Annotated in this window: 67 protein-coding genes and 4 pseudogenes (1 of these 71 running past the window's edge); 37 read left to right on the forward strand and 34 right to left on the reverse strand. The window is 51.3% G+C overall.

What is annotated here, in order from left to right:
• Positions 1–210: 210 nt before the first annotated feature.
• On the reverse strand, positions 211–780 hold the full coding sequence (locus H7R58_RS24670; protein ID WP_001749988.1) for a recombinase family protein: 570 nt from the start codon (positions 778–780) through the stop codon (positions 211–213).
• Positions 781–1,025: 245 nt separating this feature from the next.
• On the opposite strand from H7R58_RS24670, the gene H7R58_RS24675 reads away from it, so the two are divergent.
• Entirely contained in the window at positions 1,026–2,234 is a 1,209-nt protein-coding gene (locus H7R58_RS24675; RefSeq protein ID WP_000110241.1) for a type II restriction endonuclease, read from the forward strand.
• Between the two features lie 33 nt (positions 2,235–2,267).
• Here the strand turns inward: H7R58_RS24675 and H7R58_RS24680 are convergent, their stop codons facing one another.
• Entirely contained in the window at positions 2,268–3,701 is a 1,434-nt protein-coding gene (locus tag H7R58_RS24680) for a DNA cytosine methyltransferase (protein WP_001288432.1), read from the reverse strand.
• A 98-nt stretch (positions 3,702–3,799) separates the two neighbouring features.
• Between H7R58_RS24680 and H7R58_RS24685 the strand changes: the two are divergent.
• A pseudogene (locus H7R58_RS24685) lies at positions 3,800–4,072 on the forward strand (IS1 family transposase); the annotation flags it as partial.
• Positions 4,073–4,082: 10 nt separating this feature from the next.
• Here the strand turns inward: H7R58_RS24685 and H7R58_RS24690 are convergent.
• Genes H7R58_RS24690 through H7R58_RS24715 form a run of 6 tightly spaced genes read right to left on the reverse strand, consistent with a single transcriptional unit; the run spans position 4,083 to position 6,314 of the window.
• On the reverse strand, positions 4,083–4,289 hold the full coding sequence (locus H7R58_RS24690) for a hypothetical protein (protein WP_001749967.1): 207 nt from the start codon (positions 4,287–4,289) through the stop codon (positions 4,083–4,085).
• Between the two features lie 4 nt (positions 4,290–4,293).
• Positions 4,294–4,935, reverse strand: coding sequence for a restriction endonuclease (locus tag H7R58_RS24695; RefSeq protein ID WP_012561158.1), 642 nt, complete (start codon positions 4,933–4,935; stop codon positions 4,294–4,296).
• A gap of 55 nt (positions 4,936–4,990) precedes the next feature.
• On the reverse strand, positions 4,991–5,302 hold the full coding sequence (locus tag H7R58_RS24700; protein ID WP_013279382.1) for a hypothetical protein: 312 nt from the start codon (positions 5,300–5,302) through the stop codon (positions 4,991–4,993).
• 35 nt (positions 5,303–5,337) lie between these two features.
• Complete coding sequence (locus H7R58_RS24705) at positions 5,338–5,652, reverse strand: TrbM/KikA/MpfK family conjugal transfer protein (RefSeq protein WP_016338363.1); 315 nt, start codon at positions 5,650–5,652, stop codon at positions 5,338–5,340.
• Positions 5,649–5,993 carry a hypothetical protein gene (locus tag H7R58_RS24710; RefSeq protein WP_012561155.1) on the reverse strand — a complete coding sequence of 115 codons (345 nt, stop codon included), beginning with the start codon at positions 5,991–5,993 and terminating at the stop codon, positions 5,649–5,651. The genes H7R58_RS24705 and H7R58_RS24710 overlap by 4 nt, the downstream gene beginning before the upstream one ends.
• Before the next feature lie 15 nt (positions 5,994–6,008).
• Positions 6,009–6,314 carry an H-NS family nucleoid-associated regulatory protein gene (locus tag H7R58_RS24715; RefSeq protein WP_012561154.1) on the reverse strand — a complete coding sequence of 102 codons (306 nt, stop codon included), beginning with the start codon at positions 6,312–6,314 and terminating at the stop codon, positions 6,009–6,011.
• 108 nt (positions 6,315–6,422) lie between these two features.
• On the opposite strand from H7R58_RS24715, the gene H7R58_RS24720 reads away from it, so the two are divergent.
• The 14 genes from H7R58_RS24720 (at position 6,423) to H7R58_RS24780 (ending at position 17,284) form a co-directional block, all read left to right on the forward strand.
• Entirely contained in the window at positions 6,423–7,160 is a 738-nt protein-coding gene (locus H7R58_RS24720; protein WP_109547639.1) for a lytic transglycosylase domain-containing protein, read from the forward strand.
• Positions 7,161–7,168: 8 nt separating this feature from the next.
• A complete protein-coding gene (gene korA, locus H7R58_RS24725; protein ID WP_016338364.1) occupies positions 7,169–7,450 on the forward strand; it encodes a transcriptional repressor KorA in 282 nt (93 codons plus the stop codon).
• A 9-nt stretch (positions 7,451–7,459) separates the two neighbouring features.
• Complete coding sequence (locus H7R58_RS24730) at positions 7,460–7,753, forward strand: hypothetical protein (protein ID WP_001749962.1); 294 nt, start codon at positions 7,460–7,462, stop codon at positions 7,751–7,753.
• A gap of 49 nt (positions 7,754–7,802) precedes the next feature.
• On the forward strand, positions 7,803–8,120 hold the full coding sequence (locus tag H7R58_RS24735; protein WP_000496058.1) for a VirB3 family type IV secretion system protein: 318 nt from the start codon (positions 7,803–7,805) through the stop codon (positions 8,118–8,120).
• A gap of 131 nt (positions 8,121–8,251) precedes the next feature.
• Positions 8,252–10,720, forward strand: coding sequence for a VirB4 family type IV secretion/conjugal transfer ATPase (locus H7R58_RS24740; RefSeq protein ID WP_223669807.1), 2,469 nt, complete (start codon positions 8,252–8,254; stop codon positions 10,718–10,720).
• 17 nt (positions 10,721–10,737) lie between these two features.
• Positions 10,738–11,451 carry a TrbJ/VirB5 family protein gene (locus tag H7R58_RS24745; RefSeq protein WP_001749960.1) on the forward strand — a complete coding sequence of 238 codons (714 nt, stop codon included), beginning with the start codon at positions 10,738–10,740 and terminating at the stop codon, positions 11,449–11,451.
• A 7-nt stretch (positions 11,452–11,458) separates the two neighbouring features.
• Positions 11,459–11,686, forward strand: coding sequence for an IncN-type entry exclusion lipoprotein EexN (gene eexN / locus H7R58_RS24750; protein ID WP_001749959.1), 228 nt, complete (start codon positions 11,459–11,461; stop codon positions 11,684–11,686).
• Between the two features lie 15 nt (positions 11,687–11,701).
• On the forward strand, positions 11,702–12,742 hold the full coding sequence (locus H7R58_RS24755) for a TrbL/VirB6 family protein (protein ID WP_001749958.1): 1,041 nt from the start codon (positions 11,702–11,704) through the stop codon (positions 12,740–12,742).
• A 100-nt stretch (positions 12,743–12,842) separates the two neighbouring features.
• Positions 12,843–12,971 (forward strand): conjugal transfer protein TraN, encoded by a 129-nt coding sequence (locus H7R58_RS25705; protein ID WP_071882546.1) that lies wholly within the window; start codon positions 12,843–12,845, stop codon positions 12,969–12,971.
• Positions 12,961–13,659: a VirB8 family type IV secretion system protein gene (locus tag H7R58_RS24760; protein WP_000646594.1), complete on the forward strand. Its 699-nt coding sequence runs from the start codon at positions 12,961–12,963 to the stop codon at positions 13,657–13,659. Before H7R58_RS25705 ends, H7R58_RS24760 begins: the two co-directional genes overlap by 11 nt.
• Positions 13,660–13,669: 10 nt before the next feature.
• Positions 13,670–14,554: a TrbG/VirB9 family P-type conjugative transfer protein gene (locus tag H7R58_RS24765; protein WP_000735066.1), complete on the forward strand. Its 885-nt coding sequence runs from the start codon at positions 13,670–13,672 to the stop codon at positions 14,552–14,554.
• On the forward strand, positions 14,554–15,714 hold the full coding sequence (gene virB10 / locus H7R58_RS24770; protein ID WP_012561145.1) for a type IV secretion system protein VirB10: 1,161 nt from the start codon (positions 14,554–14,556) through the stop codon (positions 15,712–15,714). The genes H7R58_RS24765 and virB10 overlap by 1 nt, the downstream gene beginning before the upstream one ends.
• Before the next feature lie 41 nt (positions 15,715–15,755).
• On the forward strand, positions 15,756–16,751 hold the full coding sequence (locus H7R58_RS24775) for an ATPase, T2SS/T4P/T4SS family (RefSeq protein WP_012561144.1): 996 nt from the start codon (positions 15,756–15,758) through the stop codon (positions 16,749–16,751).
• On the forward strand, positions 16,751–17,284 hold the full coding sequence (locus tag H7R58_RS24780; protein ID WP_000792636.1) for a phospholipase D family nuclease: 534 nt from the start codon (positions 16,751–16,753) through the stop codon (positions 17,282–17,284). The genes H7R58_RS24775 and H7R58_RS24780 overlap by 1 nt, the downstream gene beginning before the upstream one ends.
• A 172-nt stretch (positions 17,285–17,456) precedes the next feature.
• Here the strand turns inward: H7R58_RS24780 and H7R58_RS24785 are convergent, their stop codons facing one another.
• The 4 genes and pseudogenes from H7R58_RS24785 to H7R58_RS24800 form a co-directional block, all read right to left on the reverse strand.
• Positions 17,457–17,771, reverse strand: coding sequence for a hypothetical protein (locus H7R58_RS24785; protein ID WP_000091613.1), 315 nt, complete (start codon positions 17,769–17,771; stop codon positions 17,457–17,459).
• Between the two features lie 401 nt (positions 17,772–18,172).
• The gene (locus H7R58_RS24790; RefSeq protein WP_022542389.1) at positions 18,173–19,177 is read right to left on the reverse strand and encodes an IS110-like element IS4321 family transposase; all 1,005 of its coding nucleotides are present in this window, start codon (positions 19,175–19,177) and stop codon (positions 18,173–18,175) included.
• 99 nt (positions 19,178–19,276) lie between these two features.
• Positions 19,277–19,590 (reverse strand): annotated as a pseudogene (locus tag H7R58_RS25710) (Tn3 family transposase); the annotation flags it as partial.
• 26 nt (positions 19,591–19,616) lie between these two features.
• The gene (locus tag H7R58_RS24800; RefSeq protein ID WP_004729622.1) at positions 19,617–20,369 is read right to left on the reverse strand and encodes an alpha/beta hydrolase family protein; all 753 of its coding nucleotides are present in this window, start codon (positions 20,367–20,369) and stop codon (positions 19,617–19,619) included.
• A gap of 240 nt (positions 20,370–20,609) precedes the next feature.
• Between H7R58_RS24800 and H7R58_RS24805 the strand changes: the two genes are divergently transcribed.
• Together H7R58_RS24805 and H7R58_RS24810 are read left to right on the forward strand one after the other, a co-directional pair.
• Positions 20,610–21,479: a DMT family transporter gene (locus tag H7R58_RS24805; protein ID WP_001567390.1), complete on the forward strand. Its 870-nt coding sequence runs from the start codon at positions 20,610–20,612 to the stop codon at positions 21,477–21,479.
• 133 nt (positions 21,480–21,612) lie between these two features.
• Positions 21,613–22,578 (forward strand): MalY/PatB family protein, encoded by a 966-nt coding sequence (locus H7R58_RS24810; RefSeq protein WP_021242982.1) that lies wholly within the window; start codon positions 21,613–21,615, stop codon positions 22,576–22,578.
• A gap of 194 nt (positions 22,579–22,772) precedes the next feature.
• Here H7R58_RS24810 and H7R58_RS24815 read toward each other — a convergent pair whose 3' ends face one another.
• The gene (locus tag H7R58_RS24815; protein ID WP_001567388.1) at positions 22,773–23,393 is read right to left on the reverse strand and encodes a TetR/AcrR family transcriptional regulator; all 621 of its coding nucleotides are present in this window, start codon (positions 23,391–23,393) and stop codon (positions 22,773–22,775) included.
• A 140-nt stretch (positions 23,394–23,533) separates the two neighbouring features.
• Between H7R58_RS24815 and H7R58_RS24820 the strand changes: the two genes are divergently transcribed.
• The 5 genes from H7R58_RS24820 to H7R58_RS24840 all read left to right on the forward strand — a co-directional run bounded on the left by H7R58_RS24820 (position 23,534) and on the right by H7R58_RS24840 (position 27,871).
• Entirely contained in the window at positions 23,534–23,800 is a 267-nt protein-coding gene (locus H7R58_RS24820; RefSeq protein WP_021242983.1) for a YdgH/BhsA/McbA family protein, read from the forward strand.
• Between the two features lie 92 nt (positions 23,801–23,892).
• Positions 23,893–24,369, forward strand: coding sequence for a DM13 domain-containing protein (locus tag H7R58_RS24825; protein ID WP_001567386.1), 477 nt, complete (start codon positions 23,893–23,895; stop codon positions 24,367–24,369).
• A gap of 338 nt (positions 24,370–24,707) precedes the next feature.
• Positions 24,708–25,268 (forward strand): recombinase family protein, encoded by a 561-nt coding sequence (locus H7R58_RS24830; RefSeq protein ID WP_021242984.1) that lies wholly within the window; start codon positions 24,708–24,710, stop codon positions 25,266–25,268.
• Positions 25,252–26,913 carry an IS481 family transposase gene (locus H7R58_RS24835; protein WP_033488203.1) on the forward strand — a complete coding sequence of 554 codons (1,662 nt, stop codon included), beginning with the start codon at positions 25,252–25,254 and terminating at the stop codon, positions 26,911–26,913. Before H7R58_RS24830 ends, H7R58_RS24835 begins: the two co-directional genes overlap by 17 nt.
• A complete protein-coding gene (locus H7R58_RS24840; protein ID WP_370375586.1) occupies positions 26,846–27,871 on the forward strand; it encodes an ExeA family protein in 1,026 nt (341 codons plus the stop codon). Before H7R58_RS24835 ends, H7R58_RS24840 begins: the two co-directional genes overlap by 68 nt.
• A gap of 628 nt (positions 27,872–28,499) precedes the next feature.
• Here H7R58_RS24840 and H7R58_RS24845 read toward each other — a convergent pair.
• The 3 genes from H7R58_RS24845 to H7R58_RS24855 form a co-directional block, all read right to left on the reverse strand.
• Entirely contained in the window at positions 28,500–29,273 is a 774-nt protein-coding gene (locus H7R58_RS24845; RefSeq protein ID WP_182934833.1) for an SDR family NAD(P)-dependent oxidoreductase, read from the reverse strand.
• 65 nt (positions 29,274–29,338) lie between these two features.
• Positions 29,339–30,040 carry a DsbA family oxidoreductase gene (locus tag H7R58_RS24850; RefSeq protein ID WP_001194072.1) on the reverse strand — a complete coding sequence of 234 codons (702 nt, stop codon included), beginning with the start codon at positions 30,038–30,040 and terminating at the stop codon, positions 29,339–29,341.
• 65 nt (positions 30,041–30,105) lie between these two features.
• The gene (locus H7R58_RS24855; RefSeq protein ID WP_021242986.1) at positions 30,106–31,212 is read right to left on the reverse strand and encodes an alkene reductase; all 1,107 of its coding nucleotides are present in this window, start codon (positions 31,210–31,212) and stop codon (positions 30,106–30,108) included.
• Between the two features lie 213 nt (positions 31,213–31,425).
• On the opposite strand from H7R58_RS24855, the gene H7R58_RS24860 reads away from it, so the two are divergent.
• Entirely contained in the window at positions 31,426–31,755 is a 330-nt protein-coding gene (locus H7R58_RS24860; protein WP_021242987.1) for a thioredoxin family protein, read from the forward strand.
• 29 nt (positions 31,756–31,784) lie between these two features.
• On the opposite strand, the gene H7R58_RS24865 is transcribed toward H7R58_RS24860, so the two are convergent.
• The 4 genes from H7R58_RS24865 to H7R58_RS24880 all read right to left on the reverse strand — a co-directional run bounded on the left by H7R58_RS24865 (position 31,785) and on the right by H7R58_RS24880 (position 34,177).
• The gene (locus H7R58_RS24865; RefSeq protein WP_021242988.1) at positions 31,785–32,123 is read right to left on the reverse strand and encodes a carboxymuconolactone decarboxylase family protein; all 339 of its coding nucleotides are present in this window, start codon (positions 32,121–32,123) and stop codon (positions 31,785–31,787) included.
• Positions 32,124–32,127: 4 nt separating this feature from the next.
• Positions 32,128–32,709 carry a TetR/AcrR family transcriptional regulator gene (locus H7R58_RS24870; protein ID WP_020277920.1) on the reverse strand — a complete coding sequence of 194 codons (582 nt, stop codon included), beginning with the start codon at positions 32,707–32,709 and terminating at the stop codon, positions 32,128–32,130.
• 141 nt (positions 32,710–32,850) lie between these two features.
• Entirely contained in the window at positions 32,851–33,408 is a 558-nt protein-coding gene (locus tag H7R58_RS24875) for an OsmC family protein (RefSeq protein WP_000108589.1), read from the reverse strand.
• A 184-nt stretch (positions 33,409–33,592) separates the two neighbouring features.
• Complete coding sequence (locus H7R58_RS24880; RefSeq protein WP_012695450.1) at positions 33,593–34,177, reverse strand: recombinase family protein; 585 nt, start codon at positions 34,175–34,177, stop codon at positions 33,593–33,595.
• Positions 34,178–34,336: 159 nt separating this feature from the next.
• On the opposite strand from H7R58_RS24880, the gene H7R58_RS24885 reads away from it, so the two are divergent.
• From H7R58_RS24885 to H7R58_RS24940, 12 genes are all read left to right on the forward strand, one after another.
• Positions 34,337–37,321 carry a Tn3 family transposase gene (locus H7R58_RS24885; RefSeq protein WP_021242989.1) on the forward strand — a complete coding sequence of 995 codons (2,985 nt, stop codon included), beginning with the start codon at positions 34,337–34,339 and terminating at the stop codon, positions 37,319–37,321.
• A 78-nt stretch (positions 37,322–37,399) separates the two neighbouring features.
• The gene (locus H7R58_RS24890; RefSeq protein WP_022542389.1) at positions 37,400–38,404 is read left to right on the forward strand and encodes an IS110-like element IS4321 family transposase; all 1,005 of its coding nucleotides are present in this window, start codon (positions 37,400–37,402) and stop codon (positions 38,402–38,404) included.
• A gap of 374 nt (positions 38,405–38,778) precedes the next feature.
• A complete protein-coding gene (locus tag H7R58_RS24895; protein WP_001567383.1) occupies positions 38,779–39,045 on the forward strand; it encodes a YdgH/BhsA/McbA-like domain containing protein in 267 nt (88 codons plus the stop codon).
• Between the two features lie 96 nt (positions 39,046–39,141).
• A complete protein-coding gene (locus H7R58_RS24900) occupies positions 39,142–39,699 on the forward strand; it encodes a TetR/AcrR family transcriptional regulator (protein ID WP_001567382.1) in 558 nt (185 codons plus the stop codon).
• Positions 39,700–39,911: 212 nt separating this feature from the next.
• Positions 39,912–40,172: a DUF1471 domain-containing protein gene (locus tag H7R58_RS24905; RefSeq protein ID WP_001567381.1), complete on the forward strand. Its 261-nt coding sequence runs from the start codon at positions 39,912–39,914 to the stop codon at positions 40,170–40,172.
• Positions 40,173–40,202: 30 nt separating this feature from the next.
• Positions 40,203–40,709: a DUF417 family protein gene (locus H7R58_RS24910; protein ID WP_001567380.1), complete on the forward strand. Its 507-nt coding sequence runs from the start codon at positions 40,203–40,205 to the stop codon at positions 40,707–40,709.
• Positions 40,710–40,782: 73 nt separating this feature from the next.
• On the forward strand, positions 40,783–40,920 hold the full coding sequence (locus tag H7R58_RS24915) for a hypothetical protein (RefSeq protein WP_021243014.1): 138 nt from the start codon (positions 40,783–40,785) through the stop codon (positions 40,918–40,920).
• 23 nt (positions 40,921–40,943) lie between these two features.
• A complete protein-coding gene (gene msrB, locus H7R58_RS24920) occupies positions 40,944–41,405 on the forward strand; it encodes a peptide-methionine (R)-S-oxide reductase MsrB (protein ID WP_021243015.1) in 462 nt (153 codons plus the stop codon).
• Positions 41,395–41,889, forward strand: coding sequence for a peptide-methionine (S)-S-oxide reductase MsrA (gene msrA, locus H7R58_RS24925; RefSeq protein WP_021243016.1), 495 nt, complete (start codon positions 41,395–41,397; stop codon positions 41,887–41,889). Before msrB ends, msrA begins: the two co-directional genes overlap by 11 nt.
• A 719-nt stretch (positions 41,890–42,608) precedes the next feature.
• Positions 42,609–42,890, forward strand: a complete 282-nt coding sequence (locus tag H7R58_RS24930; RefSeq protein WP_021243017.1) for a hypothetical protein — start codon at positions 42,609–42,611, stop codon at positions 42,888–42,890.
• Positions 42,891–43,027: 137 nt separating this feature from the next.
• Positions 43,028–43,291, forward strand: a complete 264-nt coding sequence (locus tag H7R58_RS24935; protein WP_000072676.1) for a hypothetical protein — start codon at positions 43,028–43,030, stop codon at positions 43,289–43,291.
• Positions 43,281–43,580, forward strand: coding sequence for a type II toxin-antitoxin system RelE/ParE family toxin (locus H7R58_RS24940; protein WP_021243018.1), 300 nt, complete (start codon positions 43,281–43,283; stop codon positions 43,578–43,580). Before H7R58_RS24935 ends, H7R58_RS24940 begins: the two co-directional genes overlap by 11 nt.
• Positions 43,581–43,641: 61 nt before the next feature.
• Here H7R58_RS24940 and H7R58_RS24945 read toward each other — a convergent pair whose 3' ends face one another.
• The gene (locus tag H7R58_RS24945) at positions 43,642–44,007 is read right to left on the reverse strand and encodes an entry exclusion protein 1 (protein WP_113535021.1); all 366 of its coding nucleotides are present in this window, start codon (positions 44,005–44,007) and stop codon (positions 43,642–43,644) included.
• A 68-nt stretch (positions 44,008–44,075) separates the two neighbouring features.
• On the opposite strand from H7R58_RS24945, the gene H7R58_RS24950 reads away from it, so the two are divergent.
• Positions 44,076–44,255: a Rop family plasmid primer RNA-binding protein gene (locus H7R58_RS24950; protein WP_021243020.1), complete on the forward strand. Its 180-nt coding sequence runs from the start codon at positions 44,076–44,078 to the stop codon at positions 44,253–44,255.
• 30 nt (positions 44,256–44,285) lie between these two features.
• Here the strand turns inward: H7R58_RS24950 and H7R58_RS24955 are convergent, their stop codons facing one another.
• The 13 genes and pseudogenes from H7R58_RS24955 to H7R58_RS25015 form a co-directional block, all read right to left on the reverse strand.
• Complete coding sequence (locus H7R58_RS24955; protein WP_021243021.1) at positions 44,286–44,549, reverse strand: hypothetical protein; 264 nt, start codon at positions 44,547–44,549, stop codon at positions 44,286–44,288.
• A 28-nt stretch (positions 44,550–44,577) separates the two neighbouring features.
• Positions 44,578–44,775: pseudogene (locus H7R58_RS25570) on the reverse strand (hypothetical protein); the annotation flags it as partial.
• Between the two features lie 276 nt (positions 44,776–45,051).
• Positions 45,052–46,056, reverse strand: coding sequence for an IS110-like element IS5075 family transposase (locus tag H7R58_RS24965; RefSeq protein WP_000427614.1), 1,005 nt, complete (start codon positions 46,054–46,056; stop codon positions 45,052–45,054).
• Positions 46,057–46,134: 78 nt separating this feature from the next.
• Positions 46,135–46,692, reverse strand: a complete 558-nt coding sequence (locus H7R58_RS24970) for a recombinase family protein (RefSeq protein WP_113535020.1) — start codon at positions 46,690–46,692, stop codon at positions 46,135–46,137.
• Complete coding sequence (locus H7R58_RS24975; protein WP_003100853.1) at positions 46,686–47,057, reverse strand: hypothetical protein; 372 nt, start codon at positions 47,055–47,057, stop codon at positions 46,686–46,688. The genes H7R58_RS24970 and H7R58_RS24975 overlap by 7 nt, the downstream gene beginning before the upstream one ends.
• Complete coding sequence (locus H7R58_RS24980; protein ID WP_003100856.1) at positions 47,054–47,554, reverse strand: hypothetical protein; 501 nt, start codon at positions 47,552–47,554, stop codon at positions 47,054–47,056. Before H7R58_RS24980 ends, H7R58_RS24975 begins: the two co-directional genes overlap by 4 nt.
• A pseudogene (locus H7R58_RS24985) lies at positions 47,551–47,877 on the reverse strand (hypothetical protein). The gene H7R58_RS24980 and the pseudogene H7R58_RS24985 overlap by 4 nt, the downstream one beginning before the upstream one ends.
• A gap of 254 nt (positions 47,878–48,131) precedes the next feature.
• Positions 48,132–48,488, reverse strand: coding sequence for a cupin domain-containing protein (locus tag H7R58_RS24990; protein ID WP_000215515.1), 357 nt, complete (start codon positions 48,486–48,488; stop codon positions 48,132–48,134).
• A complete protein-coding gene (locus H7R58_RS24995) occupies positions 48,478–48,879 on the reverse strand; it encodes a HepT-like ribonuclease domain-containing protein (protein ID WP_001293886.1) in 402 nt (133 codons plus the stop codon). Before H7R58_RS24995 ends, H7R58_RS24990 begins: the two co-directional genes overlap by 11 nt.
• A complete protein-coding gene (locus H7R58_RS25000; RefSeq protein WP_001247892.1) occupies positions 48,876–49,166 on the reverse strand; it encodes a nucleotidyltransferase family protein in 291 nt (96 codons plus the stop codon). Before H7R58_RS25000 ends, H7R58_RS24995 begins: the two co-directional genes overlap by 4 nt.
• Positions 49,167–49,229: 63 nt before the next feature.
• Entirely contained in the window at positions 49,230–49,628 is a 399-nt protein-coding gene (locus H7R58_RS25005) for a DUF6710 family protein (RefSeq protein ID WP_012561143.1), read from the reverse strand.
• Positions 49,628–52,864 carry a MobF family relaxase gene (gene mobF / locus H7R58_RS25010; RefSeq protein WP_012561142.1) on the reverse strand — a complete coding sequence of 1,079 codons (3,237 nt, stop codon included), beginning with the start codon at positions 52,862–52,864 and terminating at the stop codon, positions 49,628–49,630. Before mobF ends, H7R58_RS25005 begins: the two co-directional genes overlap by 1 nt.
• A protein-coding gene (locus H7R58_RS25015) for a type IV secretion system DNA-binding domain-containing protein (protein ID WP_000342688.1) crosses the window boundary here: on the reverse strand, positions 52,864–53,492 show its 3' end. Its footprint extends 901 nt past the window's final position; the window shows 629 of its 1,530 coding nt (coding positions 902–1,530); its start codon lies off the right edge, out of view; the stop codon is at positions 52,864–52,866. The genes mobF and H7R58_RS25015 overlap by 1 nt, the downstream gene beginning before the upstream one ends.

Here is a 53,492-nt window from a genome sequence, read left to right on the forward strand (position 1 = left end):
CGCGGCGCCCACTGCGCACCACCGTGGGGGACGTGCGGCAGCTGCGTGGCGGCGGGCTGGGTTATGGCTTTGCAGGGAGGGGCTGGGCCGGGCGATACGGTCAGCGTTGCGGTTTCCGGCGATTTGCGGCCGGTGCCCGTTTAAGTCCGGCGTGGTCGCCTTCCATGCCCTGACGGGCATAAGAAAATAAAACCGCCATGCTGCGGTCATTCATGATTTTGTGGTGTAGCGATAAATAGTCATGCGAGAAACGTTGAAGCGCTTAGCAACTGCACCAACTGTCATTTCAGGATCAGCAAGTAAGATTCTAATTTGTTTAACATCTTCTTCAGAAAGTGACGGTTTTCTCCCTCCCACACGGCCCCTTGCGCGTGCAGCTGCAAGGCCTGAGCGCGTTCTTTCAATATTGCGGTTGCGTTCAAAGCTAGAGAATATCGCCATCAGATGAGTATAGATTTCCCCTATAACTGGCGCATTTGTGTCTATTCTGTCCTTGATGGCTATGAAAGTTATTCCGCGTTTCTTCAGGTCGTCGAGTAAAGTAATGACTTGACCCAATGAACCGCCGAGCCGATCTAGTGCCCAAACTACTAGGGTATCTCCCTCGCGCAATGCTTTCAGGCAGTTCTCCAGTTCCGGCGCACCTTTTTTGTCGCGCTTGGGGCCGCTACGTGAGGTCTGATCCTGATAGATTTGCTCACATCCAGCTTTTGTTAGTTCGTCAACCTGGTGCGCCACATCCTGAAGATGCGTAGATTTACGTGCATAGCCGATTTTCATTCTTTTCTCGCTAATTAGTTATGGGGTTATTGTTATGTTGATACAGTAACGAGTTTTGTTACATGAGGGGAGTCATTTTTCGGGAGAAGTCAGGACTTTTCAAGACTGTCACAAAAACCATCGTTTTTGATACATTAATTTAACCAATAGGTTGCAGATCAAATCGTCTGTAACAGCCTTTCTGGCTGTTTGTATATAATCATGAAAAAATGGTGAGTAGAGTTTCAGGGTAACAGGGGATGCTTATGTCGGTTTTCCACAACTGGCTACTTGAGATCGCATGTGAGAATTACTTCGTCTACATCAAACGCCTTTCCGCCAACGATACCGGCGCAACAGGTGGTCACCAGGTAGGGCTTTATATCCCTTCAGGTATCGTTGAAAAACTCTTTCCGTCTATCAACCATACCCGTGAACTGAACCCTTCGGTTTTTCTCACCGCACATGTGTCATCGCATGATTGCCCTGACAGCGAAGCCCGGGCAATTTATTATAACAGCCGTCATTTTGGTAAAACCCGGAATGAAAAAAGGATTACCCGCTGGGGTAGAGGCAGCCCACTTCAGAATCCTGAAAATACAGGGGCTCTGACGCTCCTGGCTTTCAAGCTTGATGAGCAAGGGGGGGACTGTAAGGAAGTAAATATTTGGGTATGCGCCAGCACTGATGAAGAGGACGTCATTGAGACCGCTATTGGTGAAGTTATACCCGGAGCGCTTATATCCGGCCCCGCAGGACAGATTCTAGGCGGACTATCTCTACAGCAAGCGCCAGTAAATCATAAATATATTCTACCTGAAGACTGGCACCTGCGCTTTCCGTCGGGAAGTGAAATTATTCAGTATGCAGCCAGCCATTATGTGAAAAATTCCCTTGATCCGGATGAGCAACTTCTTGACCGCCGGCGCGTGGAGTACGACATATTTCTATTGGTTGAGGAACTGCATGTTCTGGATATCATCCGGAAAGGATTTGGCTCTGTGGATGAATTTATTGCGCTGGCCAATTCTGTCAGCAATCGCCGTAAATCCAGAGCCGGGAAGTCGCTGGAACTGCACCTGGAGCATCTATTCATTGAGCACGGCCTGCGACACTTTGCGACGCAGGCCATCACAGAAGGTAATAAAAAACCCGATTTCCTTTTCCCTTCCGCAGGGGCTTACCACGATACTGAGTTTCCCGTAGAAAATCTGCGCATGCTGGCAGTCAAGACTACCTGTAAGGATCGCTGGCGTCAGATACTGAATGAGGCCGATAAAATTCATCAGGTGCATCTGTTTACACTCCAAGAGGGAGTTTCTCTGGCTCAATATCGGGAGATGCGGGAGTCGGGTGTCAGATTGGTCGTGCCATCATCGCTGCACAAAAAATACCCGGAGGCGGTGAGAGCTGAGCTAATGACGCTAGGTGCGTTTATTGCTGAGCTGACAGGGCTTTACGCAGATATTCCATAGATTATCTCCCGGCATAAATACCGGGAGGAGCGATCAGATTCGTTCAACCTTGCACGAATCGGCATTAACCGCTTTCAGGATATAAGGTTCAAGCAGTTTGGCTACGGCTTCAAACACGGGCACCACTACGGAGTTACCGAACTGCCTGTACGACTGAGTGTCTGACACAGGAATGCGAAAAGGCCTGCCATCTACTTTTTCAAAACCCATAAGGCGCGCGCACTCTCGTGGAGTCAGCCTGCGGGGCCGATGCGCCTGATTTTCTTCGTTCGCGAAGTCTGTTTCACCTGTGGCCATATCCCAGCCACGGTCTATCAGAATTTCAGACCCGTCTTTGTGATAGCGAGCAGAAAGCGTACGGGCAATGCTTTCTTTATTTTCAGGATTAACGAGGCCAAAACCGAATCCGTTACCCTTAGCTGCGTGCTTTTTGGCGTAGTTATAGAGATACTCCCAGAGTTTCGGCGTCAGTATATATTTGCTGTCAACCACGGGTTCCAGCAGTTCGCCAAATGACGGACGCTGTTCCGGATAAAAACGACTAATATCGCGCAGGGTAAAGCCCTGGTGAATGTTCAGATCACGACGGAAACCGACCAAAACGATACGTTCTCGGTGCTGAGGTAAAAAGTGCTTTCCGTCGATAACTTTAGGATCGTTTTTGCCCATCTCAGCTGCATCCGCAACTTCATAGCCCAGTTCGTCGAGGGTATCCATGATGACTTTAAAGGTTTTACCCTTGTCATGGCTCTTCAGGTTTTTAACGTTTTCAAGAACAAAGATGGCAGGTTTTTTTGCGCGTATAATACGCGCCACATCGAAGAAAAGCGTTCCCTGAGCCTCACATTCGAAACCATGCGCGCGCCCGAGCGAGTTTTTCTTGCTTACGCCCGCAAGGCTGAACGGTTGACAGGGGAAACCTGCTAGAAGTACATCATGATCCGGCACATGCTCATTAATGTAAGCATAGGCATCGTTTTCAGGTACTTCAGGTTTATCACTGAGCGTGACTTCCCGAATATCGAGATTGAAAGTGTGTTCCTGAGCATCGTTAAACCAGTTAGCTTTATATGTGCGCACAGCCTCTTTATTCCATTCACTGGTAAAAACGCACTGGCCACCGATGGTTTCGAAGCCCTTCCGTATACCTCCAATCCCAGCAAACAGGTCAATAAACCGGAAGGCATAGTCAGGGTGATGTGCAGGCGCTTCCGGAAGCATTTTTCGTAGAAGTTCCTCTTCGGCTAACGTCAGCGTCTTAGGTGAGCACTTACCATTAATCCAGCGATTAAGAGTCTCGCGACTCCACTCATTTTTACCAACTTTTCTAAGCAGTTCAGCCACGTACTTCTGGTCATAGATTTCCAGCACCTGCCCGAGCAGCTTTTTATCATTTTCCTGTCGCAGTTGTTCTTCCGCTTCTGCTTTCTCAAGCAGATCCTGCGCCAGTAATTCAAATTCAGACATATTGCCTCCATTGGGTCTTATGGGTGAAACTGTATCACTCATTTGACCCAGATTGAATGTTTTTATCTGGATATTTAAACAGGTTTATTGTTAGGTAACGCACGTTGGCCACGCTGGAGCGTCTTCTGGGCCTGCTGTCGGCCTTTGAGGTCGTGGTATGGATGACGGATGGCTGGCCGCTGTATGAATCCCGCCTGAAGGGAAAGCTGCACGTTATCAGCAAGCGTTACACTCAGCGCATTGAGCGACATAACCTGAATCTGAGACAACATCTGGCAAGGCTGGGACGGAAGTCACTGTCGTTCTCAAAATCGGTGGAGCTGCATGACAAGGTCATCGGGCATTATCTGAACATAAAACACTATCAGTAAGTTGGAGTCATTACCGGTTCTCTTTGTCTTTTAGTGATTCTATAAACCTCATTACGTCTGAATATAAAAATCTATTATTTGATTTATGTGGCTCATGAGGTTGTGGGATGGTCTTGTTTTTGAATGTGCCAGTTTTCTTAATGGCAAAGATTAATTCACCTTCTGTTATTCCTAACATTTCAGCAAATGTTTTTGCTTCTATAGTTACTGACTTCATTTAATTAACTCTCATGGTATCGATTTTCTTTACCGGCATCTTTAACAATGGTGCTCGTTTCTAGTGTTGCTGCGGTACGCTTCATCATCGTCTGCGGGGCGGTTGCGATAGTGAAGGAGCTGCCGGGCGTGAGCAAATCTATCAGGCGCTGGCCGCTGATAATCTCCATCCGTTCACTGGCAATACTGACAGATTTTGAACCTGCGCCGGTTTTCCCGGTATGGCAAAACAGACCGCGACAGTTATGACGTTTAAGCAACTTCTCGAACTCCTGTACGTGCTGTAAAGCAATATGGCCGCGATAGCGTTTAGCCTGAATAAGATAGCGATATTTTCCTATTATTACCTGGCCGTCAATGCCTCCATCGCCGGTATAGCGTTTGTTTCTGATGGTTCTGAAGCCATGCGCTTCAAATCCTTCCAGCAACAGTTCTTCAAACACAAAAGGATCAATTTTCCTCAGGTAGTTAATTTTTTGTGGGAAGCCCGGCAACGTCTTTATGCGCTCCAGCACCCGCCGCGCACTTTGCTGCTTCCTTTTGTGTCGTCGGTTGCGTACTGAACGCCGGAAGAATACAACGGCAAACAGTGCGATGGCGCTGCAAGCCCATAGAATAAGGTTTTCTGTAGTGGGGAAGGGGAACATGGTGATAGTGTGCTTTCTGTGGGTAAAGAAAAGGGCGGTTAAACCGCCCTGGTGTTTAGCGACGGCTGTAAACCTGCCACGAAGCGCTGCCTGACTGATTCTGGCAAATCCGCCCGTAAAGTACGGTGCCGGTCGAGTAGCGGGCGCCATTCAGATAGCAATAGCCGCTGGATTGCAGCAGTTCGTTGCGCAGCTTTTCTTCCTGCTTTGATAGCCGGGACTCCGCAGACTGCAAACGAACGGATAATTCGTTAATCTGGCGTTGCTGGTTATTCATCTGGCTCTGCATCGCATTACCTTTATCCTGGCTGACGCAACCAGTTAAGAGAGCTGTACAGGCTAATGCACTTAATATAATTTTTTTCACGTTGGCTCCTTAAATTGAGATTATTCCTAGCCCGCCTATAAGCGAACTTTCCCGTATTTACTTATGATCTGGCTTATCATCGACTGGTTACTTCCACCTTCGCCATTATCCGGGCATTCATTAAGAAAAGCCTTCCTGGCATCCCTCGTGTGGTTGGGTAAAAAGCCGTGCTTGTTCTTTTTAACGATATTGAAGAAAGCAGCTTCAGCACTGTTACACTCGCTTCCGCCGCTATCGCCGGTGAGCTTGCCCGCCATGCACATAATAACTTTGCAGGGATCTTCAGCATGGCTGGCAGGAAGATAAAGCAGACTACCAGCTGCTATCAGAGGGATTAAGAGTTTCTTCATTGTTTTGTCCTTAACAGTTTGTTCAGATATACACCCGCCAGAATGTTGATAACGGTAAGTAATATTAATAATAACGCAGAGTTATAAATAGATTTGTAACCTATATCGCCTGCGATATATTCGACAATAAAAACGAAAATCGTTAACATTGCGAACAACTTGATTAACTTTCCTGTAATTTTCTTAACGATATAAGCAACTGAATAAGAGCCGGATTTGATGATGCTGGCGAGTAACCTGATAGCATGGACACGGAATTTTCTTAAAATGGGCGGAATGGAAAATGCCTTTTTCTTCCTTCTGCCTTTTTGCTTTTCCGCAAAATCAATAACATCGCCCATTTTTATACTCTCCGGTTATATCTTTAGATCATCAAGTGATAAACCACTATCAAGCAGCTCTTTGAGCCATGTTGGTCGGCGGCCAGTCCCGGACCAGGTATTTTCTGCGTTCCTGGGGTCGCGGTATTTTACTTGTCTATGTTCTCTGGGGTTGGCAACGCCCTGCATTTTCATGGCTTCCAGGCTAATGCCAGCGTCCAATTTTGCAGTTAGCCAGGCCGGGCGCTTCCCTATACCAGTCCACGTATTAAAAGGGTTATCCGGGTCACGATACATGGGTTCACCTTTGGGGCGTTTTTCTGATTTCAGGGGAACCAGCATTACCTTCCTTCCTTCAGAGGTTTTCTTTTCGTTTCTTCTTGACACGATCTCATTAGCCCTTATCATAAACATAAGTCGTCGAAATTACAATTACGCGGTGAAACGTAAATGAGTAAACATCCAAAACTTCTGGTTCTCGCTCTGGCCTGCCTTGCTTGTGCTGGCCGTGCCAGTGCTGCGCCTGCCTCAGATGAAGTTGCCAGGCTTGCGCAGAGATGTGCGCCTGATGTTTCACCCTTAACAATGGCGTACATCGTCGGCCATGAGTCCTCAAATGGGCCGTACAGGATCAATATTAACGGTGGTAGTACCCAGTTAAAACAGCAACCACGTACTGAAGCTGAGGCCGTCAGCGTTTCGAAAGTTCTGCTGAAGGATAATAAAAGTTTTGATATGGGCCTTGCACAAATTAACTCAAATAATTTAGTGGGCCTGGGTCTTTCGGTTGACGATATTTTCAAGCCCTGCATCAACCTGCGGGCGAGCCAGACCATCCTTAAAGCCTGTTATGATAGCGCCCTGAAATCCTATCCAGCCGGGCAGGTTGCGCTGAGACACGCGCTTTCCTGCTACAACACCGGCTCACTCATAAACGGGATTTCTAACGGGTATGTCACGAAAGTTATCAACGTGGCGCGTCAATCAACTGATTTGAAAATCCCTACGCTGCTACCTGATGGCCAGACCAGTGAGGACAGCACCGCGACTGAGCCTCAGCAGGCAAAAAGTACGGCCACGCAGTATGACGGTGAACAAGATGTTTTTGGTTCGAGTGATGGCGATGCCTTCAGCCGAAATAATACGGATGCCTTTTTAACCAAACAGGAAACAGCGAAGGGGGAGTGAGGTTATGGATGGAACGTTTGTACCTTGTATTGCAATCACAGATCCTGGAGCTATTTGAAACAGGAAAAGTGAAGGAGGTAACGATAAAACGGGTTTCATTAAAGACGTGGTATCCCGTTTTTCAGATAGACGATGAACAGTTGGGCCAGATCGCATGTTCCATTCGGGTTAACAAAGAGCATGAACTACGAACCTGGGCTGATTTAAGGCTACTGGCAGAGTTTTTGAAAGATAAGTGTGGCGTTGAAGAATGCCGGTTAAATCTGCAATCAACAGAAGATAGTGAGTAAGGAGAAAGTATGACCACGTTGTTTAAGAAGTATGGCCCTGCGGTAGTTATGGGCGTTTTGTCCATTGCCCTGCCGCAAATTGCGCTGGCCGCTGGCACCGATACTGGTGAATCAACCGCTACATCAATCCAGACGTGGTTGAGCACATGGATTCCAATTGGTTGTGCTATTGCGATCATGGTTAGTTGCTTTATGTGGATGCTTCACGTAATCCCAGCCAGCTTTATTCCTCGTATCGTAATCTCGCTGATTGGTATTGGTTCTGCATCATTTCTGGTTTCCCTGACGGGCGTAGGAAGCTGAACAACGCGAAAAGGGGGGACTTTTGTCCCCCAAAGTGAGGACTACAAAGATGTTCGTTGACGGGAAAAGACCGCTTTTCAAAGGTGCGACTCGCTTACCTCGCGCGCTGGGTGTACCACGTAATGTAGCTATGATGATATTCATGATTTCTGCCTCGCTTTTTATGATTATTCATATGTGGGCGATCCTGGTGTTCGTCTTTTTGTGGATTCCTTCAGCTGCATTAACAAAATATGACGACCGCATGTTTCGAATTATGGGCCTGTGGTTGAAAACCAAATTCAGTAATTGGTTTGATTCTCCGTTTAAGCAGTGGGGAGGATCGTCTTATTCCTCTGTTGACTACAAACGTAAGGGTTTAAAATAATGAGAGCTGCCACCGCTACGAAGCCAAAAAAAATTGATGCCTACCGTAAGGAGCCATCAGTAAATAAAAAGTATTTGCCCTATTCTTATCACCTCAATGATTACGTGATTTCGATGGAAAACGGCGATCTGATGGCTTTTTTCAAGCTGGATGGCCGCACACATGACTGCGCATCAGATCGGGAACTGGTCACCTGGCATAAAGACCTTAATACGCTGGTCAAGAGCTTCGGAACAGACCATGTAGAGCTGTGGACGCATGAATATCACCATGAGGCTAAAGAGTACCCGGATGGTGAGTATGACCATTTTTTCCCTGCTTATGTTGATCAATATAACCGTAAGCTGCACGGTGATTCCAAGCAGCTGATTAATGACCTTTATCTGACCGTTATTTACAAACAGGTAGGGGATAAAACACAGAAGTTTCTGGCGAAATTTGAAAAGCCGACTCGTGACGAAATTCAGCGAATGCAGAATGAGGCGCTTGAAGGTCTGGAAGATATTTCTGAACAAATCCTGGAAGCAATGAAGCCGTATGGCATTCAGCAGTTGGGTATCTATTATCGTGACAAACGCGGTGTTGAAATTCCTGCGCCTGATAAAAAAGAACGTGAAGAACTTGCTGAAGTCGATGAATCAGACATTTTTGACGAAGCCATTGTTATCGAACGCAACGAGCCTGAACCTTCGCAGGCTCACGCTTATTCAAAAGCGCTGGAGTTCCTTTATTTCCTCGCAAATATGGAATGGGCCATCGTGCCTGTTTGCCGTGATCGTATCCGTGAGTACATCATGGACAACCGCCCTGTTAGCTCACTGTGGGGGGATGTTGTCCAGATCAGAACGGTAGATCACAACTTCTATACCACCGGCATTGAATTTCGTGAATACGAAGAAGATACAGAGCCAGGCCAGCTTAACATGCTTAAAGAAGCCGATTTTGAATACCTTCTGACGCAGAGTTTTTCTTGCCTCTCTGAATCTTCAGCTAAAACGTTTCTGACGCATCAGGAAAAATCTTTGCAGGAAACGCGCGACCGTGCGCAAAGCCAGCTGGCACAGCTTGGTACCGCGCTCGATATGCTGACGTCCAGAGAGTTCGTGATGGGCTACCATCATGGAACCGTGCATGTCTGGGATAATGACCAAAACGCGGTACAGCGCAAAGCGCGTCGTGTGAAGGTTATGCTAACCGGCTGTGGCGTGGTTGGCGGGACTCTCAGCCTGGCCTCTGAGGCTGCATATTATGCGAGACTGCCTGGCAACCAGAAATGGGCGCCGCGCCCGGTTCCGATAAACTCATGGAACTTCCTGCACTTCAGCCCGTTCCACAATTTTATGCGTGGCAAGCCTGACAATAACCCGTGGGGGCCAGCGCTGACCATGTTCCGCACGATCAGCGGTACGCCACTCTATTTTAATTTCCATGTGACCCCGCTTGAAGAACTTTCCTACGGTAAACGCCCGCTGGGCCATGCGTTAATAACGGGTATGTCGGGGGAAGGTAAAACCACGCTGCTTAACTTCCTGCTGGCGCAGTCAATGAAGTACAACCCGCGGCTTTTTGTTTATGACCGTGACCGCGGTATGGAGCCGTTCATTCGAAGCGTTGGTGGCTACTATAAAGTTCTGCAACAGGGTATGCCGTCCGGGTTTGCCCCGCTTCAGATTGAACCGACCAAACGCAATATTGCCCTCATTAAAAACCTGTTCCGCATTTGTGTGGAAACCACCAATAACGGGCCTATCAGCGCAACGATGGCTACCGAACTGGCTGAAGGCGTTGATGCGGTTATGGGGGAAGGCTCACTTATTCCACGCGAGGCGCGCACCGTTACTATCCTGGACGGGTACGTGAATGAAGTTGTGGAAAATGGCGTATCACTGAAAGGGCTGCTGCGCGAATGGACGCGCGAAGGCCAGTATGGCTGGCTGTTTGACAATGATAAAGACAGCCTGGATCTCAGCGCGAATGATATTTTTGGCTTCGATTTATCCGAGTTTATCGCAGCCAAAGAGGAAGTATCCAGCCCGGCCCGTACTCCGCTCATGATGTACCTTCTGTACCGGGTACGTGACTCCATCGACGGCAAACGCCGCGTCATTCAGTGCTTTGACGAGTTCCACGCCTACCTTGACGATCCGGTTATCGAGCGTGAAGTTAAGCGTGGTATCAAAACTGACCGTAAGAAAGACGCTATCTATGTGTTTGCCACGCAGGAGCCGAACGATGCGCTGTCCAGCCGTATTGGCCGCACGATCATGTCGCAGACCGTCACAAAAATCTGCCTGCGCGATCCGGAAGCTATCCGAGAGGATTATGCCTTCCTTACTGATGCTGAATACGACGCGCTGATGTCGATTACCGAACACTCCAGACAGTTCCTGGTTAAACAAGGGCAACAGTCTGCGATTGCTTCTTTCAATCTCTACCCTCGCAACAGCGACGATATTGATGCAGATATTAAGACAATGGACAACGTTCTTAGCGTGTTGTCCGGTGAACCACAAAATGCCGAAATTGCGCATGAGCTGGTTGAACGGCTCGGTAATGACCCTGAAGTATGGCTCAAAGAATACTGGCGCCTGACGGCTTAACAACGAGGCAAAACACCATGAAAAAAACACTGACGGCAGTATTGCTGACCACCGGCCTGATTCTGGGAGGCGCGCAAAGCGCTTCCGCAGGCATCATCGTGACCAACCCTACTGAACTGGCTAAACAGGTCGAGCAGCTTCAGCAAATGGCGCAGCAGCTGGAGCAGCTTAAAAGCCAGCTGCAAACGCAGAAAAATATGTATGAGTCGATGGCAAAGACAACCAACCTGGGCGATCTGCTGGGGACGTCTACCAGCACGCTGGCAAATAATTTGCCGGACAACTGGAAGGAGATTTACAGCGACGCCATGAACTCCAGTTCTTCCGTCACGCCTTCAGTTAACAGCATGATGGGCCAGTTTAATGCGGAAGTTGACGACATGACGCCCAGCGAAGCAATTACCTACATGAACAAAAAGCTGGCTGAAAAAGGCGCTTATGACCGCGTTATGGCAGAAAAAGCCTACAACAACCAGATGCAGGAACTAACCGATATGCAGGAGCTGACGGAGCAGATTAAAACGACTCCAGACCTGAAATCGATTGCTGACTTACAGGCCCGTATCCAGACGTCACAGGGTGCTATTCAGGGTGAGCAGGCGAAGCTGAATCTGATGAACATGTTGCAGCAGTCACAGGACAAGCTATTACGTGCGCAGAAAGAACGTGCCACCCACAATTTTGTTTTTGGAACCGGCGGGGACGTTACCGCGTCACCTTCAATTAACTGAGGTAATTATGAAAAAACTACTGCTTGTTATCCCTTTCCTCCTGGTGGCCTGCGATGCCTCGCATGACGTGGAGTGGTACAAAAAACATGAGAAAGAGCGCAAGGCAACAATTCAGGAATGCAAGAAAGACGCGGATGAACTTCAGAAACCTGATTGCAAAAACGCGCGCGAAGCCGATCGTCAGCTGTTTGTGTTCGGCAAAAAAGACGGCGAAATCAATTCACCGAAAATTTAGGAGTAAGGAGGCAATATGGCATTCACCCTAGTCGCAGACATTTTCGCAAAAGTAGACGGGGCGATTACGTCAATGGTGAGCGCCAATGTTGCCACCATTATCTCTGATGTAACGCCTCTGATTGCCACCTGTCTGACAATCAAGCTGATGGTTCAGGGGATGTACTCAGCGTTTAATCCGGGGGCGGGCGACAGCCTGAGTTCGCTGATTAAAGAGTATCTTTCCATAGCCCTTATCCTGAGCTTTGCAACGGCGGGCGGCTGGTATCAACAGGAACTGGTCAACGTGGCGCTTCACCTGCCGGATGATTTTGCTGGGATACTGTCTGCCCCTAATAAAGTCGGTGCAAGTGGCGTACCGGCGATTATTGATAGCGGTATTGAAAAAGGTATCAAGATCGTCAACACCGCATGGGAAGCCGCAGACGTGTTTTCATCGAGCGGCCTGGCCGCGTATGCCATTGGCGGCATTATGATGATTGCTACCGTTGTGCTGGGCGGCCTCGGTGCGGGCTTTGTGATCATGGCTAAAATCCTTCTGGCCGTTACGCTTTGTTTTGGCCCGATTGCAATCTTCTGCCTGCTGTGGGGAGCGACAAAAAACATCTTTGCTCGCTGGCTGGCGTCGGTCATTAACTATGGCCTTGTCGTCGTCATTCTTGCGCTCGTGTTTGGTTTCATCATGCAGATGTTCGACAACCTCCTGTCCTCGATGAACTCTGATGCCGCTTACTCATCAATCACTGGTTCTATCTCCGCCTTATTACTGACGGTCATTTCCGTTTTCGTTCTGTTCCAGATTCCGCAAATTGCCGCCAGCTGGGGTAGCGGTATCAGCGCCGGAGTTGCTGACGCCGCACGCTCTACGGGTTCTTCCATGCAGGCGCTTGGCAATATGGGCAGCCACGGCATGTTTGGCGGTAATGCGTTCAGAGGCGGTAACAGTGGCGGCGGCCAGCAATCGGCAGGTGGAGGAAGTGGCAGCAACAGCGGAGGAAGCAGTGGTTCTAATTTAAGTGGTAAGGCAAGGGGCAGTCGAGGGAAGAAGGCTGCATAAAATTAAAACAAAAGTCGTTGAAATTGCAATTTCGACGACTTATTATAATTAGTACGTTCAACAACCGATAATGGATGCCGTAATGCGCAGCTTATTGCTTATGGGAGTTCTTCTGATTAGCGCCTGTTCCAGCGGGCATAAACCGCCACCGGAGCCGGACTGGAGCAACACCGTTCCAGTAAACAAAACAATCCCGGTTGATACGCAAGGTGGTGCAAATGAAAGCTAATAAAAAAACAGGGCTTACACGTGAAGCCATTAAAGAGTTCAACGAAAGCCGTAAAGGGCTTGAAGTTGATCTGATGGATGAAGTGCTGAAGTCCCGGCGTACCGCCTGGATGGTTGCCACCGGTTCAGCGGTGGTAACTGTTTTTGCACTCTCTTTAGTTGGTTACGTGGTGCATAAGTACAGCCAGCCAATCCCCGCACATCTGCTAACGCTCAACGAGGCCACTCACGAAGTACAGCAGGTCAAGCTGACCCGCGACCAGACCTCTTATGGTGACGAAATTGATAAGTTCTGGCTGACACAATATGTCATTCACCGTGAGAGCTATGACTTCTATTCAGTTCAGGTCGACTATACGGCCGTTGGCTTAATGTCCACGCCGAACGTGGCAGAGTCTTACCAGAGCAAGTTCAAGGGCCGCAACGGTCTTGATAAGGTTCTGGGCGACAGTGAAACGACCCGCGTGAAGATTAACTCTGTGATCCTCGATAAACCGCACGGCGTAGCAACGATACGCTTTACTACGGTTCGCCGCGTGCGCAGCAATCCCGTTGATGATCAGCCGCAGCGCTGGATTGCCATTATGGGGTATGAATATAAATCGCTGGCGATGAATGCTGAGCAGCGTTATGTCAACCCGCTGGGTTTCCGCGTGACGAGTTATCGCGTCAACCCGGAAGTTAACTGAGGGCTGCCCCATGAAAAAACTACTTCTTTCAGCAGTCGTTTTGTCAGTCCTGGGAGGCGCGGCCACTAACGTTATGGCGCTTGAGGTTGGCCGCAATTCTCCTTATGACTATCGCATTAAAAGCGTTGTTTATAACCCTGTTAATGTGGTCAAAATTGACGCTATCGCCGGTGTGGCTACCCACATTGTTGTCGCGCCTGACGAAACCTATATCACTCATGCTTTTGGCGATTCTGAAAGCTGGACGTTTGCGCACAAAATGAACCATTTTTTTGTGAAGCCGAAACAGGCCATGAGTGATACCAACCTGGTGATCGTCACCGATAAGCGCACCTATAACATCGTCCTCCATTTCATCGGTGAAGAAACGAAGAAAAATGCAGACGGTACGGTATCAAAATCCTTTATTGAAACGCCGTGGGCTGTGCGCCAGGCCGTTCTTCAGCTGACCTATGAATATCCGTTTGAGCAGCAGGAAAAAGCCAAAAGCGCGGCTGATAAAAAACGCATTACGCAGAAGCTGAAGCAGACGGCTTTTGCGGGGGCGAAGAACTATCAGTACGTAATGAGCGAACAGCCTGAAATGCGCAGCATCCAGCCGGTTCACGTCTGGGATAACTACCGCTTTACCCGGTTTGAGTTTCCGGCCAATGCGGAGTTACCGCAGGTCTACATGATCTCGGCCAGTGGCAAAGAAACGCTGCCTAACTCTCATGTTGTGGGTGAGAACCGCAACATCATCGAGGTGGAAACCGTCGCTAAAGAGTGGCGTATTCGTCTGGGCGATAAAGTCGTTGGCGTTCGTAATAATAATTTCGCGCCGGGCGCCGGTGCGGTAGCAACCGGTACGGCTTCCCCGGATGTGCGCAGGGTTCAAATTGGGGAGGATAACTGATGGCCCGTAAAAGTGTCGATGTAGATCAGGAACTCGATGAAAACACCGGAGACGGTGAATTTGAAAGCGAGCGTGGCGGATTTAATGGCAGTAACCGCCGTTCGGCTCCTGGTATGAAAGCCTTTGTCATACTGATGGCGCTGCTTGCTTTGGTATTCATCGGGATTACGGTCATGGGTAAAATTCGCGCCCCGGCTAAAGCTGAAGCTGATAAAGACGGTGGTAAAGCGCAACAGGCCAATACACTGCCAAACTACAGCTTTAACAGCGATCCTGATGTTAATAAACCTGCAACTGCGCAGAATAGCGCCACTGATGCCCGTGCTGTGCAGGCTGCCGCACAGGCAGATGCAGATGCGGGCAGCAGCAATACCGGCGCGCGTACCTCTAATAAGCGTAAAGAACCTTCGCCTGAAGAACTGGCTATGCAGCGTCGTCTGGGCGGCGAGCTGGCCCAGACTAATCAGGCGGCTACAAGCAATAGTCCCGGAGTGCAGCCCCAGGACAACGAAACAAGCGAAGGTAGTTCAGCACTCGCTAAAAACCTGACTCCTGCAAGGCTGAAGGCTAGCCGCGCTGGAGTCATGGCTAATCCCAGCCTGACTGTTCCGAAAGGCAAAATGATCCCCTGTGGTACCGGCACCGAGCTGGATACCACTGTTCCGGGTCAGGTTTCCTGCCGGGTTTCACAGGACGTTTACTCAGCTGATGGACTCGTTAGGCTGATTGATAAAGGCTCATGGGTTGACGGGCAGATTACCGGTGGTATCAAAGACGGCCAGGCGCGCGTGTTTGTTCTCTGGGAGCGTATCCGCAATGACCAGGACGGAACAATCGTTAATATTGACAGTGCCGGAACGAACTCACTCGGCAGCGCGGGGATTCCGGGCCAGGTGGATACCCATATGTGGGAGCGTCTGCGTGGTGCGATCATGATTTCGTTGTTCTCTGACACCTTAACGGCGCTGGTTAACCAGACGCAGAGTAATAACATTCAGTACAACAGTACAGAAAACAGCGGTGAGCAGCTGGCGTCTGAAGCACTCCGCTCTTACATGTCTATCCCCCCTACCCTCTACGATCAGCAGGGTGATGCGGTGAGCATTTTTGTTGCCCGCGACCTCGATTTCAGCGGCGTTTATACGCTCGCAGACAACTAAAAAAGTGGGCGCTTAGCGCCCGCTTTTCTTCAGGAGTAATCATGACTGATGCAGCTTTCTATCAACTTGGCCCACTGCGCGAGTATTTAGAAGATCCTACTGTTTTTGAAATTCGCATTAACTGCTTTCAGGAAGTTATCTGTGATACGTTCAGCGGCCGCAGGGTTGTGCAGAACGCGGCAATTACGGCAGATTTTATTAGGAACCTTGCTAAATCGTTGGTGAGCAGCAACAAGCTGACCATGCAGGCCATTAATGACGTGATCCTGCCTGGCGGGATCAGGGGCGTTATCTGTCTGCCCCCTGCGGTGATTGACGGTACAACGGCCGTAGCGTTTCGTAAGGATTTGGCGGCCGATAAAAATCTGGAGCAGCTGACCCGCGAGGGGATTTTCAGTGACTGCCGGAAGATTACCGGCAGCAAGCAAAGCCTAACGGATGATGATTTTTTCCTTAAAGAGCTGCACAGCAGCGAAAAATGGCCCGCATTCCTGCAAACCGCCGTTGAGAAGAAACGCACTATCGTGATCTGCGGTGAAACCGGGTCGGGGAAAACGGTACTCACGCGCGCGCTGTTAAAATCGCTACATAAAGACGAGCGTGTAATTATTTTAGAGGACGTTCACGAAGTCACGGTCGATCACGTTGTAGAAGCCGTTTATATGATGTACGGCGATGCAGGAAAGATCGGCCGCGTCAGCGCCACTGATGCCCTGCGAGCCTGTATGCGTCTGACACCGGGCCGTATCATCATGACTGAGCTTAGGGATGATGCTGCGTGGGATTATCTTAAAGCACTTAATACCGGCCATCCAGGCGGTGTTATGTCAACGCACGCTAACTCTGCGCGCGATGCCTTTAACCGTATTGGGCTGCTTATCAAGGCGACCCCTATCGGCCGTATGCTCGATATGAGCGATATTATGCGAATGCTCTACTCCACCATTGACGTTGTGGTGCATATGGAAAAGCGGAAAATCAAAGAAATTTATTTTGACCCTGAATATAAAATGCAGTGTGTGAACGGGAGCCTGTAATGAAAAACTTAGCAACCTGGCTTCTGGCCGCAGCATTTACGACAGCCGCCCTGCCCGCCTTTGCGGTGGAACCATCCGTTCAGGTTGGCTACTCGCCTGAAGGAAGCGCCCGCGTTCTCGTCCTGAGCGCCATTGACTCCGCAAAAACCTCGATACGGATGATGGCTTATTCTTTTACCGCCCCGGATATTATGAAAGCACTGGTAGCAGCCAAAAAACGGGGAGTTGATGTGAAAATCGTAATTGATGAAAGGGGCAATACGGGGCGCGCCAGCATTGCGGCCATGAACTACATAGCGAACAGCGGCATCCCTTTGCGTACTGACAGTGATTTCCCTATCCAGCATGACAAGGTGATCATCGTGGATAATGTGACCGTTGAAACTGGCAGCTTTAATTTCACCAAAGCGGCCGAAACGAAAAACTCGGAGAATGCGGTGGTGATCTGGAACATGCCTAAGCTCGCTGAATCATTCCTCGAACACTGGCAAGACCGCTGGAATCGGGGGAGAGACTACCGTTCCAGCTACTGAATACTGACCGCCAAAAGGCGGTTTTTTTGTTCAAAGAAACTGATCTCAGTATCGCGCCCGGGGCAGCTGGCCAACGTCGCCGGCATCGCGCCGGCAAAAATCGAAAAACAGAAATATCAGCAAGATAGCTTAAACAGGTGTCGGGAAATTTCGTTGAGATATTTTGAAGGAATCACAGTGTAAGCAGGCGCTTTTTCAGGGAGGCGCGTTCTTGCGGGTTGCGTCCCTTGTGATTGGCGATGCGATCCGCCGTGGCGGCCTGGCGCTTGACGGGCCAGTAGGAGCGGCCATCCTTGCCCATCGACCAGACGCTGCTGGCCTGGTTTTCCAGCAGGGGCAGATGGGCGCTCAGGGCTTCGGGCGACGCGCTGGTCAGCGCCGTGCGCTCACGGGTGCGCCAGCGCTGATGCCAGAGCTTCTTGTCCTCGCGCTCGCTGCCGCAGGTCGTGTGCCCGACGATGGGTGTTTTGCGGCGGCTGCGGCTCATAACGTAGTGGTCTCCAAGAACATTCAGGACTGATCCCAGGCGTCGATGGTCAAGACCTGATCGGCAGGACAGGCGGCTACGCGGTCGGGAACTGGATGGTGTTCAGTCTCATGCCGACCCCATTGGGGTCCGCTTGGAAAACGGAATCTATGGTCACTCCCGTTTTTGCAACACCGATTTTGACGACAAGTTGGCTTGCTTGAATCTATCCGGCGTCTGAATGGGATTTTATTCCCGCGCCTTGATGAGTTCCGCGCCTGATGAACCTCCAGAAAATATACGGCTTCAATGAGCCTTTCCGTTTTACAGGTTCCTCAACAGGCCGGTGGGCCGTTAGTATCATCAATATCAGTATTCGCAAAACCAGATCAGTAATTCTTTAAACCGGTGTATTTCTGCCGTTATGCTACATAAGTTTGCTGTCGTGCCGTTAGGGCCCAGGCTATTCTGGCCAGCTTGTTTGCCAGAGCACAAGTGACGACAAAGTTGCTTTTCCGGCACAGTAAATCCCTGACCCAGTCGGCCAATTTTCCAGACTGGTGTTCCAGTTTTTGTATGAATACCCTGGCACACTGAACCAACAAAGTTCGGATCTTTTTATTACCTCGCTTACTAATTCCCAGCAATGTCGTCCTACCTCCCGTGCTGTACTGCCGAGGTACAAGCCCTGTTGCCGCCGCAAAGTCACGGCTGCTGGCGTACTGCTTCCCGTCGCCAATCTCAGTTGAAATAGTACTCGCTGTCAGTGTTCCGACGCAGGGAATGCTCAGCAAGCGCTGTCCAACCTCATCTTCGTCCAACTTTCGTTTCAACTGGGATTCCAAATCTTTAATCTGCTCAACAAGATAGTGATAATGCTGTTGTAATTTCAGCAATAACTGGCTGAGGTAAAGAGGCAAACTATTGTCCTCAAGAAGGGTACTCAGTCGGCTAATAACGGCAGCTCCTCGGGGAACGCTAATGCCAAATTCCAGCAGAAAAGCATGCATTTGATTGGTTGTTTTTACCTTATCCTGAACCAGGGATTCACGGACACGATGCAGAGCCCGCATTGCCTGCTGAGATTCCGTTCTGGGTTGCACAAAACGCATAGACGGACGCGATGCAGCTTCACAAATAGCTTCGGCGTCGACAAAGTCGTTTTTATTGCTTTTAACGAACGGGCGGACAAATTGTGGTGATATCAGCTTTGGGGAATGCCCCAACTCTTCCAACTTGCGTGCCATAAAGTGAGAACCGCCACAGGCTTCCATTGCGATGGTTGTAGCGGGGCATGTCGCCAAAAATTCGATCAACTTTGGCCGGGTAAATTTTTTACGGTAAACAGCCTTCCCGCGACGATCCTGGCAATGAATATGGAAAGAGTTTTTACCCAGATCGATACCAATGAGCGCAATGTTTTCCATGATAGTTCTCCGAATGAAAGCCTGTCCTCAGCATAGTACCGGGAAGGAGGGAGTGACCATCTCATTAATTATCCCACGCTAAGACTATATTTTGTACAGCAGTGGAGAAGGATGAGAGACCAGCAGTTCATTAACAGGGACTCCTTTTTGCTTAAGCGGCTCAATGGTTCTTTCTATATAAACCGTATTCCAGAGTGTTATCGCCGCCGTATGTAGTGTCAGCGCCGGTGGCGTGGTAACGCTGATCCTCCCACCCCCAGATCCCTGATTTCATTCAGCCGGTGCATGAAGGATGCTCGCCCAAGGGCCTCACCCTTATTCAGCCCCGCCTGTATGCATCGGCCTAAGCCTTTATCGCAAAATCAGTCCAGCATAAACAGCGTCCGATCTCTGCAGAAAATCGCCCTCTGCGCTACGAGTTTGAACGCATTTACTCTGTTTATAGGTAACATTCGCTCCACGATATAATGATATCGGCAACGTATTCAGCATCCTGAGCATGAGTCAGAAGGTGATCCGCCTTACCCAACGAAATGAAACTCTTGGGATGCTTTGCTGCTTTGAATATTTTTTCGGCCTGCTCAATTAACACAGTATCATCTTCAGTCGCATGAAAAATAAGCAGAGGCTTGTTCATGGCGAACACCTTATGAGCGATTTTGTGTTCCTGAATATTGTCCAGCATCTGTTTCTTTAAGGTAAATACCCGCCCGGCCAGCTCAACGGGATAGGCTCCATGCTGGTTAATGTTTTCAACATCATCCTTAAAAAGACGTTTTACGTGTGTCAGTTCTCCGGGTGATCCTATGGTGACAACGGCCTTTGCCTCAGGAACTTCGCCGGCAATAGACAGAATGGCCGATCCCCCCAGGCTATGGCCGATGAGCAAAGAAGGCGCTTCGTACTGTCGGCGGAGATAATCTACCGCGCAAAGCAGGTCCGAAATATTGGATGAGAAGTTGGTGTTGGAAAAATCCCCTTCGCTGTTTCCCAGACCAGTAAAATCAAACCGGAGAACGGCGATAGCATTCTCTGTCAGTTTCCGCGCAATACGCGCCGCGCCTTTGAGGTCTTTGCCACACGTAAAACAATGAGCTAACAGCGCAAACGCTTTAGGATTTTCAGGAAGTTCAAGCAATCCGGCCAGTTCTTCACCAGCCGCATTTTTGAACGTAAATTTTAGTTTTTTCATAGGATATTCCAGGTCTTAAACTGATTTCATATGTTTGATCGCAGGGAAAAATAATCTTCTGCTCTGCATCTGGCATTACGCGTTTTCCTTCCTCTACTGGGGATGTGAAACAGAATTCATTCCGAATGCCTGTCCTCACCTTCCAGTTTGAAAGCTGATTATTGCTTCCTGTTCGGTGATCACTTACGCTATGCTACCAACTAGATGGTAGTTTACAAGAATTTTATGAGGTCTCACTGAATGGCCAATTGCGCGCTCATTCTTAAAATATCCCTGGCAATGCTGGCGTTTGCTGCAAACTCTATTCTGTGCCGTCTGGCCCTGCAGGGAGGCCACATTGATCCCCTTTCATTCAGCAGCCTCAGGCTGGCCAGTGGTGCACTCGTCCTGTCACCTTTCTTGTTTTATCACGCAAAAACTACATTATCGCTGTGGCGTCCGCTGAGCGGATTTTACCTCATGGTGTACGCAGTGCTCTTCTCTGTCGCCTATATCCATCTCGATACCGGGGCAGGTGCGCTGTTACTTTTTGGTGCCGTACAGTTTGCGATGGTGATCCACGGATTATTTAAAGGGGAATCACTCTCCGTTATGCGGGCTTGCGGTTTAGTTATTGCTCTGGCAGGAATTGCTGCCCTGCTGTTACCCGGGGCGAAGGCACCGCCGCTTTACAGTGCACTTATGATGATCGTTGCCGGATTAGCCTGGGCCGCCTATTCCGTCAGGGGGAGGGCGGGCCAGGCGGCCGGGGCTTCAACGGCGGCAAATTTTGTACTCGCCACGCCGATGGCTCTCGCTCTTTCGTTGCTGTTTATGAAGCAGGGTCACTATGATGCTGCGGGCATTGCTTTGTCATTGCTGTCCGGTGCCGCCGCCTCAGCCGGTGCATATGTATTGTGGTATACCCTTTTACCCTCTCTCGGCTCTATCACCGCCAGTACCCTTCAGCTCAGCGTTCCCTGTCTGGCAATGCTAGGGGGTGTGGTATTCCTGGATGAATCACTGACGGTCAGAACGATATTTTCTGCCCTGGCGGTGCTGACTGGCATTGTGATGGTGACACGCGAGAAATCCCCCCGTCAGTCGATGACAAAGGCGAGAGAACCTTAATAACGCAATTAATTCATGCAGTTATGATGATTCTCTTATGTTAATCACACGAGCCAGTTTTCCCGCTCCGGCATCAGACTGACAGTAATACTGAGGTCGACGTTTCTGACTACACCTAAGGCAGGTTTATGAAATGAAATATGATTTTGATGAGTACGTAAGCAGAGAGAAAACAGACAGTCTCACCGTGGACGGCTGGCGGGAATACCTGTTTTCGGGACAGTCCGAATTTGCAATGCGGTATCCGGCAGAAGGGCTAATCAACCTCTGGGTTGCTGACATGGCTTTTGCCACACCAGAGCCGATTCTTCAGGCCATCAGAGACCGTCTGGATAGAAAAATACTCGGCTACACTAAAATCTACGACGAAGAATACTATGAGATCTTTGGCAGCTGGTGTGAGCGACAATATGGTCACCGTTTCAAAACGGAAGACATTGTGCTGTCTCCGGGCATTATTCCCGCGCTGAACCGTCTCGTCCCGCTTCTGACCGACATGGATGACAGTATTCTTATTATGACGCCTTCATATGGCCCGTTTAAAAAGGCGGGTGAATACAGTCAGCGTCGCGTGGTGTACTCGGCGTTAAAAAAATCAGCAGGCGGCTGGGAACCTGACTGGGAAGACTTTGCACGCAAAGCCAGTCAGGCCGATTTACGTGTGAAAATTCTTTTCCTGTGTAATCCGCATAACCCGACCGGACGAGTCTGGCGGCCTGATGAACTTAAGCGGATTATTGAAATTTGCCTGGCCAATGACATCTGGGTGATATCTGACGAAATTCACTGCGACCTGTCCCGAAGCGGTATCGGTCATACACCGGCCGCCTCTCTTTTCCCTGATTCTACACGCATTATTACCTGCATGTCCTCGAGTAAAACATTCAATCTGGCCGGGAATTTGTTGGCAAATATCATTATTCCGGATCCCGGTGTCAGAAGCGAGTGGCGTCTCAGACACGACGAGTTCATCTCTCCACTGAGCCTGGCAGCAAACAAAGCGGCGTGGAGTGAATGTGATGACTGGCTTGTCCATCTGAGGGAATATATTGACGGCAATTTCCAGTACCTGCACGACTATCTCAAAAGCTATTTGTAACGGCTCGCAATCGAAATCCTTCGGGCTCGCAATCAGCGCAATTTTCGGCTCAGATTAAGTGACAATGAAAATCCTCACAGGCTCACATTAAGTGATAATGAGCTCGCGTTTATCTTTTCCGGCTCGCCATTCATTGCCTCGGGCTCACAATAAATGCAAATGAAAATTCTCCCATTGCGTCACCAGTAGATAATTTATTGCTTCTTATGCTGGCGAAACAGGGCTGTCAAGACCCTTTCAATCATCTCTTTCACCACCTCAGATTTCGGACGCTCCAGCGCCGTCAACGCCAACCCTTTTTCCAGTGTGATAATAAAACAGGCAAACGCTTCAGGAGCAAGGTAAGCAGGCAGCTCTCCACATTGCTGCGCCTCTCGCGCTTCGTTTTCCAGCCACTGGGTAAATGCCTGCCTTTCATCGCGTAATTGTGCGGCAAGGCCTCCTTCATCAATCTGGAAAGCCAGTGCGGAAAAGGTCATGGCGCACCCCAACGGTTTACCGTCACAACTGAACAACGTAAAGGCGTCATGAAGAAAATGACGCATCCGTTGTTCGAAAGTTTGTGTTTGATCCTGCAGACACTGTTCCAGCCCCCCCAACCAGTGCTGGCGGTAATACATAAGCGCCGCCGCATACATCCCCTCTTTGTTACCGAAGGCCAGATACAGCGATGGAGGTTTCATTCCGGTTACATGGGTCAGGTCTGCTATCGAGGTTGAGGCATATCCCTTTTGCGCAAAAACCTGAAATAACGCCTCCGCCAGCTTATCTGATGAGATGAGTTTTGGCCTGCCAGTTTTTTTCTTTTCAATCATGGAGATAGCCTTATCTTTTAACTTAATCATTATGTTCATAGTATCATGTTTTATAGTTATCGCTAAAAAACAATTGCATCACTGAAATATTTACCTTATATTTTTTATTGATCACTACAAAATACGAACGGGATAGGCGTATGAGAAAGTTCATTATTGCTGCAATATTGAGTCTGAGCATCCTGCCCGTGCTGGCACAGGCATCAACCGAAATCAACAATTCTCACCAGTGCGAATTGCTTCGCCTTGGGAGCATCAGTGTTTCAGGTGGCACGATTGATGAGTTGACTAGCAAGCTTGCAGCAAAAGCAGAAAAATCAGGCGCCGATTATTTCCGCATCACTTATTTAAATACCAATGCCCATGGATATGCCACTGCAACGCTATACGACAATGCAGGCGCTTAGCTGCAACATAAATTTGACAAGTTAATCTGTTACATAAGGGATGTGTGGCTACAGAACCCTTATGGCTTTTTACATACGCAAAGGAAAATATTATGAAAACAAACATTAAAGCGCTGTTTTTTGCTTCGCACCTGGCTTTATTTGGCGTGGGTTTCGGTGTCGGTATCTATGTACTGCCTATCCTCACCGCTGAGAAAAACTCCAGTGCTGATGAAATTAAGGAAGTTAAAAATAATGCCCGCTACACGGGGGCATTTTTTAAAAACCAAAAAGGGAGTAATGCTGTTCATTGGGTTGATGGAAAGCTGTATGTCTCCGATCAAGAAATCGCATTTGAAGGTAGCATTGCTCCAGGTCCGGATTACAAGATCTATCTGACCAAAACCCAGGCTGATGATCGTAATTCATTTTTAAAAATAAAAGAAGAATCATTATATATAGGTGATTTGAAAAACTACGGCAACTTCAAAAAGAACCTGCCAAATGGTGTCAATATTGATGAATACACCACTGTGCAAATCTGGTGCGAAAAATTCGAGCAATTTATTGGTTCAGCCCAATACAGGTAGTGGGGTAAAACACGGGTTACTGGAGTTATTTTCGCAAACAGATCATGACGCTCTCTGTGTGACTGGCGCAATGATCACCGGATACGCTCGCAATTAAGGCTATCGGACCTTAAGACTCTGTCAAAATAGATAAACTGGAATATCCATTTACCCATATGGGGTCGTCTGGCGTACTGCAATTCAGTCAGCAAATCTCATGGAGTAAAATCGTATTTTATGGGTGCACCCAAAGCATACAGTTTGGTGAGACAGTTTTTCTGTCTCATTTGGATTGTTTTTGTCTCATCTGCATGTTACGTTTTCCTCATCTAGAGTCTAACGAGACATTTTTCATAACAATGGCTTTTTACGGTTATGCCCGGGTTTCAACCAACGACCAGGATCTGGATTTGCAAATACAGACGCTTCGCGCCGCTGGCTGCGAAATCATCCGTTCAGAAAAAGCGAGCGGGACCAGCCGCGATGGACGAACTGAGCTGCAACTGTTGCTGGATTTTCTGCGTAAGGGAGACACGCTGATTGTCACGCGAGTCGATCGCCTGGCCCGTAGCATTAAAGATTTGCAGGATATCGTGTATGCCCTGAATCAGCAGGGCATTACCCTCAAGGCAACAGAACAACCTGTGGATACGCGCACCGCAGCAGGTAAGGCGTTTCTGGATATGCTGGGTGTCTTCGCTGAGTTTGAAACCAACCTGCGCCGTGAACGCCAGTTGGAAGGTATCGCTGCCGCAAAAGCCCGCGGGGTTTATCAGGGGCGCAAACCGCGCATCGATCCTGTTGAGGTCCGTCGGTTGTACGTTGAAGAGAAAATGGGCGCAACGGCGATTTCTCGCCAACTGGGGATCGGTCGAGCCTCGGTCTATCGTGTGCTGGACCGCGATGAGCAGCCGGCGTAAGGCCATTCCAACCGATTCTTTGTTGCAACTGCGACAACGGCTTGACCGTCTGCCACCAAAAAGTCCGGAACGCGCGGCCCAGATCACCGCGATGGCGCTACTCTATTGCATTTCCGTCACCACCGTCTATCGTACACTCCGTGCCTTCCAGAAACCTCACATTGCACACCGGCGTGATCACGGGAAACCCCGGATACTGCCGCCGTCCGAACTCGAATATTATTGTGAACTGATCGCTGCATTGAAATTACGTACCACCAATAAAGCCGGTCGTCATCTGTCCACGACGCGTGCCATTCAGTTGCTCGAAGAACATGGTGTGGAAACGACTCAGGGGCTGGTTAAACTTCCAAAGGGGTTGTTGCGCAGGCCAACGGTTAACCGCTATTTGTCCCTGTTCCGACTCGATCACTCACGTCTGTTACGGGAGCCACCGGCAGCGCGGTTCCAGGCTGAGTGCAGTAATGACTGCTGGCAGTTCGATATGTCGCCCTCTGATCTCAAATATATCGAATGTCCTGAGTGGATTGATCCGGCCCGTGGACAACCTACCCTGATGTTATTCAGCGTGGTGGACGATCGCAGCGGGGTTAATTACCAGGAATACCGCTGTGTGTATGGCGAAGATGCGGAGTCTGCCTTGCGTTTTCTGTTTAATGCCATGGCGCCTAAAAGTCATCCGGAGATGTCTCTCCAGGGGCGACCGAAAATGCTGTACCTCGATAATGGCCCGGTGGCGAAAAGCCATGTCTTCCAGAATGTGATGCAGGCGCTGCAGATTGACTGGCAGACACATATGCCGGCAGGCAAGGATGGCACCCGCACCACAGCCCGGTCAAAAGGCAAGGTTGAGCGCCCGTTCCGTTCCGTCAAAGAAGCCCACGAAACGCTGTATCATTTTCATAAGCCGGAGACTGAACAGCAGGCGAATGAATGGCTCTGGAACTACCTGATACGCTATAACGCACAACGACATCGCAGCGAAAAGCATTCCCGTGAGGAAGATTGGCTGATGCATTTGCCACCAAAGGGAGTGCAGGACATGTGCACCTGGGAACAGTACTGTCGCTTTGCCCGGGAGCCGGAGTCTCGCAAGGTGGGTATCGATGCCCGCATAACGATTGACGGGACAGCTTACGAAGTCGAACCCGACATGGCGGGTGAAACTGTTATCCTGCTGTGGGGCCTCTTTGATGACGAAATGTTCGTGGAGTTTGACGGTGAAAAGTGGGGGCCTTATTTTCCTGTTTCCGGCCCGATACCTCTGCACCGCTATCGGGCATTCAAACGCGGAAAAGCAGCGGTGCGGGCAGACCGTATCCAGTCATTGGCTCGGCAACTGAACTTACCTATCAGCGCCCTGTCCGGTTGTGACCTCAAACTGGTGGCCGATAGCGTTCAGAGCACGCGGGTGTTGCCACATCAACCCTTCGAGTCCACAGCGTTTGAATACTGTTTTCCTACCCCGGTGGCAGCGAAGCTGGCTATTGCGGCTGATCTGGCCACACCGCTGGCGAAATTATCGGATGAAGACAAGGCGTTTATCGACCAAGTACTGACAGACACGCTGATCCGCAGTGAGGTATTTGCCCGGGTCAGGGAGTATTTCCGCAACACCCAATCAGGAGAGGATCATGCGGGTTGAGGTAATGGAACATTATGGACTGGCGCAACCAATCGATCAGGCCGGTTACTATGAGACGGCTCACCATAAGCAGCTTATCAAGGATATCCGCGGTGCTATCCACGAAGGCCGGTTAATTGCCGTTTGTGGTGTGGTTGGCAGCGGCAAGACAGTCACTCTGCGGCGTTTGCAGCAGCGTCTCAGGGAGGAAAATAAAATTACCGTAGCTCGCTCCCTGTCGATTGAAAAGCACAATATTAAACTGGCCACGCTCATCAACGCGCTCTTTTACGATTTGACGCAGGATAAACAGGTTCAGATCCCCAAACAGGGCGAACGACGCGAGCGTGAGTTACAGGAACTGGTCAAAAAAGGAAAGCGGCCAGTGGCATTGTTTGTTGATGAAGCGCATGACCTGAACGGGCATACACTGATCGGACTCAAAAGGCTGATGGAAGTTGTGGAGGACGGTGGCGGCCGGCTGTCGGTTGTTCTGGCCGGTCACCCCAAACTGCGCAATGACCTGCGACGCCCGACTATGGAGGAGATCGGTTATCGCACGGATATCTTTACGCTGGATGGGATCACCGGTAGCCAACGGGAATATATTCAGTGGCTACTGAAAACCAGTATGGGGAAAGGCAAGCCGGAAGACATTCTGACCGCCGACGCCCTCGACCTGCTGGCGATGAAACTACGTACCCCACTTCAGGTTCAACTACATCTGACGCTGGCCCTGGAGGCCGGTTATCAGACGGGAGAAAAGCCGATAACCGCCGCCCTGGTTGAATCGGTACTTTCCCGCCAGCTTGATGATTTGGAGCCGACATTAACGCGTCATGGTTATCGACTGAAAGACATGGTGGAGCAGTTTGATGCCAAACCGGCAGAAATCAGGGCCATGTTCAACCATCAGCTCGACCCTGCTCGAACAGCAGAACTGCGGGACAGGATGCTGGCGGTGGGGCTCCCGATATGACGAATTTCATTTGCAGTTATTGTGAGCCGAAGGAAATGGAATGCGAGCCGAAAAAGATAAACGCGAGCTCATTGTCACTTAATGTGAGCCCGGGAGGATTTTCATTGTCACTTAATCTGAGCCGAAAATTGCGCTGATTGCGAGCCCGGGGGATTTCGATTGCGAGCCGTTACAGCTATTTACCCGAAACCAGGTTCTCGATCCCCGAAGGGACATATCTGGCCTGGATAGATATTAGCCGCTACCTGCCCGACACCGCAGGTGAGGATTTATCGCTGTATTTTGCCCGGGAGTCAGGGGTCCTTCTTGAAGGGGGCTTGCTGTTTGTCGACAATGGGGACGGATATATCCGGTTAAATCTGGCCTGCCCACGGAGTATGCTGACAGCAGGGATGAAAAGAATTTCACAGGTACTGCGGATACCGGCTCCTCATCGTGTATAACCCCTTTCTCTCTGGCCGTTTTGTCCTGTCAGGATGTCGTCAGAACCCGGCATAACACCCTGTGCCGGGAACACAAAAGGCACGGATGAACAGGTCGTGAATATTCTTAGTGAAGCCTGCTGATGACATGTCTGGCGACAAAAAAATGCCGCCCTTAAGGGGCGGCTTATGCCAGCGTCACGGGGTTATCGTCTGACCGCCATGATGCCCGCATCGACATCCCAGATAGCGCCCGTCACCCATGAGGTTTTGTCAGACAACAGGAAGAGAATAGTGTTTGCCACATCTTCGGCAGTTCCGACGCGTCCCAGCGGGTGGAAATCGTTCAGCGACTTCATAGCATCTGCGATATCCGCTTTGTCCATGAAGCCTTCGTATATCGGCGTATGAACAATCCCGGGAGACACCGCGTTGACACGAATACCCGCGCTGGCCAGCTCAATCGCCAGATTACGCGTCAGGGCATGCAGACCCGCTTTTGCCATTGAATAGGCCGAGGCCGGCGAGTCACCCAGTGCAGCCTGAGCACCAATCGAACCGACGTTGACGATAGACCCTTCGAGCTTCGCGGCGAGCATGTTCTTCACGACATCCTGTGTAATAAAGAACGTGGCTCGGTTCAGCGAAAGATACATGTCATAATCGGCAAAGCTGTGCTCGGTAAATCCTTTGGGCATGAAGATACCGGCGGCATTCACCATCAGGCTGATATCGCGATGGCGAGCATTAATTTCCTGACGGATAGTTTCCATACCTTCTTCGGTCATCAGGTTCGCCGCGATGACCGCAACCGGTCCCAGAGGGCTCAGTTCTTTTTGCACCGCTTCGGCTTTGTCTTTTTTATTCCCGGTCAGCACGACACTGCCGCCCGCTTCCAGTACCATGCGTGCCACGGCCAGGCCCATGCCGCTGGTACCGCCGACGACGAGCAGTTTTTTACCTTTGAAAAAAGTGTTCATTTTCTGACTCCATTACTGGTGGGTAAGACGTTGCCGGCAGCGTGAAACTGCCGGCGGTTGACGGATTAAATACTGCAGCCATCCGTTCCGCAGGTCTGACCCGCAGTGGCTGAAAATTCGGTTTGCTGTTCATCCCAGACCTGACGCAGGGCATTCAAAAAGTTATCTGCTGCCTGAGCCCCGCTGATGGCATATTTTTCGTTCATCACAAAAACCGGAACGCCGCTGAGGCCAATAGACTGTGCGTGGGCTTCATCGTCGGAAACGGTGGCGCGAAAATCGTCATTTTCCAGGGCGGCTTCAGCGTCAGCTTTCGGCATACCGGCTTCTACGGCCATGGCAACGAGCTGCTGACGGTCAAAGAGAGAGCGACCTTCGGTGATACTGCCATGATAAAAACGTTCTTCCACCGCGTCCGCAATTCCGGCCTTACGCGCGGCAACCAGCAGGGTGTGTGCATCTTCTGTATCACCAAACATCATGCCGTCGAAGTTGTAGATCAGACCTTCAGATTTACCGGCGGTGCCCACCTGATTCATCATCAGCTCCGCTGAATGCTGACTGCCCAGCTTTTTAACGATGGCATCCTTAAAAGGCATCGCGGGAGTACCACCGGCCAGACGGTAGCTGTGATGGCGGATCACCACCTGGTCGCGAAATTCAAAGCGATTCAGACCCTGTTCAAATCTTTTTTTAGCAATCCAGCACCACGGGCAGACCAAATCTGACCAGATATCGATGGTAAGGGTGGGTTTCAGCGTTTGCATAATGATTCCTCAAAGACGTTGGGCGGTCGGATCTCACTTATCAGAGAACCGCGACCGTATGGGATTTATTGCGCCTGCCAGACCGGGTAATCGGTATAGCCTTTTTCCGGGGAACCACTGACGCCGTAGTAGGTGGCGCGGTCACTTTCTGCCAGTGGCCAGCCGTTTTGCATTCTTTCAACCAGATCCGGGTTAGCGATGTAGGGCACACCAAATGCCACCAGATCCAGCTCATCATCTTCCAGAGCCTGCTCTGCGATATCACGGGTAAAACCGCCGGCAGCGATGATGGTGCCTTTAAACGTGTTGCGAAAACGGCGGCGGAAGCCTTCCGGAAGTGGCGCTTTGATGTACACCGGCTGATAGTAAAGGTGTACGTAGGCCAGTTCCCGCTGACCGAGCGCGTCGGTGATGGCTGACCAGGTTTGCTCTTCACCTTCATACGGCGCGAGGTCATAAATGCGGCCGAACGGTGACAGGCGCACGGCAACGTGGCTGTTACCCACGGCTTCCGCCACGGCGTCAATGGTCTCCAGCAGGAAACGCTGACGATTTTCCACCGAGCCGCCGTATTCGTCGGTGCGGGTGTTCAGTTCGCTACTGAGGAACTGGTCAAAGATGAATCCGTTTGCCGCCATGATTTCCACGCCGTCAAAGCCGGCTTCCATCGCCAGGCGTGCGGAGTGCACGAAGTCTGCAGTGATGCGTTTAACTTCATGCGTTTCCAGCGCGCGTGGCTGGCTTGGTACAACCGGGCCCGGTTCTCCGGATTCGGTCAGCGCAAAAACGGTGGTATTGACCGCCTGAACGGTGCCCGCTGAAACCGGCGCTATGTGGCCTGGCTGAAGAGAGACGTGAGACATACGGCCGACGTGCCAGAGCTGCGCGAAAATACGGCCACCTTTGGCGTGAACCGCTTGTGTCACCTTACGCCAGCCCTGGACGTGTTCGTCGTTGTAGATACCAGGGGTATAAAGGTAACCCCGGCCTTCTTCTGAAACCGGCATCCCTTCGGTGATGAGCAGGCCAGCAGAAGCACGCTGTGCATAGTACAAAGCCACGACCTCATCCGGCACGTCATTCATGGTGCGGGTGCGGGTCATCGGTGCCATGACTACACGGTTTTTTAACGCCAGGCCAGACAGATTGTAGGGGGTGAAAAGCTTACTCATCGTATACCTCACAAAAAACAAAAAGGAGTATCCCGGCAGGGATTTGCACAGCCCGGCAGTATCATCGACTGGACGTCGCGCACTGGAGTTGCATAAACATCTGATGGGTGGCAATATACCAACCATCTAGTAGGTAGGTCAATGGCTGTGTCGTATTTTTTTGTCATAACGCAGCCATTTCTGAATTGTCACTCATTTTGCGAGGTCATCACCATGCGTACATTAACAGCTTATAACGAAGATAATTTCCGCCAGATAGAGCAGTACAACGGAATATCGGTGGTACGTTTCTCTGCACCCTGGTGTCCGCCCTGTCAGGCCAGCGAAGAAATGTTCAGTCAGTTTGCAGACCGGCTCGATAGAGATATTCAGGTGGGGAAAGTCAATGTAGATCAGGCGCCGGTGCTGACAACCAAATACGAGATCTGGGGGCTGCCGTCTGTGCTGATATTTCATGAAGGGCAATTAGTTAAACGCATACCGGGTGTGAAACCTGCATCGGTATATGCTCAGGCTATTGCGGACATAAAAAAAGGGCAGTAATGCCCTTTTAACGTGGAATTTATTAATGCTTAACCGCGTGCCTGACCGACGGCATCCAGAGTGCGGGCTGAATAAATGACCGCCGCGCCAGCGTTGAGGTTAATCGCCACGCCCAGCGCTTCAGCAATTTCAGCGTCGGTTGCACCGGCTTTCACAGCGGCGTCGGCGTGAAAAGCAATACAGCCGTCGCAGTGGGTTGTGACTGCGCACGCCAGGGCAATGAGTTCACGCACTTTTGCGCCCAAAAGGTCAGTTTTGTTACCTGCGTTGCCCAGGGCAACCACGCCTTTCATGGTCTCGGGGGTCAGTTTGCCCAACTCGCCTAAACGTTGCATTAACTCTGAGCGATAGTTGTTCCAGTCCAGCATAGTGTCATTCTCCTGAATGAGGGGTATTAAGAAGCAGTTTTATATACTTAAGGCTGTTGGCGAAGACTTCGGGTCTGGCCGTTGCATGCGCCACTACGCTTGAGCCTTCACAGACATTAATGATCATCAAAGCAATATCTGATGGTTCGGCATGGGATGAAAACTCACCTGACTCCATGCCCGCCCTGACGACTTTTGTGAGCCACTCGATTTGCATATCGAAATAAAGTGATGTCTGTACAGTAATTGCCTGAGGCAGATTGGCGGTCTCTGCTGACAACGCACAACACAGTGGCAGTAGCGAAGCTTTATGGCTTTGCGCGAAGATATCGATGTAAGCCGCAATTCTTCTCTCCGCGCTTTTCTCAGTCGCCTCTATCTGCTCAAATACGCGTTGTGTATCAGAGAACGCCTGTATTACCACCTGCTCACCCAGAATATCTTTGGTCGGGAAATGGTGATGAATACTGGCCTTGGTGATACCCACTATTTTTGATAAATCAGCATAGCTGAATACTGAATACCCTTTTTCGCGCATCAGGTGTTCTGCTTCGCTGAGCAGCCGTTCCCGTGTCATGGTTGTCATAATTACTCCATATAATCTACTAGTTGATAGATTATATTGTTGCTATTTTTCCGTAGCAAGTTGTATCACTGACTCAGTATCGTGCAGAGCTGAACGTCACTGCCATCCTGCATTCTGAATGGCAGCATTACATCTCTGACATCACGCCAGGCGTGTAATCATTTCAACCGGATTAGCCAGAGTATCGTGGATTGGCGAATTCTTTTGCATTTCGCTGACCAGCGCTTCTAACTCCTCGCGACTGGCGGTCTTGCTCGTAAGGTGAACATCGACGCGAATAGATTTCGCACCTTTACGCACGTTGCTGTCCAGCCCAAGGAAGCCGTTGAGGTTGATATCGAAATTAAGATCCAGCTCGATACCGTCCAGGTCGATCCCTTTTTCAGCAGCCATCATGGTAAGGGTGGCGGTATAACAGCCAGCCAGCGCCTGCATGATGTATTCAGTCGGGCTCATGCCGGTATCGGTGCCGAGTAAACCTGCGGGTTCATCACCGATATTAGAAAATTTCCCCACACGGCTGGTATCGATAACGCCGTTCTGGATTGTGGCGCCGGTCTCTGTGCGAACGGTTAATCCGCCGCTGGAACGGGCTTTCATCTGGAAAGTCAGGTTACCCAGACCAGGCTGGCTGCGAACTGCTTCACGGGTATTGTGGATCGCAGCTGCGTCTGCAGAAGGTTTAACGGTAGTAGACATAATGGCTCCTGTAATTTCTTGATAAAAGGTATAGCTGGTGTAACCAGCACCAATCATCTAGTTGGTAGATTAGTGTCGCGAACCTCTTTTGTCTACTCTTTTATAAAAAATAGGGGGAAAAGAACCCAGCAGGCTGTTTTATTTCATAATAACCATTTGATTTTTTTATAATCTTCCCAGCCGCTCACTCTTGCAGCAATCCAGCCTTTACCCGAAGGATAGTCTGGCGGGTGGTATTAAATTCCCGGGCAATAGCACTGATACTGATGCCAGCATTTAGGCGCTCTGTCACTGTTTGCTTTTGTTCCTCGCTCAGGATGGGGGGGCGACCGAAGCGTTTTCCAGCCGCTTTTGCCCTCGCAATACCTGAATACGTTCGCTCAAGCAGCAAATCCCGCTCAAACTCCGCTACAGCAGAAATTACCTGCATAGTCATTTTTCCGGCCGGACTGGTCAAGTCAACGCCTCCGAGTGCGAGACAATGAACGCGAATATCTAAAGCCGCCAGTTGCTCTACTGTTTTTCGGATATCCATCGCATTACGACCCAGACGGTCAAGTTTGGTGACAATCAGTACATCCCCATTTTCCATGCGATCTAGCAACCGGATAAATCCGGGGCGTTCGCTGGCAGCAACCGAGCCACTGATATGCTCCTCAATAAGTCGTTGGGATCTGATGGCAAAACCCGCCGCTTCAATTTCACGACGCTGGTTTTCTGTGGTCTGTTCCAGAGTTGAGACCCTGCAGTAGGCAAAAACACGTGACATGGGAAACTTTCCGTACGAAATGGATGTCCGAATTATAACGTGTGTCCGAAATTAATTTCACTAAGTTTCGGACATGTGCTGTAAGTGGTGTACGAAACCGACCGGTTTCGGTCACAGCGAACAAATAACAGATGAAAACTATACGCGAGGGAGGCATTTATGCCACGGCGACAGATACTGAGCAGCGAAGAGCAGGAACGCTTACTGGTTATACCAGATGATGAAATTATTCTGACCCGAATGTGTTTTCTGAACGAACCGGATATTGCGCTCATTAATAAGCACCGAAGGCCAGCGAATCGCCTGGGCTTTGCTGTATTACTCTGTTATCTGCGTGGACCTGGATTTATTCCGGACAAAAGCAGTGCTCCTCACAATGGCGTTGTATCCAGGGTTGCTTCCCGACTGAAACTTCAGCCTGATTTATGGCCGGAATATGCATCCAGAGAGCAAACCCGCTGGGAACATCTGACCGAACTTTATCGCTACCTGGAACTATCCCCGTTCAGCCGGTCAATGCAAAAAGACTGTATCCGTCATCTGCACCCCTATGCCATGCGAACTGACAAAGGATTTATGCTGGCGGAAGAAATGCTCAGCTGGCTACATAACAATAATGTTATTTTCCCTTCTGTTGAAGTGATCGAACGGACGCTTGCCGAAGTCGTCACGCTCGCTAACAGATCGGTATTTTCGACACTTACCGCGCAACTGGAAAAGCAGCATAAATCAGCACTCGACAGCCTGCTCATATCAGAGGGTGAACAACCTTCCCGTCTGGCATGGCTGCTACAGCCTCCGGGTAAAATAAACGGTAAAAATGTGCTGCAACATATCGACCGGCTTAATTCCATCGCTGCGCTGGGGTTGCCTGATGGTATTGCACTTTCCGTTCACCAGAACAGGTTGCTTAAACTGGCGCGTGAGGGCCGGAAAATGAGCAGCAGGGACCTGGCAAAATTCACCGATGTCAGACGTTACGCTACGCTGGTTTGTATAATAACAGAGGCCAGGGCCACCCTGACTGACGAAGTGATTGATCTGCACGAGCGTATCTTGGGTAGTCTGTTCAGCAGGGCAAAACGCACGCAGGCCGAACGGCTCCAGCAAACGGGAAAGCTTATTCAGAGCAAGCTGAAGCAGTACGTTACCGTCGGGCAGGCGTTACTTAACGCCAGAGAATCCGGGGAAGATCCCTGGACTGCAATAGAAGATGTCCTTCCCTGGCAGGAATTCATCAACAGCGTGGAAGAAACGCGGTTTCTTTCCCGTAAGGGCAATTTCGACGCGCTTCATCTGATCACCGAAAAATACAGTACGTTGCGTAAATATGCCCCGCGTATGCTGTCAGCATTGCAGTTCATGGCGACACCTGCGGCGCAGGCGCTCAGCGATGCGCTGGACACCATAACGGAAATGTACCGTAAACAACTTCGTAAAGTGCCGCCATCAGCGCCAACAGGGTTTATCCCTGAAAGCTGGCGAAAACTGGTGCTCACGCCTTCAGGCATCGACCGCAAGTACTACGAGTTTTGCGTACTGAATGAACTCAAGGGTGCATTACGTTCCGGTGATATCTGGGTAAAAGGATCGCGCCGCTACAAAAATTTTGATGATTATCTCATCCCGACTGCTGAGTTTGAGAAATCCCGACATAATGACCAGTTACAGTTGGCCGTTCAGACCGATAGCCAGGCATACCTTCAGGCCCGTATGACTCTTCTTGCATCTCGGCTGGAAGAAGTTAACGCGATGGCGCTTGCCGGTGATTTGCCCGATGTAGATATCTCAGATAAAGGCGTAAAAATCACTCCACTGGAGAACAGCGTTCCTTCAGGTGTTTCGCCCTTTGCAGATTTGGTCTATGGCATGCTTCCCCATCCGAAAATTACGGAGATACTGGAAGAAGTTGATAGCTGGACGGGATTTACGCGTCACTTCGCGCACCTCAAAAATAATAACGTCAGACCAAAAGACGGAAGACTGTTGCTGACCACCATTCTGGCTGACGGCATCAACCTTGGGCTGACAAAAATGGCGGAATCCTGCCCTGGGGCCACAAGATCGTCACTCGAAGGTATTCAGGCATGGTACATCAGGGATGAAACTTATTCAGCGGCACTGGCCGAGCTGGTCAACGCACAGAAAGAGCGGCCTCTGGCCGCATTCTGGGGCGACGGGACAACATCGTCGTCAGACGGGCAGAACTTTCGGGTAGGCAGTCACGGACGTTATGCCGGTCAGGTCAATCTTAAATATGGTCAGGAGCCGGGCGTGCAGATTTATACGCATATCTCAGACCAATACAGCCCGTTCTACGCCAAAGTGATCAGCCGGGTGCGCGACTCAACCCACGTGCTTGATGGCCTGCTGTACCATGAAAGCGATCTGGAAATTACCGAGCATTACACCGATACCGCAGGCTTCACTGAACATGTTTTCGCCCTGATGCACCTGCTGGGATTCGCTTTTGCGCCAAGGATCCGTGATCTTCATGACAAGCGGCTGTTTATTCATGGAAAGGCCGAGCGCTATCCGGGGCTTCAGTCTGTCATATCAACAACCTGCCTAAATATCAAAGACATTGAGTCGCACTGGGATGAGGTATTGCGCCTGGCAACCTCGATTAAGCAGGGGACAGTCACCGCATCACTGATGATGAAAAAGTTAGCCAGTTACCCAAAACAGAATGGACTTGCCAAAGCGCTGAGAGAGATTGGCCGCATCGAACGGACACTATTTATGCTGGACTGGTTCCGTGATCCCGGTCTGCGCCGACGCGTGCAGGCGGGGCTGAATAAGGGTGAGGCCCGTAATGCCCTTGCGCGAGCGGTCTTTTTGCACCGTCTGGGTGAAATAAGGGATCGTGGGCTGGAGAATCAGAGTTATCGCGCCAGCGGGCTGACATTACTGACAGCAGCGATCACGTTGTGGAACACGGTATATATAGAAAGAGCTATTGAGTCACTAAAACGAAAGGGTATCCCGATAAATGAGCAACTGGTCTCTCATCTTTCTCCCCTGGGCTGGGAACATATCAATCTGAGTGGAGATTACGTCTGGCGTAATAATCTTAAGCTGGGATCCGGAAAATACCGCTCATTACGTACAGTCGATACCGCTTTGTACAAAAAACAGTCTTAGCGTGGGATAATTAATGAGATGGTCACTCCCTCCTTCCCGGTACTATGCTGAGGACAGGCTTTCATTCGGAGAACTATCATGGAAAACATTGCGCTCATTGGTATCGATCTGGGTAAAAACTCTTTCCATATTCATTGCCAGGATCGTCGCGGGAAGGCTGTTTACCGTAAAAAATTTACCCGGCCAAAGTTGATCGAATTTTTGGCGACATGCCCCGCTACAACCATCGCAATGGAAGCCTGTGGCGGTTCTCACTTTATGGCACGCAAGTTGGAAGAGTTGGGGCATTCCCCAAAGCTGATATCACCACAATTTGTCCGCCCGTTCGTTAAAAGCAATAAAAACGACTTTGTCGACGCCGAAGCTATTTGTGAAGCTGCATCGCGTCCGTCTATGCGTTTTGTGCAACCCAGAACGGAATCTCAGCAGGCAATGCGGGCTCTGCATCGTGTCCGTGAATCCCTGGTTCAGGATAAGGTAAAAACAACCAATCAAATGCATGCTTTTCTGCTGGAATTTGGCATTAGCGTTCCCCGAGGAGCTGCCGTTATTAGCCGACTGAGTACCCTTCTTGAGGACAATAGTTTGCCTCTTTACCTCAGCCAGTTATTGCTGAAATTACAACAGCATTATCACTATCTTGTTGAGCAGATTAAAGATTTGGAATCCCAGTTGAAACGAAAGTTGGACGAAGATGAGGTTGGACAGCGCTTGCTGAGCATTCCCTGCGTCGGAACACTGACAGCGAGTACTATTTCAACTGAGATTGGCGACGGGAAGCAGTACGCCAGCAGCCGTGACTTTGCGGCGGCAACAGGGCTTGTACCTCGGCAGTACAGCACGGGAGGTAGGACGACATTGCTGGGAATTAGTAAGCGAGGTAATAAAAAGATCCGAACTTTGTTGGTTCAGTGTGCCAGGGTATTCATACAAAAACTGGAACACCAGTCTGGAAAATTGGCCGACTGGGTCAGGGATTTACTGTGCCGGAAAAGCAACTTTGTCGTCACTTGTGCTCTGGCAAACAAGCTGGCCAGAATAGCCTGGGCCCTAACGGCACGACAGCAAACTTATGTAGCATAACGGCAGAAATACACCGGTTTAAAGAATTACTGATCTGGTTTTGCGAATACTGATATTGATGATACTAACGGCCCACCGGCCTGTTGAGGAACCTGTAAAACGGAAAGGCTCATTGAAGCCGTATATTTTCTGGAGGTTCATCAGGCGCGGAACTCATCAAGGCGCGGGAATAAAATCCCATTCAGACGCCGGATAGATTCAAGCAAGCCAACTTGTCGTCAAAATCGGTGTTGCAAAAACGGGAGTGACCATAGATTCCGTTTTCCAAGCGGACCCCAATTAACACTTGCCAACCTATCTACTGGTTGGTAGATTTGATTTTAACAACACGACACACAAACAAAAACACACAACAGAACATCAGGAGCGTCATCATGAAAAACATCATCAAAACCACCCTTGCCATCATCGCCCTGTCCGCCAGCGCACTGAGCTATGCCGCCAGCCCGCAAATGGTTTCCCGCAGCGAAGCAGCATCGCTGCAAAAAATTGGGGTGGTCTCTTCCGGTGGCTTCACCACCCTGGATGACCTGGTGGCCTCACTGGATATGAAAGCCGCTGATGCCGGGGCCACACACTACCGCATCACCAGTGCCACCGGTATGAATAAACTTTCCGGTACCGCTGTCCTGTATCGTTGAATACCCGTTACCCTCGCAACTGCGCCCGGAACCCTTCTGGTTTCCGGGCGCAGTTGTGTCTGAATAACAGGCACCCGCAGGTGCCAGGAGAACATTATGTCCACCCATGACAGTCTGATTGAACTGACTGATACCCTTATCCAGCAGAACGGCTACCAGGGCTTCAGCTATGCTGATCTCGCTGACGGTCTGGGAATACGGAAGGCCAGTATCCATTACCATTTTCAGACCAAAACCGACCTCGGGCTTGCCTATTGTGAATACAAGGAGGCCAGCCTGCTGAAACTGGAAGCTGCCCTGTTACAGCTGCCACCGGGTAAAGCCCGTCTGCAGGGTTATATGGACGCATTTCTCAAATGCGCCGACAGCGGCCAGATGTGTGGCATTCACGCCATGCTGTCCGACAGCGCCCTGTTTGAAGAACCTCTTCAGAAAGCCACCTCACGACTGGCACAAACCGACCTGCGCATCCTGACCAGTGTGCTGGTTTCGGGTCGTGAAAGCGGTGAACTGGCTTTTACTGCTGAGCCGGCTGACGTGGCCATTATCATCGGCAGCGCCATTAAAGGGGCCCTGATGCTCAATCGGATCCCTCCTCATGATGCCTGTTCCCGCACCATGAGCGCGCTTATTCAGCTACTCTCCCGCCCGTAAAGCCACGCCTGTGGCTGCCCCGGTTTAACCGGGGCAGCCAGCACTCAAAAAAATCACCGCTGACAACGCCTGTATTCCGGGGGCCTCAGAAGACATTAAGACTTTCCTTGCGTTTAATTTCCAGTTACCCCTTGCCAATCTATCTACTGGTAGGTAGAATAAATATTAACAACACGACAACACAATAAAACAGACATGCAGGGGGCATCATCATGAAAGCACTTATCAACGACGTTATCGCTGTCTTCACCCGTAAAGCCCATGGACCGGTCATCATCAAATCCGATCTTACTGAGGAAGAAAAAGCAGCTCTGGTACCGGTCCGTACACTCTCTGTTGGCTGGGTGTCTTCCGTGGATGAGCTGGAGCGGGAGGTTATCCGCGAAGCCCTTGAACATGGCGCTGCCGCTTATCTGATTTCTGAGCTTGAGCAGGCCCGTTTCGTTCATGCCCGCGCCACGCTGTTTGCATAAACACAAAACGAAAATAAAAGGACACACACCATGAAAAATAACGTCGAGACACAACTGCGCCGGTTACTTCGTAAAACGTCAGGCCTGGACATTATGGTTCTGCGGCTGTCAGTGATTTTCATCTTCGCCCTGTTTGGCACCTACAAATGGTTTGCCTTCGAGGCCAATGCCCTTCACCACCTGCTGCCAGGCACCTGGCTCGGTGCGCTGTATCCGGCTCTCGGCGTTCAGGGGCTCAGCTACGCACTCGGCGTGGTGGAAAATATCACCCTTCTGGCCCTGATTGCCGGATTTTTCCGGCCGGCAGTGGGTGCAGCAGGCGCCCTGATGGTGGCAGGCACCGGCATCGTCACCCTGAGCCTTCTGCCGCAGCTGGGTCGCATTGACAGCTTCATTATCAAGGATGTTCTTCTGATTGGGGCTGGACTGGTGCTGTTGCGTCATGACCTGCGACGGACACTGATTAACCGGAGGGCGAAGCAACTCAGCGCCGTGCACAAACCCCGCTCGTCTGACGCATTGTCAGCCATGGGGTGACCCTGAATTACGCAGCAGCCTGATATTTCTGGCCAGCAAATATGACACCACTCCCGGGTTCATGGTGAGAGGCATGGAAGCCGCCTTTCGGGCGGGGATCACTCCCCGCTACTTTTTAGAGCGCTACCTGGAAAATAAGTCGCTCCCCGCCAACCCGGACTTTGAAAAACACTATCTGGATCTTATTCATGAGCAGGACCCGTCCCGGTGAGTGAGATTTGTCAGGAGAGCGATATGAACAAACCGTATAAAAAAGACCCACAGACCATTCAGGCACTGACGGAACTGCAGTTCAGCGTCACCCAGAAAAGCGCCACTGAGCGCCCGTTTACCGGAGAATATGACGACCACTTTGAGGACGGACTGTACGTGGATATCGTCTCCGGTGAGCCACTGTTCTCGTCGAAGGACAAATTTGATTCGGGCTGTGGCTGGCCGGCATTCAGCAAACCAGTGGAAAACAACGTCCACAACCTGAGCGACCTCAGTCATGGCATGGTGCGTACTGAAGTGCGTTCCCGTCACGGTGACAGCCATCTGGGACACGTCTTCCCTGACGGGCCACAGGATACCGGTGGATTACGTTACTGCATTAACTCGGCTTCACTGCGTTTTATCCCGAAAGGCGCTCTGGAAACAGAAGGATACGGTGAATTTCTTCCCCTGTTTGAGAAAGGAGATAAGCATGAAAACTGATGTGGCAATCCTTGCCGGTGGTTGTTTCTGGGGTGTCCAGGAGCTGATCCGCAAACTCAATGGCGTGGTCAGCACCGAAGTGGGCTATACCGGCGGACGTAATGATAACCCGACATACCAGCACCACCCAGGACATGCGGAGGCGGTGAAGGTGGTGTATTCCCCGGATAAACTGAGCTACCGAAAACTACTGGAATATTTCTTTAGTATTCACAACCCTACAACAATACTTCGTCAGGGTAATGACGTCGGCTCAAGCTACCGCTCAGCCATCTTTTTCACCACAGAGGAGCAAAAGCAGCAGGCAAACCAGCTTATCCGTGAAATAGATGATTCAGGAGTCTGGCCCGGAGTCGTGGTGACAGAAGTAGAGCAGGCCGGTGAGTTCTGGTCTGCAGAGCCAGAGCATCAGGATTACCTGCAGCATAATCCCGACGGCTATACCTGCCATTTTGAACGACCTGACTGGACGCTTCCGGGATAAGTCACCGTCGCAGACTCGCAGCATTCAGCCCCGCCCATGTGCGGGGCTTTTTTGTTCATATGCAGAAACGAGAATGGGATCACAAACAAATTTCTTTAGTCCATTTCTTGCATACAAAACAATCAACATCCTGATTTTAAGGGGCATATTAGAAAAAAGATGAGGATGATTAGGGTCAAAGGGACAAAGGGACAATGTTTAGAATTATGCTGACCGTTATCGCAGGATCGTTATTTTACGGACTCTCGGCCAGTCTGTGTTTTGCCGGGCTTTTTCGCATACACGCCCCCAGTGCCTGCACAGCCTTCTGTCTGACTTATAACCCAACAGCCGGCTATGTCATGCTGGTTACCGGTATGACACTGTTTATCGTATTTTTGCTCAGCCTTTTCCGGACAACAAAAGCCCCTATTTAACATAAAGGCTTCATTGTACGCACCGCTAAAACGCGCTCAGGGCGATTTCAGCGCGAAGCCGGTGAAAACCACAGCTTACCCGGCGAAAACCCCGCAAAACTTGCCTGATGAATTCTGATGGCATGAATGGCTATGCACCGGACTGCATGGCGGCCCGTTTCAGTGCGTTTACCACCTGAAACCGCCAAAAAGCGCCCTTTTGCGCGGGAAATCTCTCATTTTCTCCCTGGAATACTCACAACAATCATAATTACTAGTAATGTTTTCTGTGTGTACGACAACTCTGTAATGCCTGAGGAATTAATGACCGGTTCAAACAACAAGACACGCGATATCACTAGCAACCGCAAGTATCTGATCAAGAATGCACGCGGCCAGGCAGCCTATAAAGCACGTATGCGCGAGGCGGGTTATAAGCAAATTGCGGTATGGGTACGAGAAGATGTCAGAGAGGCAGGACGACAAGCCGGACTGGAATCTGACGCGCTGTTGTCAGGGGCTGCGCAGCATGATCCATTAGGCTGGATGGTCGGTTTTGCTGAGGGACTCAGGCAGCGAGAAAAAAAAGACAGCAACCCGCAGTAAGCCTGCAAGACAGCACGAATAACAGAGAACAGCCAGTACAAGGAAGTAACGCTTCGCGTACCGGATTCAGCATATTTTTCAGGGAGTGTCCCTGCTAAACTCCTTCATGTCGACGCATCAACCCCGGAGGCTCTGTAATGAGCAATACCACACACTACGAAAACGCCAACTTCTTGCGGGAACTGGCCGAAAGTCTGCCCCGCATACTGCCGGAAGGTGGCCCGGACAAGGCAGCACTGTTGCAGCGCCTGGCTAACGAAGAACTGGCACAGGCCGAGTATGAAGATCAGGTTCGCGCCAAAGTGACTGCAGCCCGCGCTGATACACGCCCGGGCATGACCACGGAACAACTCCGCCAGCGGCTGCATGGTCGCTATCAGGAACTGCGTGATGCCGTATGACGTGGAATGGAAGCAGGGAGCCATCGAGGACGTAACGGCACTGTTTGACTACATCGCGGAAAATTCATCTCTGTGGGATGCGCGGAACGTCACCGATCGCGTTCTTGCGGCCGCAGACAAGCTGGCAGACTTTCCGCGTCTCTACGAAGTGGACTCACGCTATGGCGAGGACGTTCGCCGGATAAGCCTGATGGGACAGCATGTCCTCTATGATGTGAATGACCCGGCGCAGAAAATCCGGGTTCTGGCCGTAGTCGGCCAGCGCCAGAATCCCCACTCCGTCCGCTGATAACGGGTGACGGGGGCGCAATTCATTGCGTGGCCGTCGCCGGTTGGACAAGCGCAGCGCGTCAGCGCTTCCCCCATTGCCACCACCGGCGCGGTGTCTCTGCTGTCTCCGTTTTGTGTTCCAGTAGTCTCATGGCCTGCATTTCCTGCCGCAGCCCGGCCACCTCTTCCCGCAGCGCTTTTATCTCCGCAATCAGCGCCTCTGATACCGTTTTTTCAGTCTCATCCGGCAGTCTCAACCCGTCCCGATCATGAGTCTCAATCAGTCTTAACTCACCGTACACCCGGATAAGCTCGCTGGTATCTACGACACGACCACCATCAGCCTCCGTCCGGTATGATACGCGGCCTTTAGCCATATCCCGATACAGGGAACTTCGGGCTTTTTCCGTCAGTTCCGTGGCCTGTCTCACCGTCACCCACGCCATTGTCTCACCCCGCTATTTTTGAGACAGTATACCCGACAGGCGCACACCATGCCCGGAAGGAAAGAAACATGACGAAACAGGAAAAAACCGCCCTCAACATGGCAAAATTCATCAGGGATCAGTCGCTGCTGTTGCTGGAAAAGCTGAACGAACTGGATATGGATACCGCGGCCGACATGTGCGAACGGCTGCACGAGGACGCGGAAACGCTCTGGCTGGCAATGCGGGACCAGCTCGGGGAGGAATAACAGCACCGACGCGGCCGGTGCTGTCTGCCGTCATTTCATCAGACGACGCAGGCAAAGAAGGGTACCACCGATCAGGATCGCCGCCGTGCCTCCCTGCCCGAAATGCAGGAACAACCAGTCACGGATCGCCGGGTTCCTCGCCAGAAACTGCACGAACCCGTAGAGCAGCAGAAACACCGGCAGCACGCGCCAGAACAATTTCAGCAGATGCGCGGCCAGCACACACAGCCCTCCGGCCATCGCCCCGACCATAAGCAGGGCCTCCCGGCCCACAACCGCAATCCGGTTTGTCATAAAACACCTCATAAATGAATGATTAACCTCAGACCATGACCATGAATTTGAAGCAGGCAAACAGCCGTTCCCGGTCCAGCTCTGCCGTTTTTCGGGCCTCGCCGGTCTGTGGGTTCACGATTTCATCCACCGCCAAAATTGCCCGTTGCACCCGGACGAGCGTCGGCCTGTCCGGGCAGATGTACCAGATTTCATCGATGCCGTTCGCCCGGCGGTTGAACAGATAGGGGTCGTCTCAGAAAACGAATCTATGGTCACTCCCGTTTTTGCAACACCGATTTTGACGACAAGTTGGCTTGCTTGAATCTATCCGGCGTCTGAATGGGATTTTATTCCCGCGCCTCGATGAGTTCCGCGCCTGATGAACCTCCAGAAAATATACGGCTTCAATGAGCCTTTCCGTTTTACAGGTTCCTCAACAGGCCGGTGGGCCGTTAGTATCATCAATATCAGTATTCGCAAAACCAGATGAATGATTGTTTAAACTGGTGTATTTCTGCCTTTATGCTTCGTAAGTTTGCTGTCGCGCCGTCAGTGCCCAGGCTATTCTGGCCAGCTTGTTTGCCAGAGCACAGGTGACGACAAAGTTGCTTTTCCGACACAACAACTCCCTGACCCAGTCGGCCAACTTGCCAGACTGGTGTTCCAGTTTTTGTATGAATACCCTGGCACACTGAACCAACAAAGTTCGGATCTTTTTGTTGCCCCGCTTGCTAATCCCTAACAATGTCGTCCGACCTCCCGTGCTGTACTGTCGGGGTACCAGCCCTGTTGCCGCCGCAAAGTCACGGCTGCTGGCGTACTGCTTCCCGTCGCCAATCTCAGTTGAAATAGTACTGGCAGTCAGCGTTCCAACGCAGGGAATACTCAGCAAGCGCTGTCCAACCTCATCTTCGTCCAACTTTCGTTTCAACTGAGATTCCAGATCTTTAATCTGCTCAACAAGATAGTGATAATGCTGTTGTAATTTCAGCAGTAACTGGCTGAGATAAAGAGGCAAACTACTGTCCTCAAGAAGGGTACTCAGTCGACTAATAACGGCAGCACCTCGCGGAACGCTGATACCAAATTCCAGCAGAAAAGCATGCATCTGATTAGTTGTTTTCACCTTATCCTGAACCAGGGATTCACGGACACGATGCAGAGCTCGCATTGCCTGCTGAGATTCGGTTCTGGGCTGCACGAAACGCATAGATGGACGTGATGCTGCTTCACAGATAGCTTCAGCATCAACGAAGTCATTTTTGTTGCTTTTAACGAATGGGCGGACAAATTGCGGTGATATCAGCTTTGGAAAATGCCCTAACTCTGCCAGCTTGCGTGCCATAAAGTGAGAACCGCCACAGGCTTCCATCGCGATGGTTGTTGCCGGGCATGTCGCCAGAAATTCGATTAGCTTTGGTCGGGTGAATTTTTTACGGTAAACGGCCTTCCCACGATGATCCTGACAATGAATATGGAAAGAGTTCTTACCCAGATCGATACCAATAAGCGCAATGTTTTCCATGATGGTTCTCCGAATGAAAGCCTGTCCTCAGCATAGTACTGGGAAGGAGGGAGTGACCATCTCATTAAATAAAGCACGCTAAGCGTGCGTGGAGGCTGGCACCCAGCGGTACAGCGTCGGAATGGACACGCCGAGGTTCTTGGCCACGTCCTTGGGCGGCACCCCGCTGGCCAGCAGCTTCTTGGCCGACTCGATCTTGCTGTCGGTCATCTTCGGCTTGCGGCCGCCTTTGCGGCCGAGCTGCTTGGCGACTTCCAGCCCGGCGCGGGTGCGCTCGACGGTCAGCTCGCGCTCCATTTCGGCAAGGCTCGCCATGACGTGGAAGAAGAACCGCCGGGATGGTGTGCCGGTGTCGATGGAGTCGGTGAGGCTCCTGAACTGGACACCGTGCTTGTGCAGATCGCCGACCAGATCGACCAGTTGCTTGACCGACCGGCCCAGCCGGTCGAGCTTCCAGACGACCAAAGTATCGCCTTCGCGCAGCATTTCGAGCGTCTTGGCCAAGCCAGGCCGGTCTGCCCGCGTGCCACTCACCTTGTCCTCGAAGACCTTTTTACATCCGGCCTTGCTCAAGGCTTCGCGTTGCAGCTCCAGGTTCTGATCCTGCGTCGAGACGCGCGCATAGCCAATCAACATGGCTTGTCTCGCGCCCGGTCGATGCGTTCCTGCATCGCCTGCATCACTTCTTCGTGGGTGTACGATCTGGCGTTGGCGTCGGTGGCTTGCCGCAGGGCTTCCTCAACCTCGCGCGTCATCCGCTCGTAATCCTCCGGCCACAGCGCTTGCTCCATGCGCAGCGACGCCTGACCCAGCAGGTGCAGCAGGCTGAACAGCCGCATGTCGTTGGTGGCGACGATGCGCTCCCGAATCTGCTCCTGAATAGCTTCGCTAGCCCGATGCGCTTGTGGTGTGGCAGTCCCCTCGTAGTCAGCGGGGAATTCCGCTTCCTCGGCAATCCTTGCCCAGGCGCTGGCCAGCGCCTCGATGGTTGACGTGCTCATTTCCGCCGCTCCTGTGCTCTTTGGCGAATCAACCGGCCAAGGGGCCTCGACGCGAAAACCAGCAGCATCACGCCTATCGGATACCAGGTCGAGAAGACCACCAAGGCATCGAAGGCTGGCCGTCCGGTGTTGGTAGGCAGTACGGCGGTCACAGCCATCAACCCGCCGACCGTCCAGATGATGCGCCACACGTAGGGCATCACGCGGGGCACGTAGCCGTCATCGAAAGCGGTCTGGTAGTAGCGGCGCAGGCCGCGCTCGGCAAGCGCCTGGCGCTGCCGCTCCGACAGCGCATCCGTCCGGCCATACCAGCGCCGGAATGGTGGACAGCGCAGCAGCAAAGGGGTGAAGAGGATCATCACCGCCACGATCGCGACACCCCACGCCATGACGGCGCCGGCATCGGGCCGCTTGGCGTTCTCGATCACGGGCGCGAAGACGCCCGGAGCACCGATCATCCAGAACAGCGCAATGTGCTGATGGAAGGAGAGCTTCATTTGCTCATCCACTTGCGCAGCAGGCGCTTTTTCAGGGAGGCGCGTTCTTGCGGGTTGCGTCCCTTGTGATTGGCGATGCGATCCGCCGTGGCGGCCTGGCGCTTGACGGGCCAGTAGGAGCGGCCATCCTTGCCCATCGACCAGACGCTGCTGGCCTGGTTTTCCAGCAGGGGCAGATGGGCGCTCAGGGCTTCGGGCGACGCGCTGGTCAGCGCCGTGCGCTCACGGGTGCGTCAGCGCTGATGCCAGAGCTTCTTGTCCTCGCGCTCGCTGCCGCAGGTCGTGTGCCCGACGGTGGGTGTTTTGCGGCGGCTGCGGCTCATAACGTAGTGGTCTCCAAGAACATTCAGGACTGATCCCAGGCGTCGATGGTCAAGACCTGATCGGCAGGACAGGCGGCTACGCGGTCGGGAACTGGATGGTGTTCAGTCTCATGCCGACCCCATTCGATTGATCGCGTCGCTTGCGGCACGCTGCGACGCAAGGAGGTTTGCGACCTGGTTTAGCAGCCGTGTCCGCTGCATGTCTGTTACCTATCTCCCCGACCGCTCATTGGACCAACTCCAGAGATTGGGCTCTATCGCTCAGCCAATACGAAACCGGCATTGGCTGATGCCACAACCGAGACTAACACAAATGGCTCGGTACCTGTATTTCGCGCCCCGTGCACTTGGCCCGGTCTTGCCACGGCTATCTCACCTTCCCTGAGGGCACGAACAATCCCATTGCCCTGAAAGTAATCAGCCATTCCCGACAAAACAGTCCACGTGTCTTGGCCGTGAGGATGAATGTGAGCCGCAATTTCCTGCCCGGGATGGACATGCCAAACCACGATAATTGAGTCTCGGGTTTCAAGCACAACGGAACGAATAGGCTCGCCTTCGGACGGCTGAACATACTCGGCTACAGAAAATATTCTCGATTCAACAGTCATCGGAGATCCCTCTTTCACAGTTGTCGTTACGGTCTTCATCGTCGGCATCCTGACGCACGGCGGGCAATTGCTGGAGCAACGCCGGCAGCCATTCCTGTACCGTCTCCCACACCACATCGAGGTTGATGTCGAAATAGCCGTGAGCCATGCGATTACGCATATTGCGCATGCTGCGCCACGGCACGTCGGCATGCGCCTGGGTGAACTCGACGTAGCCATCCATCACCTTTGTGGCCGCCTCGCCGATGACGATCAGGCTCATGATGACGGCCTGCTGGGTGCGCTTGTCGGCCAAGAAGTCGTCTTTGGCCATCCCTTCCACGAAGCTGCGCGCATCGGTTGCGGCCTGCTGAATGTGGTCGAGGTAATCGGGCAGGCGGTTCTCGCTCATATCGGTTGCGCCTCCGCGAGCACCTTGGCCCGGAACTTCGGCGGCAGGTCGCCGGGAGTCAGCAGATCGACGTCAACGCCGAGCAGCGATTTCAGTTCTTCTTCCAAATCGCCCAAGTCCAACAACGTGGCACCGGGCAGCGCATCGACCAACAGGTCGAGGTCGCTGCCATCCCGGTCGGTGCCATGCAGCACCGAGCCGAAGACGCGCGGGTTCGCGGCGCGAAAGCGGCCTACCGCTTCACGCACTGCGCTTCGCTTCATGTCAAGCACAACAGACGGTCGCATGCGCATCCTTTCTTATCGAAACTCGTTGAGATGATATGCAATCAAGAATAGAATTTCAAGAACTCACAAAGTAACGCGGTGGTTAATATCCTGTACCCACGGATTGCCCTTAGCGCTGCCTATATCGGCTAAAGCACTCCGGTAGCTTGATTCACCCCACGGCCACGGCAGGATCTTGGCCGTCGCAAGCGCCAGGGGAAAATCTTCAGCTGCAAGCCTGAGTGATTTCATGTGCGTGTAATCCATCGCCCAGATGATTTTTGTGAAGAAGAACTCGCGCTCGTTCATGTCCGGGCGCGCGTCCTGGCCCTCCGTGCCAACGGCCAGCAAGTAATCGGCCTGAATTGGCAGTATCAGCGCGCGTAGTAAGTCATGGATCGCCGGTTGCGGCAGTCTGCGCGCCAGATTAATTACCCGGTCGAACTTCAGTTTATCCTGCTTGCGCTTGTCGGTCTGCTCCATCAGATTTCATGGCCCCCTTCTTCATGCTCATGCTCATGGGTGTGTTCTTTTCCGGTATGGCTCTGTTCCGCCTGAGACGTCTGCGGCATGGCGTAATCGTCGTAAATGCTGCTGTCAAAGTCGTAGTCTGATGCTTCGGCATAATGCTCGTAATCGGCATACTCCTGCGCGCTCCACTGCTGATCGTCGGCAGCAGCATAATCATGGGCCAGCTCTGCATCATTTTGCTGTGCTTCATGACGCCGCAGGCCAACGGAATCATCCATAGGGTTCTGCTTAAGATGAAAGGCGTCCTCTGCGTTGCTCACCGGCTGATAATCAGTGCCGGTTGTCATGTTATGTTCATCGGGTTTCTGGTTAAACGCCATGCTTTCCCCCGTGGCTTCTGGCAGACCTTTTTCAGCTGATCGGGTTTCTAAACTGGTATCGCGGCCAATATCCTTAAACCTGGCCTCAAGCCCAAAGAAACGGTCAATTTCTGCGGCCGTGGTTTTCGGGCTGTCGCGGCTCACGCTCGATGCCAAAGATTTTTTATCGTCGGTAAAAATTTCCACCTCATGACGCGCACGCGAAATACCAACATAAAAAACGTCCTTAGAAGTGGTAAGCGATTTGGTATCTATGTTGAACAACACGCGATCACAGGTAAGCCCTTGGGATTTGTGGACGGTGGTTGCATAAGCATAGGAAAGATAAGAAGCCTGTTTTTTGTCCAGCTCAACCGTGCGCCCTTTTTTGTCCTCAAGCGTCAGTTTTTCACCCTCCACGGTTTTCACCGTGAAGCGGTCGCCGTTGGCAACGTCCAGCGTTTTATCGTTACGCGTTACCATAACCTTATCGCCCGGCGCCAGTTCGGCGCTGACTGCCTGGTATACAGACAGCTTGGTGTGTGTACGCGGGCTGAAAGCGATCTGCTCACCGCTGCTGCTTTCAACCGTCAATTTGTTGCCCGGCCCGGTATCAAGAACCTGGTAAGACTCGCCCCGCTTCATACCATTTTTGTAATCCTGTTCGGGGATAATGATTTGCCCTTTACTGAAATAACGGCTGTCGCGGCGTTCCGCCTGTGTCGAATCCACGCGGTCAAGTAGCGTGAACGTTTCGCCGGTTCCGGCAAGCCCCAGATTGCCCCGGATGTAGTCATTGAGGGTTTTGCGTGAGGCGTTCGTACCAGAGATTATCAGGGTGGCATCCTGTTGTTCTGAGGACAGAGACAGGTAGCGATCGGCAAGTTGAGCGAGTCGGGGCGCTTCTTCCTTCAGTTCGTTCACGCCGGTGATATTTTTCAGGGCGCGCGCGGCATTACCTTCAGCGGCATACTTAACCGCCTCAAGCAAAACTTCATTCTTCTGTCGCTGAATGTCTTTCATGTAGCTGGTCTGCATATCTGCTTTAATCAGCTGCTCAAAAGGCTTACCGGCTTCTACCGCTTTCGTCTGTGACGTATCCCCCAGGAATACCGCGCGAGCGTTATGCTTCTCGATCACCTCCATCAGCTGTTTCATCTGTCGGGCGGGTATAACCCCGGCTTCATCAATGAATACGACTGATTTTTCATCCAGCTTTTTATCCTTCGCTTTGAGGAAAGCGGCAACGGTGCGGGCCGGTAATCCATCATCTTCAAGCGCTTTTTTCTGTGTCCCATAGGGGGCCAGCGCCGTGACCTTCAGCCCTTGTGACTCCAGCAGCTCTTTAGCGGCCATCGTCATATAGCTTTTACCGGTACCGGCGTAACCATGTGCGGCCACAAACCGATCTTTGCTCGTCACAATTTCTGTAACCGCGCGCATCTGCTCCTTCTTGAGGGTTTTCCCGGCAAGCAGCTGGCCTGCAATCTCTGCGGTCAGCTGTCGCGGCATCTGCCCCCGGCCGCGTGATTCGATAGTCAGAATGGAACGCTCAAGGCGAATACCCTCCACGGTAGTGACGCGGTGGCTGGTCTTTTTAAGCCTGCCGTTTTTAATACCATCATCTACCGCAAAACGGGCTTTATCCGCACGCATCCCGCTATTCGTCAGCGAGTCGATCCACTCTTTGCGCGTCAGAGTTTCGGCCATAACTGAAGCACCGACCTTCAGAGTTGATTGATACCGGGCTTCGCCCTCGATGATGGCGCCCTTCTGTACCGCCTTCAGGTACGCTTTTTCAACATCGGCTATTGTGGCATGGCCCAGCACCTGCTTATTAGCGATTTGAATCAGCTTCTGGCGTTCAAAGCTGGCATCGCGCTCTGACAGCGACTTAACTGCAAACTGGATAGCCCGGTCAGCTTTAACCTCCGGGCTGGTAAAATCCGGGGCCATGTTGCGCGCTATATCAGCCTCCAGAGGTTTACCGTGTCCCTGCCATTCACGGTTATCAAAATCAATGCCGAGCGTTTTGGCGCGGCTGGCCCATTCCTGGTGAATTTCTTCACGGGAATGCTCTGTTTTCTTTTCACGCGTAGCCATCGAGACGCGGCTTTTCGTCTGAGCATCGGCGGTTTCCCGCGTCAGACCCATTGCAGCGAGTCCCTTTTCAATTTGCTCCGACCGGCGGGAAAAAGCGCGAATCTGTTCATCTGAAAAATGGGCCATATCGAACGTGTTATTTTTGCTGTTGTAACGCAGCTCATAACCGGCTTTGGTCAACTCCAACGCCAGCTCCTGTTTGTAAACATCGCCCAGGTGCATTTTGTTACGCATCAGCTCATCATTTTTGAGCGCGCGCCACTGGCCGTCCTCGCGCTGGGTCATGTTCATGACAAAAGCGTGTGTGTGCAAATCAGGATCTAGCGCCCTGGAAGTTTCGTGGCGGAAAGTAGCGACGACAAGGTTATTGGTATTCTGGGTTACTGATTTCCCCTGGCGAGTCGTCCGGGCCTGCGCGAGTTTTTCAGCTTCACGCACAGCAGCGGCAACAGCTTTTTCATGAGCCTCGATAATGGTTTTATCGCCGTGTATCAGCGCCTGCATGGATACCCCTTTAGGCGCTGAAAACGTCAGGTCGTAGCCCAGACGCTCTTTTTTGGCATCACCCACGTGTCGCTGCATATGCGTGAAGGTATCTATCTCTCCGACAAGCAGCTCTTTAAACCGGGCTGATTCAACGTCCCCGGATAAGCCGAGGGCTTCAGCTCCGGTTCCCTGCCAGGACGTGAATGATGAATCCTTACTGTAGTAATCATCCTTTGCATCAGAGTAGTAGCCCACAACGCTAGTGACGTTCTGGCGGGTAATCGTGGTTATATCAAGCATCAGATCTCCCTCAGTTCAATGCCAGGAACAGGGTTTTTGCGATGGTATTTAACGTGTTTAGCCTTGAACTTAGCGACGGGCATATCACCAGGCAACGCCAGATAGCCGGTGAGGTTTGGCAACATTGATATTTCGGTAGGCGTTACGGCACGAACAACTTTAACGTCGCGGCGTTTACGGACAATCCAGGGCTTCTGAGGATCGGATTCTTTACGCTCAACTTCGCCTTCTATCTCACCGAGTGAGCGCGACATTTGATCCAACGTTTCATCACCGAGACGGCTGCCGCCCAGCACGATGTTAGAACGCATGTTAGCCAGAATTGTCTGAGCCATATCCCGACCATAAACCTTAACCAGCTGAGAATAGGTTTGATAGCCAGCATAAACACACAGACCGCTTTTACGCCCTTTGGTCAGTGCATCGTTGAGGTTTGGCAGAAACTGGAGTGATTCCAGCTCGTCAATAAATACATTAATGCGGCTTTCTTTTTCACCCATACCCAGCACGATAGAAAAAATCGAATCCAGCCAGCAGGAAATTAGCGGATTAAGTGACCTTTTCATTTCTTCCTGCCAGGTGATAAACAGGGTTCCCGGCTTTCCATCATCAAGCCAGTCACGCAGGG

This window comes from Klebsiella sp. WP4-W18-ESBL-05 (assembly GCF_014169075.1).
Lineage (GTDB): Bacteria > Pseudomonadota > Gammaproteobacteria > Enterobacterales > Enterobacteriaceae > Kluyvera > Kluyvera ascorbata_B.

Excerpts from the sequence above, each read along its gene's own strand:
- H7R58_RS24670 (WP_001749988.1), bottom strand. The coding sequence starts at position 780 with ATGAAAATCGGCTATGCACGTAAATCTACGCATCTTCAGGATGTGGCG.
- H7R58_RS24675 (WP_000110241.1), top strand. The coding sequence starts at position 1,026 with ATGTCGGTTTTCCACAACTGGCTACTTGAGATCGCATGTGAGAATTAC.
- H7R58_RS24680 (WP_001288432.1), bottom strand. The coding sequence starts at position 3,701 with ATGTCTGAATTTGAATTACTGGCGCAGGATCTGCTTGAGAAAGCAGAA.
- H7R58_RS24690 (WP_001749967.1), bottom strand. The coding sequence starts at position 4,289 with ATGAAGTCAGTAACTATAGAAGCAAAAACATTTGCTGAAATGTTAGGA.
- H7R58_RS24695 (WP_012561158.1), bottom strand. The coding sequence starts at position 4,935 with ATGTTCCCCTTCCCCACTACAGAAAACCTTATTCTATGGGCTTGCAGC.
- H7R58_RS24705 (WP_016338363.1), bottom strand. The coding sequence starts at position 5,652 with ATGAAGAAACTCTTAATCCCTCTGATAGCAGCTGGTAGTCTGCTTTAT.
- H7R58_RS24710 (WP_012561155.1), bottom strand. The coding sequence starts at position 5,993 with ATGGGCGATGTTATTGATTTTGCGGAAAAGCAAAAAGGCAGAAGGAAG.
- H7R58_RS24715 (WP_012561154.1), bottom strand. The coding sequence starts at position 6,314 with ATGCTGGTTCCCCTGAAATCAGAAAAACGCCCCAAAGGTGAACCCATG.
- H7R58_RS24720 (WP_109547639.1), top strand. The coding sequence starts at position 6,423 with ATGAGTAAACATCCAAAACTTCTGGTTCTCGCTCTGGCCTGCCTTGCT.
- korA (WP_016338364.1), top strand. The coding sequence starts at position 7,169 with ATGGAACGTTTGTACCTTGTATTGCAATCACAGATCCTGGAGCTATTT.
- H7R58_RS24730 (WP_001749962.1), top strand. The coding sequence starts at position 7,460 with ATGACCACGTTGTTTAAGAAGTATGGCCCTGCGGTAGTTATGGGCGTT.
- H7R58_RS24735 (WP_000496058.1), top strand. The coding sequence starts at position 7,803 with ATGTTCGTTGACGGGAAAAGACCGCTTTTCAAAGGTGCGACTCGCTTA.
- H7R58_RS24740 (WP_223669807.1), top strand. The coding sequence starts at position 8,252 with ATGGCTTTTTTCAAGCTGGATGGCCGCACACATGACTGCGCATCAGAT.
- H7R58_RS24745 (WP_001749960.1), top strand. The coding sequence starts at position 10,738 with ATGAAAAAAACACTGACGGCAGTATTGCTGACCACCGGCCTGATTCTG.
- eexN (WP_001749959.1), top strand. The coding sequence starts at position 11,459 with ATGAAAAAACTACTGCTTGTTATCCCTTTCCTCCTGGTGGCCTGCGAT.
- H7R58_RS24755 (WP_001749958.1), top strand. The coding sequence starts at position 11,702 with ATGGCATTCACCCTAGTCGCAGACATTTTCGCAAAAGTAGACGGGGCG.
- H7R58_RS25705 (WP_071882546.1), top strand. The coding sequence starts at position 12,843 with ATGGGAGTTCTTCTGATTAGCGCCTGTTCCAGCGGGCATAAACCGCCA.
- H7R58_RS24760 (WP_000646594.1), top strand. The coding sequence starts at position 12,961 with ATGAAAGCTAATAAAAAAACAGGGCTTACACGTGAAGCCATTAAAGAG.
- H7R58_RS24765 (WP_000735066.1), top strand. The coding sequence starts at position 13,670 with ATGAAAAAACTACTTCTTTCAGCAGTCGTTTTGTCAGTCCTGGGAGGC.
- virB10 (WP_012561145.1), top strand. The coding sequence starts at position 14,554 with ATGGCCCGTAAAAGTGTCGATGTAGATCAGGAACTCGATGAAAACACC.
- H7R58_RS24775 (WP_012561144.1), top strand. The coding sequence starts at position 15,756 with ATGACTGATGCAGCTTTCTATCAACTTGGCCCACTGCGCGAGTATTTA.
- H7R58_RS24780 (WP_000792636.1), top strand. The coding sequence starts at position 16,751 with ATGAAAAACTTAGCAACCTGGCTTCTGGCCGCAGCATTTACGACAGCC.
- H7R58_RS24785 (WP_000091613.1), bottom strand. The coding sequence starts at position 17,771 with ATGAGCCGCAGCCGCCGCAAAACACCCATCGTCGGGCACACGACCTGC.
- H7R58_RS24790 (WP_022542389.1), bottom strand. The coding sequence starts at position 19,177 with ATGGAAAACATTGCGCTCATTGGTATCGATCTGGGTAAAAACTCTTTC.
- H7R58_RS24800 (WP_004729622.1), bottom strand. The coding sequence starts at position 20,369 with ATGAAAAAACTAAAATTTACGTTCAAAAATGCGGCTGGTGAAGAACTG.
- H7R58_RS24805 (WP_001567390.1), top strand. The coding sequence starts at position 20,610 with ATGGCCAATTGCGCGCTCATTCTTAAAATATCCCTGGCAATGCTGGCG.
- H7R58_RS24810 (WP_021242982.1), top strand. The coding sequence starts at position 21,613 with ATGAAATATGATTTTGATGAGTACGTAAGCAGAGAGAAAACAGACAGT.
- H7R58_RS24815 (WP_001567388.1), bottom strand. The coding sequence starts at position 23,393 with ATGATTGAAAAGAAAAAAACTGGCAGGCCAAAACTCATCTCATCAGAT.
- H7R58_RS24820 (WP_021242983.1), top strand. The coding sequence starts at position 23,534 with ATGAGAAAGTTCATTATTGCTGCAATATTGAGTCTGAGCATCCTGCCC.
- H7R58_RS24825 (WP_001567386.1), top strand. The coding sequence starts at position 23,893 with ATGAAAACAAACATTAAAGCGCTGTTTTTTGCTTCGCACCTGGCTTTA.
- H7R58_RS24830 (WP_021242984.1), top strand. The coding sequence starts at position 24,708 with ATGGCTTTTTACGGTTATGCCCGGGTTTCAACCAACGACCAGGATCTG.
- H7R58_RS24835 (WP_033488203.1), top strand. The coding sequence starts at position 25,252 with ATGAGCAGCCGGCGTAAGGCCATTCCAACCGATTCTTTGTTGCAACTG.
- H7R58_RS24845 (WP_182934833.1), bottom strand. The coding sequence starts at position 29,273 with ATGAACACTTTTTTCAAAGGTAAAAAACTGCTCGTCGTCGGCGGTACC.
- H7R58_RS24850 (WP_001194072.1), bottom strand. The coding sequence starts at position 30,040 with ATGCAAACGCTGAAACCCACCCTTACCATCGATATCTGGTCAGATTTG.
- H7R58_RS24855 (WP_021242986.1), bottom strand. The coding sequence starts at position 31,212 with ATGAGTAAGCTTTTCACCCCCTACAATCTGTCTGGCCTGGCGTTAAAA.
- H7R58_RS24860 (WP_021242987.1), top strand. The coding sequence starts at position 31,426 with ATGCGTACATTAACAGCTTATAACGAAGATAATTTCCGCCAGATAGAG.
- H7R58_RS24865 (WP_021242988.1), bottom strand. The coding sequence starts at position 32,123 with ATGCTGGACTGGAACAACTATCGCTCAGAGTTAATGCAACGTTTAGGC.
- H7R58_RS24870 (WP_020277920.1), bottom strand. The coding sequence starts at position 32,709 with ATGACAACCATGACACGGGAACGGCTGCTCAGCGAAGCAGAACACCTG.
- H7R58_RS24875 (WP_000108589.1), bottom strand. The coding sequence starts at position 33,408 with ATGTCTACTACCGTTAAACCTTCTGCAGACGCAGCTGCGATCCACAAT.
- H7R58_RS24880 (WP_012695450.1), bottom strand. The coding sequence starts at position 34,177 with ATGTCACGTGTTTTTGCCTACTGCAGGGTCTCAACTCTGGAACAGACC.
- H7R58_RS24885 (WP_021242989.1), top strand. The coding sequence starts at position 34,337 with ATGCCACGGCGACAGATACTGAGCAGCGAAGAGCAGGAACGCTTACTG.
- H7R58_RS24890 (WP_022542389.1), top strand. The coding sequence starts at position 37,400 with ATGGAAAACATTGCGCTCATTGGTATCGATCTGGGTAAAAACTCTTTC.
- H7R58_RS24895 (WP_001567383.1), top strand. The coding sequence starts at position 38,779 with ATGAAAAACATCATCAAAACCACCCTTGCCATCATCGCCCTGTCCGCC.
- H7R58_RS24900 (WP_001567382.1), top strand. The coding sequence starts at position 39,142 with ATGTCCACCCATGACAGTCTGATTGAACTGACTGATACCCTTATCCAG.
- H7R58_RS24905 (WP_001567381.1), top strand. The coding sequence starts at position 39,912 with ATGAAAGCACTTATCAACGACGTTATCGCTGTCTTCACCCGTAAAGCC.
- H7R58_RS24910 (WP_001567380.1), top strand. The coding sequence starts at position 40,203 with ATGAAAAATAACGTCGAGACACAACTGCGCCGGTTACTTCGTAAAACG.
- H7R58_RS24915 (WP_021243014.1), top strand. The coding sequence starts at position 40,783 with ATGGAAGCCGCCTTTCGGGCGGGGATCACTCCCCGCTACTTTTTAGAG.
- msrB (WP_021243015.1), top strand. The coding sequence starts at position 40,944 with ATGAACAAACCGTATAAAAAAGACCCACAGACCATTCAGGCACTGACG.
- msrA (WP_021243016.1), top strand. The coding sequence starts at position 41,395 with ATGAAAACTGATGTGGCAATCCTTGCCGGTGGTTGTTTCTGGGGTGTC.
- H7R58_RS24930 (WP_021243017.1), top strand. The coding sequence starts at position 42,609 with ATGACCGGTTCAAACAACAAGACACGCGATATCACTAGCAACCGCAAG.
- H7R58_RS24935 (WP_000072676.1), top strand. The coding sequence starts at position 43,028 with ATGAGCAATACCACACACTACGAAAACGCCAACTTCTTGCGGGAACTG.
- H7R58_RS24940 (WP_021243018.1), top strand. The coding sequence starts at position 43,281 with ATGCCGTATGACGTGGAATGGAAGCAGGGAGCCATCGAGGACGTAACG.
- H7R58_RS24945 (WP_113535021.1), bottom strand. The coding sequence starts at position 44,007 with ATGGCGTGGGTGACGGTGAGACAGGCCACGGAACTGACGGAAAAAGCC.
- H7R58_RS24950 (WP_021243020.1), top strand. The coding sequence starts at position 44,076 with ATGACGAAACAGGAAAAAACCGCCCTCAACATGGCAAAATTCATCAGG.
- H7R58_RS24955 (WP_021243021.1), bottom strand. The coding sequence starts at position 44,549 with ATGACAAACCGGATTGCGGTTGTGGGCCGGGAGGCCCTGCTTATGGTC.
- H7R58_RS24965 (WP_000427614.1), bottom strand. The coding sequence starts at position 46,056 with ATGGAAAACATTGCGCTTATTGGTATCGATCTGGGTAAGAACTCTTTC.
- H7R58_RS24970 (WP_113535020.1), bottom strand. The coding sequence starts at position 46,692 with ATGTTGATTGGCTATGCGCGCGTCTCGACGCAGGATCAGAACCTGGAG.
- H7R58_RS24975 (WP_003100853.1), bottom strand. The coding sequence starts at position 47,057 with ATGAGCACGTCAACCATCGAGGCGCTGGCCAGCGCCTGGGCAAGGATT.
- H7R58_RS24980 (WP_003100856.1), bottom strand. The coding sequence starts at position 47,554 with ATGAAGCTCTCCTTCCATCAGCACATTGCGCTGTTCTGGATGATCGGT.
- H7R58_RS24990 (WP_000215515.1), bottom strand. The coding sequence starts at position 48,488 with ATGACTGTTGAATCGAGAATATTTTCTGTAGCCGAGTATGTTCAGCCG.
- H7R58_RS24995 (WP_001293886.1), bottom strand. The coding sequence starts at position 48,879 with ATGAGCGAGAACCGCCTGCCCGATTACCTCGACCACATTCAGCAGGCC.
- H7R58_RS25000 (WP_001247892.1), bottom strand. The coding sequence starts at position 49,166 with ATGCGACCGTCTGTTGTGCTTGACATGAAGCGAAGCGCAGTGCGTGAA.
- H7R58_RS25005 (WP_012561143.1), bottom strand. The coding sequence starts at position 49,628 with ATGGAGCAGACCGACAAGCGCAAGCAGGATAAACTGAAGTTCGACCGG.
- mobF (WP_012561142.1), bottom strand. The coding sequence starts at position 52,864 with ATGCTTGATATAACCACGATTACCCGCCAGAACGTCACTAGCGTTGTG.